This is a genomic window from Winslowiella arboricola (assembly GCF_025527015.1).
Classification (GTDB): domain Bacteria; phylum Pseudomonadota; class Gammaproteobacteria; order Enterobacterales; family Enterobacteriaceae; genus Erwinia; species Erwinia arboricola.
Map to the genome: position 1 here is coordinate 341796 of NZ_JAODIM010000039.1, position 57671 is coordinate 399466.

The window sequence follows — 57671 nt, forward strand, 5'->3', positions numbered from 1 at the left end:
ATCCTGTAAATGCGCCACTACGCCCGGATCGCGTAGCTGCACCGCGGAAATATTAACGCTTAATGGCAACGTGATACCTCGCCGCTGCCAGCCAGCCAGCACACGACAGGACTCTTCAAACACCCAGCGCCCCAGTGCGCCAATCACGCCCAGCTCTTCCGCACCGATAATAAAACCTTCCGGCAGGCAGTAGCTGCCGTCGGCCTGACGCATCCGCAGCAGCGCTTCCGCGCCCACCAGTTTGCCACTGCGCATATCGATTTGTGGCTGCAGGAACAGTGAGAACTGCTCCTGCTCCAGCCCTTGCAGAATGTCATGCTCCTGCGTCAGGCGTTTTTGCGCCCGTTCGGTCAGCTGCGGATCGAAGAACAGTATCTGGTTTTTCCCCTGATGGCGTGCCGACATCATGGCTGAAATGGCGCGGCCCAGCAGCTCTGGCGCTTTCAGGGCATCGTCATCACGCTGCGCCATACCAATGCTGACGCTGGGCCGTAATTGCATATGCTGTAACGTCACCGGCTGCGTCAGGCGCGCCATCACATTGCGCGCCAGACGAATGGCGCGGAACGGACTGTTGGCCCGTTTCGCCAGCAGCACAAAGTCACTGCTGTTGAGTTGCGCCAGTACGGAACGCTCATCAAGGCAGCTGCGGATTTTTTCCACCAGCGTCAGAATCAGGGTATCGCGCTGCTCATCGGTCAGTACCCCGTTCGCTTCCTGCAAAGTCTCAATGCGCAGCACCATAATGGTAAAGCTGCTGATGGTGCCAGCCGATTTCAGATGCTGTTCAAGCAGCGCTAAAAACAGCGTCTTATTCGGCAGGTCGGTAAGCGCCACATGGGTGGTCAGGCGGCTCATCTCATCGTGAATCGACTCCTGCACCTGCTGATTACGGTTATAGCTGCGGATCAGCATGCCAATTTCATCATCACGATGCAGTGGTGGCATCGTCAGCTTATGGGTCAGAAGTTCCTGCGGCGACAACTCCTGTAGCTCACGGGCAATATCGCGCAGCGGATGAACCATCAGGCGATTAATGCACCAGCTAATCGCCACCGACAGGATCAGCGCCAGCAACAGATAGGTGGTCATCATGGTGGAGACGGTACTGAGGATAAACTGGTACACACGCCAGGAATCTGCCTGCAACACCAGATAGGCCAGCGGCTTCGGCGCGGCGGTGCGCTCTGTGGCATACAGCGGCACGGTGATTTGCACCGGCAGTTCAAACACCCGAGCGATAAGGCGCGGCACCGGCTTTTCGGGATCAAAATCGGTATGTAAGGCCTGGAAGGCATTCGGCAACACCACATCAGCACGCGTCAGAATGCCGGCCGGCTTTAACGAATTGAGTATACGTTCCGCCTCAGTAATATCAGCGCGCAGTACTGCTTCTGACAATGGCTGACGAACGGTATGCGCAATATTTTCCATTTGCTGGGCGTAGTCCGTCCTGCGCTGCTGCACAAAATGGAAAAGCTGGATAACGATAAAAATACAGATGGTAATGATCGCAACCGCAGAAACCGTCGCCATCTGCTTAATCGTAAGTGAACGACTGACGCGCAAAGCTATTCTCCAGGCTCCCTCTGAGGGAATGAGAAGGCAAAAACTGCCCAGAGTATATCTCATGCTGCATGTTTTTTTATCCATGAGAATGCATGGGGTATTAGTGTTTAAGGGTTTTCCGAGTCAAAAGCGTCGTAAACATGGCATATACCGACATTTCGCGACAAAAGCCTATTTAAAATCGGCGTAGGGTGTCAGCGGCTGCGGCGGCATATCCAGATCCCCTTGCCAGCCCGCCATTGAGTAACGCAGATACATTAGCCCATGACTGGGGGTGTAATCCTTCGCCTGCTGAATATCAATACCGGCACCCAGCGTCCAGTGCGCGGTTAAACGCCGCTCAATCACCGCCTGTACCGTATAACCAAAGCCGCCGCCGGTGCTGTCATCGGATTGCGGATTAGCGCTGGTAGCAAAACCCGGGTAAACCGGATAACGCTGCTGACCTTTACTACGCGAGTGCGACCAGGAAGCGGATCCGGACAGATCATATGACCAGTTTTCTGTGCGCTGACGCCAGCTGACCGGCAATGCCAGCGAGAAATAGCTTTGCGGACTGTAATAACCCCCCTGACCAAATGCGTAGTCACTCAGGTCTTTCTGGTAATGCCATAACATACTGCTGACACCAATACTCATGCGACGGTGAGAGTCATTAATCAGCTTGTAGTAATAGCCTCCCATCAGGCGTTCACGCGTGTTGTCCGCGACATTTTCACCGGTGATTTGATGCGCGCTGATATCACCCCAGAGACCATGAGCACCGCCCTGGTCGTAACTGAGTCCCAATGCGCCACCGCTGGCTACCACACCTCCCCAGCGACGTCCGCCCTCGCTGCTCGGGTCATAGGCTCCGGCAAACGAGAGCAAAGAGCTGGCGATCGGACGCCGTGAAGCGGTAAAGGTCAGTCCGATATCATCAAGATCGGTATTCCAGCTGACACCGCCAACCCAGCTACGTACCGCAAAACCGATCGGCGTGCTGCCGATATCCACCGACCAGCGTTGATCACGCCAGCCAACGGCGGGCGATACCCCTTCGGCGCGCTGCTTCAGGCCGCTGCGGCAACCGCGGGTATTATTATCGGCGCAGGTGCCAAACACCTCGCGATGCGTGCCGTTTTCGTTGTCAAAACTGCCCGCAGACAGCGCGACACGATCAAGACGCATAAAAGCTTTTCCCTGCGCCAGTGGTGTTTCCGCTTCCAGCATCGTGGTCCAGGCGCTGACATCTGACACCCCGCCGCTGCCTTTATTGCGTGAGTAATCCTGCTCCAGCGTCAGCGTGCTCTCCTGCTGACGCCAGAGATCGGCGGCATCGCTGCGTACTCCGCGTTTCAGCCAGCCATCGCGTTCATCGCTGCGCATCAGCCGGGTAAAGCTCAGATTATCCTGCGGAAGTTGCGGGCTGATACCGCTGGCGACCATCGCCTGACGATAATCATTGAGCGCCAGCTGTGGTTGCGTTTCCAGCCGCGCCGCATCACGGTACACCAGCGCAGTGCTAAGCCCCGGCGGCGCACTGGCGACGCGGGTTTTCAGCCGGGCATACCATTCACGCGCTTGTGCTGTGTCGCCGATGCTTTGCCAGGCGCTGGCTACCCGGCGTTGACTGTTAATCGTGGTCTGTGGCGGCAGAGCCTGTAACGCCCGGCGCGCTTCATCATGGCGTTTCAGCATCACCAGCGCTTCGATACGTCCTGATGCCGCATCACTATCCTGCGGCAGCTGGCGCAAAACTTGTTGATAATGCTGTAAAGCCTGATCGCCATCGCCACGCGCCAGCGCCCAGTCCGCCAGAGTATTATCTCGCGCCGCTGAGAATGGCTGTTGCTGCAACCAGACAATCGCCGCGCGCTCATTGCCGCCGTCACGCAGCCGGTTAGCACGCGTCAGCATCTTATCCTGCTGCAAACGCGTAGCCAGCTGGTGCATATCCTGATCCCACTGCGCTTCGGACAGCGTATGTAACTGAGCCAGCGCCCGATCGCCCCGTTCACTGGCCGAGAGATACAGGCCGTAAGCATAAACCTGGGCGCGATCAGTGGGATGTCGCTGCGCCATCGCCGCCATCAGATTATCCGCCTGCTGCGGCTCGCCCGCCTGGCTTAACGCCGCGGCCAGCCGTGCGTTAAGCCAGATATCCTCGGGTGTATCACGCAGCGCCTGGCGATAGTTGTCTGCTGCTGCCTGCCAGCGCCCCTGCTCTGCCAGCGCACGACCCTCTGCCTGCCGCGCATCGCTGCGTAAACTGTTCAGGGAGCTGCCAAGGGCGCGCTGCTGCGCGGATGACAGATGATCGATAAACGCCAGCGCCTTTTGCGGCGACTGCTGCTGATAAAGCTGACTCAGACGGCGCGCGGCACTGCTGTTGGTCGGGTCGAGATGCAGCGCCCGTAAGAAGTGCTGTTCGGCAGTGGCGAAATTTTTACTGGCCAGCGCGACATCGCCAAGGCCCAGCAGCGCATAGCTGTCGCCGCGGTCGAGTGCCTGCGCCTGCTGATAATCGCGTTGTGCGGCGGCAAGATCGCCACGCGCCAGCGCTTTATCGCCGTTGTCGATCGCCAGCCAGTAGCGATCCGATTGCAGCAGGCTGCGCCATTTGCCGATGCTGGTGCTCTGCTGACCCGCCTCGATCGCGCGCTCAAAATAACCGATCGCCGTCGCGCGCTGATTCGCCCGAGACAATGCCTGGCCAATGGCTCCCAGCAGTTCAGCATCGTCTGGCGTGGCTTTTAACGCCATACGCAGCGCCGGCAGCGCCGCCGCACCGGCGCCGTGATCCACCAGCGCCAGCCCGCGCACGCGCTGACGATAGGCCGGATCGGCCAACAGCTTTTGCTGCCGATCCCGCTCCTGCAACCCCTTACGCCGCGCATCACCTGAGTTAAAGGTGTCGAGATAAGCCTGCAACTGCGCCAGCGTAGTGGCAGAAACCGGCTGCGAAACAATACGCGCCAGCCACAGATTCGCCGCCTGTTCCCGTCCTGCCGGATTTTGCGCCACTGCTTTTAGCTGACTGAATGCGAGATTATCGCTATTGCGTTGCAACTGTAGCTGGGCAATCTGTATACGTACGCCAATATGCCCCGGATAGCGCTGATCCAGCGCCTGTAAGCGGGTCAGGGCCAGATTCTGCTGGCCGTCAATGCGCGCCACCAGTCGCCAGTATTCCAGCGCAATATCCACGCTGGGGAAAACGCCGTTAAACTGTTTATCGTACGCGCTTCTGGCTGCCGTCAGCCGTCCGGACGTGGCCAGCAACCGCGACTGTTGCAGCTGCTGACGCCCTTCCGCTGACACCAGCAACATCGCGGCGGCTGACTGCTGTGCAGCGACTGAACCCGGCGCGATGCTATTCAGCTGCGCCATCAAACGCTGCGCCCGCGCCTGATCGCCCTGATGCAGCGCCAGCCGCAGCTGCGCGGCCAGCAGTTCCGGGTTATCAGGGTCGATTTTCTCCAGACGATAAATCGACTGACTCACCAGATCGTCTTTATTGGTCGCTTCGCCAATGCGGATTTGCTGCAATAGCCAGCCAACCGGCGCCACCTGCTGCGCGACCACCGGGGTGGTAAAACCGGGCAGCATCAACGCCAGCCACGGCCAGGCTTTACGGATCACTAATGGCTATCCTCATCGCCGAGACGACGACGGCTGACCAGCCGCATTACCCGCCAGATCAGCAGGGCAAACAGAATCACCACCACCACGGTAAACAGCGCCAGCCATACCGGATGGGTTGCCAGCGCATTCCACAACCGCTCCCACCATGGCAGATAGCCGACATCATAGTTATCACCGACGCGCAGGCTGTTGACCCCGGACTCGCGCACAATCGCCACCGAACCGTAAATCGCTGCACGTTTTCCGCTATCCAGCAGCGCATTATTTAACAGCTCCCAGCCGCGCGGGCTGTCGGCGAGTAACGCCACCACACTGCGCTGGTCATGGAACGGGGACTGGAAACCAACAATCGCGCCCATCGGCCCGGTGGAACCGATAGTAGTCTGACTTTCTGCCTGACGGTCACTGGCGGAGGCGTCGACATTGTCCAGCACCGTCTGGCGGTTAGGTTTATTCACCCAGCTTTTCGTCGTGTCCACCAGCAAGTTGATTTTGCTCTCATCGCGCAATTCTTGTGGAATAACGCCAATCATCAGCAGGTCAGCGTCGCTGCTCTTTGCTTTGCTCCAGTCGTCGCTGATCTGCACATTCAGTGCCGGATAACCGGTTTGCGCGCCGATATTACCGAGGGCATTAAGCAGCGCGCTGACCTGCTCACTGGAAGGCTGTGGCTTAACCAGCACCAGAGTTTGCGCCAGATCGGCATTGCGGCTGAACGGGAAACCGGCGTTGGCAAAAGCCCCCAGCGAAGGCATCTGCATAAAGTGGCGGTAGCCGGAGAAATCCACCGTCGAATCGCCATCGATAACAATATGATTGCCCACCGGCGTCACAGTTTCGCAGCGGCCATCGCTGGTGCCGCCGATAATAGTAGTGGCGTAATCGAAATCAAAACGCATCTGGTTCACCACGCCGAGGCGCAGCGCCGGAATGCGCAGCTGATTATTACTCTCCTGCAGCCCCTGAATCAGCGGAATATGCAGCAGCTGTCGCGCACTGTCCTGCTTCATCGACAGCGGATAATCCTGCATAAACTGCTCATTAAGATGGATGGCCAGACGTGAGCCGTCGTTCTGTAATGGCGAGGTATAACGGTAACGCATATCCATATCGATACCGCGCGCGCGGATCAGAAACAGATCCGGCGGCAGATTCATATTCAGTGTAATCGGCGCGGGTTGCATACCGCTGGCCTGGAACTGGTTTTCATACTGCTGCAGTTCCGAGAAGGTGGTCGGGCGATCGGTGCGCACCCAGCGCGGTGCATCATATGGCTGACGCGGCGCCAGCGATTTTACACTGTCGATGGTCGACAGCTGGCCACGCAGCAGCACGTCACCCTGTGCAATACCGCGCACTGCGGTAATCAGATCCTGATCGTTACGCCCCATGACCAGCAGCAGCTTCTGATACGGATTATCCGGGCGACTGATGATTTCGACCGTCGGTTTCTGCACCGCCGGATAATCTTTGAGGAAATCGGGGCGCTGGTCGTTAGTAGCAAACACTACCGCATGCTGCTGTGGCGGCAGCTGGTTATAAAGTACCGGGAATGCCTGACCATGCCATTCGGCCTGCACGCCAAACCAGGAGGCCAGCATCGCCGCGGCCTTCTGCTGCGCTAAATCCGGTTGGGCGGCAAACACCATTGGCAGCGACAGCGGACGACTGTCGCGGCTGTCAAAGAACGGTTCCGGGAAATGGGACAGGTCATTTTTCACCGGCAGTTTCTGCATACTGAGATCGAGCGAACTCTCTTTACCCACATCCAGCCAGATGGAGCTGTAAGCCGGGTTTTCGCAGACGTTGGTGTAATGTCCCACCAGCTCCAGGCGGATACGGTTAAAGTCGCCGATAAAACGCGGATCGATATTGACCTGCGCCTGCTGACTTTTCCCCAGCTGATCCGCCGTTACCGTCACCAGACCGACTAACTCATCATTAAGGTAGATTTTCAGATGTGACATGACTGGCAGCAACGACGGTGAAGGGCGATAGTGCAGATTCAGCACCGCTTTGGTGACCACTTCATCACTGCGCACGCCGAATTCAATCTGTCCCTGCGGACGAGTGCCGCGCAGATCAAAGCTGCCCGGTGCTGGCGCCACCTTACTGAAGGGCAACACGTCCTCACGCAGCGGCGCCGCCGGGTCGACTACCACCGGCGCAGACTCAGTGGTCATCGCATTATTGCCTGGTGCTCCCGGGGCGGCATAAGACAGAGGCATCACCACCATCAGTAATGCGCTATACCAGCTTAGTTTTCTCGTCATGTTGTCATCATCAATTAGTGAGTTTTTGCCGCTGCGGTCAGTGGGGCTTTAGGAAGAAACGAGCCGATCCAGAGTATAAGACCGGTGAGTGCTGCGAACAGGCGGCGCAGGCCCGGAGGCCCATATTCCGCCAGACGCAGATAGCCTTTAAAGCCCAGCAGCATAATGTCAGCCAGGCTGTGCATCGGTTTATCTTCCGGAAAACCGTCCTGCCATAACGCCCAGGTATCCGCCCGGGCGAAGGTACACTGAATAAATTCGATATGTTGTCTGGTGCTCAGTCCTTGCAGGCTAAGGCCCGCGCGGCGGCCAAAGACACGCTGTATATAACAGGGGAAACTGAACTCCTGCTGACCGCGCTTCAGCAGCAGGAATACCTGCTCTTCCGCGTGCAACAGCCCCTCATCCTGCAACTCCAGTCCAACGCTGGCATCCGAATAGTCCCGCAGGGTGCAGGGCAGCATATGTCCACTGGCGCGCATAATTGCCGCTGGCATGGCGATTTCCACCCGGTGCGATTCGCGGATCTGACGTGCTTCCACCGACACTGCGACCGCACCACCGAGAATAATCATGTTGTAGAGCACCCACACCGAGCTGACCAGCACCGTCATGATTTCCGTTTCTGGCCCGTTGTACAGACGCCAGATGGCGGCAAACAGACCTGCCAGATTCAGCAACACCAGAAACATATAGGGCCGGGTGATAACCCAGTCGAGATGGCGTTCCCCGACCAGCCCGCCTTTCGCGGTGACGTTGAATTTGCCTTTGCGCGGGTTAAACAGCGCCACGGTGGTCGGCCGGGCGATATACCAGGCCAGCACCGTTTCATAGATATCGCTCCAGAACGAGTGGCGATAACGCCCCTGAATACGCGAATTCGTCAGACTGGTATGGATCATATGCGGCAGTACATAGATGGCGATCGCCAGCGCCGGGGCAAAAATGATAAAGGCATGGCACAGCAGGAACGCCAGCGGCGCCAGCAGGAAAATCAGGCGCGGAATACCGGAGAGAAAATGCAGCATGGCATTGGCGTAGCAGAGCCGCTGCACCAGTTTCAGTCCTTTGCCCAGCAGCGGATTATCCAGCCGGAAAATCTGCGCCATCCCGCGCGCCCAGCGGATACGCTGGCCGATATGCGCCGATAAACTCTCGGTCGCCAGCCCGGCGGCCTGCGGAATACGAATATAGGCCGAGGTGTAGCCCTGACGATGCATACGCAGGGAAGTATGTGCATCCTCGGTCACCGTACCGGTAGCGATACCGCCGACCGCATCCAGCGCGCTGCGGCGGATCACCGCACAGGAGCCGCAGAAGAAGGTGGCATCCCAGACATCATTACCATCCTGTACCAGGCCATAAAATAGCGTGCCTTCATTCGGCGTACGGCGAAAACGTCCGAGATTGCGTTCAAACGGATCCGGCGAGAAAAAGTGATGAGGCGTCTGCAGCATTCCCAGCTTCGGCTCTTTGATAAACCAGCCCATGGTGATTTGCAGAAATGAGCGCGTGGGTACATGGTCGCAGTCAAAAATCGCCAGATATTCGCCGCGACAGACGCTTTGCAGCGCATGGTTAATATTACCCGCCTTGGCATGCTCATTATTTTCGCGCGCCACATAGTGGATGCCGGCGCTGGTGGCGAACTCACGGAACGCCGGGCGGTTGCCATCATCCAGCAGCCAGATATTGATTTTGTCGTGCGGCCAGTCGATGCCCAATACGGCGTAAATGGTGGGTTTCACCACGCTGAGCGGTTCGTTAAACGTGGGCACCAGCACATCGATTGTCGGCCAGCTGGCGCGCTCTTTCGGCAGCGGCACCGGATGACGATTCAGCGGCCATAACGTCTGGAAGTAACCGAGAATCAGCACGATCCATGAGAAGGTTTCCGCCACTATCAGCAGCAGGCCAAAGGTCAGGCTGAGCGGATCGTCCCAGTTCAGCGTCGAGGTGTAGCGCCACCACAGATAGCGGCAGGAGACGGTGAGCGACAGCACAATCAGCATGGTGGTCGACAGGCGGCCAGGCACGCGGCGCACCACCATCGCCACCGCCCACAACAGCAGGACAAAGATAAACTGGGTCAACAGATCGAATGGCTGGGTAATGCACAGTAACGCCAGCAGGGTGGCAACCGTGGCGCAGATGCCATACAGCACAATGCGCAGCCGTGGATTCAACCGATCCAGCCGCGCTTCCGAACGCCGGGGGAGTTTCTGTTGCTGAGCACGCTGCGGCAGCGCGTTGAGCCACAAATGCACACGCCGACGCCCGCGCGATAAAGGATTCACCCGTTGCCGGTTGCGCCGGGCATAAAACGGCACCGTCAGCAGCAGCCACAAGCTCTGAACCAGATAACGCAGCGCATCAGCCGGGCGCGGACACTCGGCAGAGAGTTGGGGAAACAGCGCGCGACGCTGGTCAATAATTTTCTGCCATCCTGCCGTTTCCAGCCGCAACAACGACCAGCTCAGCATCACCCAGAAGCATTGCAGGGTAGCGGCAAATCTGCCCGCACCGCAGCGGCGATAGCCTCCATAGCGCTGGCTTAACGCCTGCGAAACCGCGGGAATTAACAACCAGCGCAGTGGATTCATTGAGGCTGCCCGGAAAAGTTAATCAGCACCCAGCTGGCCAGCGTGGTGATCTCTTCAACCGCCAGGCTGCCTGGGCGATACTCCCCTGCCGGTTGTTTCATCAGCAACGCCTCCGCCAGTGCCTCATCGCGATGAATATTCACCGGGATCAGTTTACTCAGACCACTGAGCCACAGCTGCTGCAGATCCTGCTGTGACTGACTGTTAGCATTAAATTGGTTGAGCAGGAAGTGGGTAGTCGCGTCAAAACAGCGCTGGTGCAGGCGCAGCTGGCAATTAGCATCGGCAGTAAGCAGACAGAGATGATGATCGGCCTGCGCGAGGATTTGGCGCGACCAGAGGCACTCCTGCGCCGGAACATCCAGCAGCAGCCAGCGGTAGTGGTTTTTCAGGTCTGGCAGATGCGCCAGCCACGATGAAAGAGCGTCGACTGCGGCCTGCTCCGGCATCTGGCGTTCCTGTTCATTCAGGCCGCCAAAAGGCACCAGATCCAGCTCCGGCAGATAGCGAAAAGCGCTCTGCTGCCAGTCACTGTTATCCAGCATCGCGCGCATCCAGCCGCGCGTTATATTCAGCGGCAGATTAAAATGCGCGGCCAGCTGGTTGCTGGCGGAAAAATCCATCACCAGCACGCTTTCACCCAGCTGATTCAGCGCCCAGGCCAGCGCGGCGGTAATCGAGGTGGTTCCGCTGCCGCCGCGGATCCCCTGCAGTGCAATGATCGGCATTAATTCCCTTTCTCCTGCAGATCGTTGGCTAATTCATGCAGCAATGGCCAGCGTATCAGAATATTTTCCAGACGCTCATCTCTGGCAATATCGACATAATCCCTGGCGCTAAAGTTGAAGGCTTCACTTAATGCGAGGATGTCATCAGCATGCCTGGTGACATTTACCACTGTGGGAATATTTTTGTTTTTTTTCATTGTCCATCACCGTGGAAATCCAATCTCTGCCAGAGCAGAACAATATACAGCAAAGCCGGGCAAGCGGGAAAAATGCGCGGGTTATTTTAGTTGTAATCAATATTTTAAAAACTACAATTAGTCCGAAAATGGCCTTTGATAATAAAATAGTTCGGGATTATCTACTTTGCGAAAAATCATATGACGCTTTCATTTACACTCGGCATTGCGCAGCTGCAGGATGAATTAACGCAGATGCAGGCACCGGGTTGTTATTGGATAACCAGCGATCGCCAGCCGGATGCCCGCATGCTGGCACGACAGGTCATTGGCGCTCAGCAAAAACTGACCCTAATCAGCAATTCAGAAACGCCACAGGCGCTGTTAACACCAGCACCTGCAGGTGACACGCTGAGCATACCGATGTATTCGCTGCCCGCCGGGCGTAAAGGGCTGCTTAATCTGCCTGAAGATTTGGCCCGCCTGCTATCTGCCCGGCCACGCTTAATTCTGCTGTATAGCGCATATGCTTCATGGCAAAGCTTAACGGCAGCAGAAATTGCCATCTGGCTAAAAAAAATGACGCGTTTACTGGCGGAAAAAAACAGTACGTTATTAATTATCAGTGCCGGCACTGGCGTGAATAATCTGCGCAATCAGTTGCAGCGTTTTTTTCATCAACTTGATGGTATGGCGCATCTTGAATGGCAACAGGACAGGTGGGATTACCGCATTAACTGGTGGTGTAGTGGCAATCAACTGTTTGCAGATCGGGTTATTCGTTTAGACAATCGCCATGAGAAGTTCGGCTTATTAAATGACGCTGAACCGGGCACGCCATTAACCCTGAGCGATGAACAGCAATTTATTGCGCAAAGAGATGTTTTAGAGGGTGCGCAGCCATTATCACGCCAGTGGCAGCTTTTTGACCATAATGATGAAGTTTATTCGCGCGCGCAGCAGGCCAGTTCGGCAACGGTACTTTTTAGCCTGAGTGATAATCAACAAATTCCACTGCTGGCCGAGAGTATTCATTTTTTGCGCCGAACGCGCGGCAGTGCCCTTAAAATAGTGGTGCGCGAACTGGAAACCAGTATGCGTAACAGTGATGAACGGCTCCTGCTGGCCTGCGGCGTCAACAGCATTATTCCCTATGGTACTAATCTGTCGGACTTCCTTACTGCACTGGAAGGCCTTCAGGGACAGAGCTATAACCGCCATGTCCCGGCCGATCTGCAACAACTGATGGCCTCAATGCAGCCACTGCATGAGAAGGGGTTTCTGCCGCCAGCACGCTTTTATGCTGCGGTACAGCTACTGGTGCAAAACACCCTGCTGCCGGAGAATGGCAAAGGATTATTAGTCGCGCTCCGCCCGGTGCCCGAACTGCAACCACAACAGGCGCTGACGCTGTGCAAAATGCGCCGCTTTGGTGATCTGGTCACCCTGATTGATGACCGGCTATATCTGTTTCTGTTTTCCTGCCGTTTTAACGATCTCGACACCGCACTAAAGTATATCTTTTCGCTGCCTTACAACGAAATCTTCGCCAACCGTATGGTTTGGTATGAAGACCTGCAAATTGCCTCGGAGATCCGGCAGATTAAAGCGCTGATCCCCACAGCCTGGCGCAATGCAGCGCCAGAGAGTGAAGCAGCAGAAACTGTGGCTTTGCAAGAGCGAGCTCCTGTTGTACGCCGCGTGCCACAGGCCATTACACTGGGTGTCAGCGCCGGTCAGGGAAGGGTTAAATGAGTTTTATCGATAGCGTGCAAATTCTGATTCTGCTGCTGCTAATCTTATTGATTCTGAAACCTTTTTATAGCCGCTGGCTGCCTGCTGCGTGGCACGGTATGATTCACCGCCTGATGCCGCCACGCGCCCTGAAATATGAAGGCACGTGGCGCAGAAAACCCGCTGACAGGGATAAAGATAAGTCATGACCGACGTAAAACAAACGCCCATTTCTGGTGCCAGCTCAACAAACTACTGGCGCGGACTGGGTGGCTGGAATGTCTATTTTTTGCTGAAATTTGCCCTGCTGTGGTTTGGCTATCTTAATTTTCATGCATTAAGTAACCTGGTATTCCTCGCCTGGCTACTGATGCCCATCCCTTCCCTGCGCTGGCACCGCGCTCGCCACTGGCTGTCACTGCCCATCGGCTTTGGCCTGTTGTGGCATGATACCTGGCTGCCGGGCATCGCCAGCCTGATGAGCCAGGGCGACCAGCTCAGCGGGTTTTCCGCCGACTATCTGCTGGATCTGGTTAACCGCTTTATTAACTGGCAAATGATTGGCGCCGGCTTTGTGATGCTGGTGATCTATCTGTTTATTGCGCAGTGGATCCGCGTCACGGTGATTGTCACACTGATGCTGCTGTGGATTAATATCGTCAATATTGCCGGGCCGTCACTGTCACTGCTGCCGGGTAAGGCGGCTACTCCCGAGGCGGTACTGAATAGCCCACCGCCAGTCAGTAAAGATACCGCATCCGGTAATACACTGGACCAGTCAGCGCCGCCCACCAGCGCTAACCTGACGGCGTATCTCAATCGTTTCTATGAGCAGGAAAAACAGCGCGTTACCCGCTTCCCGCAGACGCTGGCGCCGGAATCCGCTCCCTTTGATATCCTGGTAATCAATATCTGCTCGCTGGCCTGGGCGGATGTCGATGCCGTACAGCTGCGTAATCACCCGCTGTGGCAGCATTTTGATCTTGTGCTGAATAACTTTAACTCGGCTACCGCCTATAGTGGCCCGGCAGGTATCCGTCTGCTGCGCGCCAGCTGCGGACAGAGCTCGCATCACGACCTTTATCAGCCAACCAATAACCAGTGTTACCTGTTCGATAATCTGGCAAAACTGGGCTTTAAACAGCAGCTGATGCTGGATCATACCGGTGAATTTGGCGGCTTCCTGCAGGAGCTGCGCGACGCCGGTGATATGCAGGCGCCACTGATGTCGCAAAGCGGTATTGCACCGGCGCTGACCTCATTTGATGGCTCGCCAGTATATAACGATGCGCAACTGATGCAGCGCTGGCTGGATGAGCGTCAGAAAAGCAGCGATGCGCGCAGTGCCACTTATTACAACCTGATCCCACTGCATGACGGCACGCGGGAGCTGGGCAGCACCAAAACCGCCGCTTACCGGCCACGGGCGCAAAAACTGTTCGATCAGCTGGATGAATTTATGACCAGACTGGATAAATCAGGACGCCGCGTGATGGTGATCGTGGTGCCGGAGCACGGCGCGGCGGTGGAAGGCGATAAGATGCAGATGTCCGGTCTGCGGGATATACCCAGCCCGTCGATTACCCATGTGCCGGTTGGCATTAAATTCGCCGGGATGAAGGCTCCTCATCAGAGCGCGGTGGGTGTCGAGACGCCAACCAGCTTGCAGGCGCTTTCCGAACTGATTGCGCGCGTAGTGGACGGCCAGGTATTTAATGCGGCAAACGTCAATATGGCAGCGCTAAGCGACAATCTGCCGCAAACGCCGGTGGTGTCAGAAAATGACAATGCGGTGGTGATGCTCTATCAGGGCAAACCCTGGATACGCTTAAATGGCGGCGACTGGGTGGCTTATCCGCAATAGCGAGTCGGTGGTTTAACACCAGAAACGCCGATCTAAAGGCGAAAAAAAACCGGCGACTATGCCGGTTTTTTTCTGTTCCGCTGGCGATTGGTGGTCGCCTTAAGAACGTTGCCACTAGTATCTGTTTGCACAACCTGATTTTAGCATTTCTTATTGTGCCGTCAATACAGATTGATCATTTTTCAGTCAGCGGTTTATAATCCGCAGGTTGACAGATACGCCGGGTGGCCTCTTGTAAGTGTCTGATACTTAGTCGCTTAACGTTTTTCCCGACCGGAAACAGGTGGTGCTGTCTGGTCTGCCTCCACCCAAGGGAGCGCTACTAGTGTCTGTTTGCATGGATACACGTTGTGAGGGGAAATTTAAAGGCATAAGCGGCGTGTGGCGCTCTTCCGTAACAGGAAGAAGCCAAAGTGATTTGTCTGCTTACTTTCCTGGTAATGCTGCAGATTGTGCGCGTTACCTTGCAGATAATCGTTGCTATCAGGCAACTGACCGGACGCTCGTAAGGGAAGAAGGAACTTGATAAAGGCAGGGGAATACCACCCCTGCCTTTTTTCGTTTTTACAGCGTGATAAGCGGCCTGCTTTCGCATTACCTTGCAGATAATCGTTGCTATCAGACAACTGACCGGACGCTTATAAGAGAAGATGGAACTTGATAAAGGCAGGGGGTAACCACTTCCCTACCTTCTCTGTTTTTGCCCCCTGAATCAGGGCGAAAAATCCCGGTTGGTAGCCGGGATTTTTTCTGTTCCGCTGGCGATTGGTAGTCGCTTTAAGAACGGTGCCACTCGTATCTATCAACCCAATCGATTTTAGCATTTCTTATTGTGCCGTCAATACAGATTGATCATTTTTCAGCCAGTGATTTATAATCCGCAGGCTGACAGATACGCAGAGTGGCCTCTTGTAAGTGGCTGATACTTAGTTGCTTAACGTTTTTCCCGATCGGAAACAGGTGGTGCTGTCTGGTCTGCCTCCACCCAAGAGAGTACCACTCGTATCTATCAACATGGATACACGTCGTGAGGGGAAATCCACAGGCATAAGCGGCGTGTGGCGCTCTTCCGTAACAGGAAGAAGCCGAAGTGATTTGTCTGCTAACTTTCCTGGTAATGCTGCAGGTTGTACGCGTTACCTTGCAGATAATCGTTGCTATCAGGCAACTGACCGGACGCTCATAAGAGAAGAAGGAACTTGATAAAGGCAGGGGGATAAACCACCCCTGCCTTTTTTCGTTTATGCTGCGTGATAAGCTAAAATCAGCGGTTCTGCCACGCCAGCCATACCAGCAGACGTAAACTGGCGGAGTAGTAATCCTCACTGGCATCCAGCGTATCGCTGAGTTGCGCAGAGTCCCCCATCGTCAGGTCACGCACCGCCAGCAAGCCACCGGCCATATTGTATGGCGCCGCTTCATTGCTGCTGACATTGATCCATGCCGGAGTTTGCAGACGCGAATAGTTAGCCCAGAAACGCTGGAACGGCACCAGCCGCAAGCTCTGTTTGTCATACCACCAGATATAGAGCGGAATGCGGATAGCGTCATAGCTAAAGCGTGATGGCCACGCAATCGCCGGCGCCATACTGCCATCGGCATTGAGCGCCACCCAGTCCAGCGGCAACGCTGAAGCACCGAAATTCATCTCACCCAACAGGGCAAAACCATCATTAATCAGCTGCGTCCAGACCTGTAAATGGCTGCGACGCGCAAAGTCACGCCAGGCAGGAAACAGGAAGTAAGAAGGATTAATAATTACATAGGTGTTTTTATTAAAGCCCTGCGCACCCGGCAGCATCAGGGTGCGGTTGGCAAAGGTGATCACATCATGCGACACAATCGCACGCTGAATCTTGTCAGACTGCTGCAAATAGTCCGCCACCTGCCACTTCTCGCCGCCACGCAGCAGCGCCCAGGCAATCAGCACGTCACCATCGGAAGCATTGTTTTTATCGACCACTGGATCGCTGGCTTCTGGATTATAGCGCCAGTAAAACAACCCATTCTGTGGATTAGTCAGATGAGTACGCGTCCATTGCCACAGGCGGTCAAAGGTCTGACGATCGTTATTATCGACCGCCAGCAACATGGCAAAACCCTGCCCTTCGGTATGGCTGACATTGTTATTCGCGGTATCGCGGATACGCCCGTCAGCAGCAAGGAAACGGCTTTTGTAGCTGCTCCATCCGTCAGCGGCGAGACTCTGGGCGCTGATTAATGACAGGACAAGTAGCAACACCCACTGGCGCCAGCTGGACTTCACATCAATCTCCCTTAAATACTATTCTGATAACGAAACACCAGCGTGGCATTTTCGCTATGGCTATCACAAACCAGCGGCACCTGCTCGCTGCCGCCCTGCGCACGCAGCCAGGCCGCGTACAGCCCGGTCAGCACGGCGCCTAATACGCCGCGCCACTGATGCGGGTCAAGCGTGTCATCACCTGCTGGTAATGCCATATGGGTTAACACCAGCGCATGCTCATGGGGCTGAATATCGACAAAGCCCCAGTTAAAGCGCGCCAGCGTCAGATTAAACTGCACTTCCAGATCCTGCACCGTCAGTGCTTCCGCCAGCGGGTAGCGCTGCGCCAGCTGCTCACCCATCTGCTGCAAAAATGCATGGCTTTCCTGCTCACCGGCGTTATCCAGCATGCCGCCGATAATCACACTAAACATATCGAACCAGCCAGGCTGGTACGGGTGTGGGCGAGCCTGTAATGCGTTTTCCATGCTTATTTGTCTCCCAGCATATAGCGGAAATAGAGTTTCGCCGTGCTTTCGTTATAGTCGCCAAAGGTGTCGTAGCCCAACTGGCCGCCGACGGTGACATCTTTATTCACCTTATAATCCGCGCCTGCATGCAGATTGTAGCCGATACCGTTTTTGCTGCCGCCAGAATAGTAAGCTTCCGTCGCATAACCGTTGGTTACCGCCGTTTCTAACTGGTTCTGCCAATCCGGATTATTCGGGAAGTAGGCGCTGCGATCCTGTGAGTAGGATTGATAGCCCACCGAACCGCCAATACGTACATTCATATCATCATACTTCTGGCTATATTCCACCGGGAAGGAGACGCTGACATAATCCTGCGGACTGAAGTAACCACCCTGACCATAGCTGTAGTAGCTGAGGTTTTTCGAGAAATCCATCCAGCTCATGCTGATACCGGTTTTCAGCTCGCGGTCTTCAAAGTGGAAGGGACGAATATAGGCGCCAGCGTTCGCCACCAGGCTCTTGTTGCTGGTGACATTCTCACCGAGATAGCTGTAAGCACCGGCTCCGGCATAGAATCCGGCGTCGCCATCATCATAGCTCAGTAAGGCATTACCACCGTTTTTGGTGACGCGCCCCCAGCTTTCGCCGCTCAGCTTGTCTGTCGCACCGACATAAGAGAGCAGACTGTCGGTGACCGGACGGCGTTCGCCGGTCAGGATCAGCGTCAGATAATCGGTCAGCTTCGGTGACCACTGAATGCCACCCACCAGCGTACTCAGATCCTGACCCAGCGGCGTACTGCCGAGGTCAATCTTGTACTGATCGCCACTTAACGCCAGCTTCAGCTCAACGCCGGAGGCGTTCTGTGAACCCGGGGAGTCAACCGTCACATCATCAAGGTTAGCTTTGTCAGTGGCGCTGGCCAGTGAATTCTGCACGCTCGCTAACGCCGCCTTACCTTTGGTGGTCAGCGGATTGAGATCGTCAAAGGTATAGTCGGTGCCGTCGCTTTTGGTGATCTCTTCGTTTTTCAGCGTCTGCACCGCGGCGGAAACCGCCTGCGACAGCGCACCGGTACCGAAGCGTCGGCTCGACTGGCCATCAGCGCTACCGGCACTCAGCGACACTGGCGTCACAGTAAACTCAAAGCGCGAGTCGCCAAAGGGTACGCTGGACCAGGTCAGCGGCGCTTTGGCTTCGGTCAGCTTGCTGAGACCCGATTCGCCATCACGACCACGGATCTCCACGCCGCCCTGCGCCCAGGTGCCGGTACGCTCCTGCAGATCGTCCATCATGGTATTGATCTGCTTCAGCGTACGGCTCTGCAGGGTTGGTGCATTGACGGCTGCCGTCTGACCGCCAATATCGCGATAACTGGTGGCGTCCGGCGCCGTCTGCCATGGCATCGTCGCGCCGTAGGTGGAGGCCGGACGGCGTGAGTCTGGCGTACTGCGGTTGATAAATGGATTGTCCGCCAGCGCCAGACCGCCCACCGATGGCGTGCTGCCGGTTTCCGCGCCTTGCAGACCGATCATTTTGCCGCGTGCGGTACGCAGATAACCCAGCGCCTGGTTATGATTGCCTTCCGCTTCTGACACGCGCGCCATCAGCAACAGGCGTTCCGGCGTCTGTTCGCCGCGCAGTCCCTGCGTCAGGGCGCGGGCTTTAGGCACATCGTTGAGCGCCAGCGCTACGTTAATCGAACCTTCGCGCGCATCTTGTGTTGGCGTGTCACGCGTCAGCAGATAGTCGTAAACCACGCCCGCTTCTTTGTTCATTTTGCCGGACTGATATAAACGCGCCATCGCAAACATCAGATCGCTGTTTTGCGGATCGCTTTGCAGCGCGCTAATCAGCTTGTCGTATGCCTGCGCATACTGTTTCTGCTCACGCAGACGGTCGACTTCATTAATCACGTAGCCATTACGAATTCCGGCCAGCTGAGTCGGCGTACTGCGCGCCTGCAATGAAGGATTGCTCAGGAAGTTCTGCGCTTCAGCGGTTAAGCCTGCCTGATTCAGCACCGCCACCTGCGCGGCATAATCACCGGCATTGCCCTGCACGCCACGCTGCATATTGTTGCGCACCACAGCCACAGCGCTGCTGAGATCGCCGGCCTGCGCCAGATTTTGCGCCAGCTTGCCCGCATCCGCCGGATTAGCCGGAGGACTGGCGGCCAGCGCTTTCAGCGTGTTGGCTGCTGCCGCATTCGAGCCTTGCGCCAGATACTGTTCGGCGGTGCTCATCTGTAAGTTAAAGTTCACGCGCTGCGCCAGCGTGCGCATTTCAGCATTCTGACTGCGGGCCGGAATACGTGATAACAGCGTATTCGCCTGCTGCCAGGCGCCACTTTCACTGGCATTCAGCGCACCGGCGTACAGCTCGTTGCTGCTGGCGCCGTTGCGGAATACCGGCTGCATCACATTGGCGGCGGCTGCACTGTCACCCTGGCTACGGTAAATACGCGCCAGATCGAGACGTAACCAGCCGTCATTCGGGAAGCGCTGCAAACCCTGTTGCAGTATCGCAATCGCCTGCTGCGAATTACCGGCAGTCAGTGCCTGTTTTGCCTGCTGACGTACCGGTTCGCTGGTAGCAACCGGACGTGGCGTGACGCTCTCACGTACCGAGGCCGGTAACGATGAGAGCAGAGTATTGGCTTCAGCAGTGCGGTTTTGCTGACGCAAGACGTAGAACAGCCCCTCTTTGGCGCTGCGGTTATCGGCATCCGCCTGCAATACCGCGCGGTAAGTCTGCTCCGCTTCATCCAGCTGATTGGCGCGACGCAGTGCATCAGCACGGAACAAGCGGGCAGCCACGCCTTTTTCACCCTCGGCCTGCGCCAGCGGTGCGCTCAGCGCTAACGCCTGCGTGGTATCGCCGGTTTTTAACGCCTGCTGCGCGTTAGCTAATTGCGAATAGAAACGAGCATCGCTGGCCTGCTGCTGACGCTGCTGACTGTTATCGCCACCCAGCTTCGCCGAACGCTCCAGATAATCAGCGGCGGCAGTATAATTACCGCTGCGCTGCGCGGCATAGCCTAAACCGGCCAGCGCATCAGCATCCTGTGGATTCGCCTGTAATACCTGCTCAAAGGAGCTTTGCGCGCCAGCAACATCGCCGCTGTTCAGAGCGGTAAAGCCACGGCCTTTCTCCGCACCGCCGACGTTTTTGCGGTAGTACTCCATCACCGCGCTATCTTGCGGATGACGCTGTTGCCAGGTCTGATACAGCGCGGCATCCTGCGGCTGCGGTCCAAGCCACAACAGCGCCTGACGCATCGAACGGTCGGCGTCAGTATTGCCATCAGCCATCCCCTGCAATACCTGCAAGCCTTCACGACGTGTCGATTCCTGCCAGGTCAGCGCTTTACCTAACGCCAGCTGTGCACCGGCATCTTGCGGATGCCGGGCGGCAAACTGGCGCAGGCTGTCGATTGCCTGTGGTCGCAGGTTACGGTCGCCTGCCATCGTCAGATAGTATTCTGCGGCGATGCTGGCCGGCGGCTCATTACCGGAGAAGGTGTTGCGCCAGGTTTGCAGCGCGGCGTTAACATTACCGCTGCGCGCCTGCTGACGCGCCAGCGACAGCTGCGCCTGCGGAATCGACTGCAGCTGTTTAGCGTTATCCAGCTCCGCCAGACGAGGATCCTGTGGCGAAACCTGGCTAAGACGGTTGCGCCACTGGGCGGCGCCGGTGCTGTCGCCGCTCTGCTGCGAATAGAGCGCCATCAGATACAGCGCCTGAGCATTACCGGCGTCCACCATCAGGATTTTCTGCAACGCATCCCTGGCCAGCTCGTCATGCGCCTTCTGATGCCAGTAAGTCGCCTGGTCGAACAGCGCCTGCATGGCCGGATTGTTCTCTGCTGCAAGCAGCGCCGGGGCAAAAGCAGCGGTAGCCATCGCGCTGCTCAGCAGCAGCGCCTGGCGAACTCTGGCGGTTAAATTTTTTATTTTCATTGTCTTATCACTTCTGTTCGCCAGAGGAATCATCTTTGCTGTGCTTATGCAGACGCTTCCATGCATGGCGCTTCAGCATCACGTAAGCACTGCCACCGACAATAATCGAAAGCAGCAACGCGCACAGCGCCAGCAGCACCGAGTGCTGGTTGGCATACCACACAATCATCATGTACCACGGCATCTGACCGCTCGGGAACTGCGGTCCGACGCGGAAACTGCGAATACCGTTCTCATCGGTAATAATCGCTGTATCGCCACGGATACCGGCGTTAATACGCGGGGAGTTCAGGTCATTATGCAAACTCAGCAACTGCTGATCGCTGCTGGCAATGGTCATCACTACCAGATGATCCTCACTCCACGGCGAGCGATAGCTGACAAAACCACGCCAGGATTCGTTCGAGGAGAAGTAGCGATCCGCATCCAGCGGCTTGCGATACCAGTCACCGGTCAGCCAGCTACGCAGGTTGTCGAGGGTGGTCGGCGCCTTCACGCCAAAAGTATGCGTGGTGGTGTCATACGGTGAATTCACCAGCATCGCCTGATTAAACGCGCTTTGTCCCATGGTTGAGATCGCCAGCACATCGCTGTTCTTCAGACGCTCAAGACTAGAACCGCCAGCAGGAATGCCAAACATCACGCTGTTATGGTCCAGCGTGACGCCAGTAGCGTTACCAGCGCGTCCGGCCATATCCAGCAGGGCGCTAATTTCGGCGTCACTCGGCTTCTCCGGCATCATCAGCACGGTTTGCGAGAAATCCGCCATCCGTGAGAACGGGAAGGAAGCACCGACAAAATAAGAGAGGTTCGGCAACAAGGTAAAGTGACGGGTGTTGCTCAGATCGATCGAAGAGTTATCTTCGATACGGCTCTTAATATTGTTGTTCAGCAGCACGCTACATGGCGCATCGGCTTTCGGCTTAATATTGAAATAGAGTTGCAGCTGGTTGTCGCCATAGATCAGATACGGCTCCAGTTTCAGTGCATAGCTCTCCTGACGCGCATCGCCGCCCAGACGGTGCCAGATATTTTCCAGCAGGCCGACTTTATTGACCGTCAGATTACGCAGGAAGGTGCCGTTCAGCGTCACGTTAAGCGATGAGTTGTTTTCATCAATCCAGCCTTCGGCCGGGAAACGGTAGTTTAGCTGTACCGGAATCGAGTCACCGTCCCACAGGAACAGGTCAGGCGCAGCGCGGAAGTTAACCCGCAGCGCATCATGCCAGATGCCGTTAGTGGTCAGACTCTGATCTTTACGCAGCAGCTCCGCAAGACGGACGGGTCGATCGGTATTAATCCAGCGCGGCGCGTCATAAGGTTTACGCACCGGAATGGTTTGCGCCGTCACATTCAGCGTCGAGGCGTCCTGCATCAGCGGCGCTTTAATTAAGCGATACGCCGCCTGCCGCAGCTGATCTTCATCCTTACCGATCACCAGCATCAGTTTATAGGTTGGGTTATCCGGGTTATCCACCAGTTGCAGCGTCGGTCCGTTAACCACCGGCAACGTCAGATTGCCAATTTTCTCGCCTGGCTGGCCATACACAATGCCGTTTTTCTCCGGCAGCTGATTGCGCAGCACCGGGAAAGTGGCTCCGCGATAGTCCGCCTGAATGCCCATCCACGAAGAGACCATTGCCGCGGCGGTGATCTGCCCCGGCGTGACCGTCGACGGGAACACCATGGTGACGTTGGCACCAGTCATCTGTAGCGGATCGATAAACGGCCGCGGGAAGTTACGCATGCTGGTGCCAGTATTCAGCTGCTGACCTTCCAGTGACAGACGGGTCTGCGGCAGAATCACCACCTGATACTGTTCAGCACTATCACGCTCACACAGCAGCTGATCGGCATCGTTAATTTTGAAACTCAGGTTGTTGCTCGATACCACCATCGCCGCCGGAATATCCAGCTGATAGGTGGCGGTATCGCTATCTGAAGCGTTCAGCGGCAGGGTGCCCAACGGCTGACCATTCAGCATCAGCTGGATGGACGTATTACGTGCCGCCAGCGCCGGAGAAACCCGCAGCGCAAGATCGAGGCGCGCATTGGTAATCACCTGATCGGTTGGCAGGGTAAACACAATGCCGGATTGCAGCTGGCCGCCGCTCAGCATTACGCCGTTCTGCTGGCCCATCTGCGCCACCGTAACGCTGCTGGAAATCGGATGGAACGCCATTACCGGCGCATCGCTGGCTACCGGCGGCTGCATCAGACCTGGCGCAGCATCGGCCGCAACGCTTTCACCCCCTTCGATCTCTGCCGGTGGTTCTTCGCTAATCGGTTCCTGTGGCTGGCTGTTATCCGCAGGTGCGCTCTCTGGCGCATAAGGCGTCGCGCCGGCGGTGGACCGCAGGCTGTTCTCTGCAGCACCGACATCGGACGGGGCAGGCAGTTGTGATAACGCAGCGCTATCCTGAGTCACACTCTGATCTGCCGCTAATGCGCCACCCAGAGTCACGCTGCCGCTGATTAACGTGGCCAGCATTGTCCTTAAAAACAGTTGCTTCATGCTGCGTTATCCTCTTGCACCTGAGCCGCTTCTTTTCTGGCCCGGCGTTTATTGCGCCGATCCTGCCAGGTGAGCCAGAACAGCTCAAATACGGTGCGGATAATGGTTAACAGCGAGCGGAAAGGATTATCCGGCTTATGCTCTGGCTGAATCCAGGCATCAGCACGCGCCAGCACCACGCGGACTAACTCACGACGGCGTGATAACGGCATTTCATCAAACTGCATACGGATCACGCCATCACTGTAACCGATGGTTTTCACCGGAATACTGATGGTGCCGGAGTGCAGCAGCACATCGATCTCTTCGATTTCATCGGTCTCATGGCGATTATCCGGTGCATTGATCTGTGCGCCACCCATCGACAGGTCGACAGTGGTGCTGCGCGAGGAGATGCCGCTGGCATAGTGAATAATCACCGGAATCTGCACTTCGATACGGATGGTTTTGCGCGTCTGGCGGGTTTCACGCGCCACGGCAATCGCCGCCATCAGGATGATCAGGCTGAATATCGCCCAGCCGACGTTCAGCGAGATAACATAAGGATCGACGCCGAAATAGTCATGGAACACCGCGCGAATCACACCGGCCATCACACCAATAAATAACAGGGCGGCGGTGATCACATGCGGGCGCACAATATTAAAGTCGAAGAAGCCGACATCCAGCAGGCCGCCTTTATCGGTGACGTTAAATTTGCCGTGCTTAGGTGAAATCATGGTCAGCAGCGTCGGGATCACCAGATGGAATGCCATCACCGTTTCGTAAATTTCACCCCAGAAGGTGTAACGGAAGCGGCCATTCATGCGGGAGTTGACGTACAGTGACATCACCAGGTGCGGCAATACATAGGCAAAAATCAGCGACGCTGACGAGTGAATAATATTCAGGTTAAACAGCAGATACGCCAGCGGCGCGGTCAGGAACACCACACGCGGCAGGCCAAACTGGAAGTGCAGCATGGCGTTGAGATAACACAGACGCTGCTGCCACTTCAGGCCACGACCCAGTAACGGGTTGTCGACACGGAAAATCTGCGTCATACCGCGCGCCCAGCGGGTACGCTGCACAATATGCAGACCCAGACGCTCGGTAGCCAGTCCCGCCGCCAGTGGAATCGACAGAAACGCTGAACCCCAACCCAGACGCTGCATCTTCAGGGCGGTGTGCGCATCTTCCGTCACGGTTTCAACCGCAAAGCCGCCAATCTCTTCCAGCGCTGAACGGCGAATCACCGCACAGGAGCCGCAGAAGAAGGTGGCGTTCCAGTTATCATTACCCTGCTGCACCGGACCGTAGAACAGCGCCCCTTCATTCGGGATATTACGCGCCGCGCGCAGGTTACGCTCAAACGGATCCGGCGAGTAGAAATAGTGTGGTGTCTGCAACAGCGCCAGTTTCGGATCGGTCAGGAATGGCCCGACGGTAGCCTGCAGGAAAGTACGGGTCGCCACGTGATCACAGTCAAAGACGCAAATCAGCTCGCCTTTGGTGATTTTCATGGCGTGGTTCAGGTTACCGGCTTTCGCATGGGAGTTATCTTCGCGGGTGATATATCCCACGCCGACATCGGCGGCGAATACCGCAAACTCACTACGTTTGCCGTCATCCAGCAGATAGATTTTCAGCTTATCGCGCGGATAGTCGATACACTGGGCGGCCAGCACGGTATCGCGCACCACATCGAGGCTTTCATTATACGACGGCACGTAAATATCGACCGTTGGCCACAGGCTAATATCATCCGGCAACGGCTCAATGGTCCGCTTTAATGGCCAGGTGGTTTGCAGGAATCCGAGGATCAAAATCAGCCAGACATACAGCTCGGCAATAAATAATCCAATCCCGAGGATCGCTTCAACTTCAGAATTGAAGTGCAGTGTTTCGGTAGCACGCCAGTAAATATAGCGGGTGGACATTAATGCCGAAAGAATCACCATCACAATTGAGACCTGCTTACTTTTACTCAGCCCGAGTAAAAACAGGATGGCAATGCTTATTAAGCCAAAAATATATTGTTTTTGACCGTCCATTGGCGTGATAACAATCACGGCGGCAACTGGAAATAACACCAGCAGCAGCAGGTAAAACAGCGCTTTATTCATGAAGCATCCTGAGAACAGGGATTAATCGTTATTGCTCAGCAATGAGCTATTGTGAACCCACAGTGGGGCGCGGCGTCCATGCCTTATTGGCGTTAAAGCGAGCGTAATGTGGCGTGAACTGTGCCATCGCCCACTTTGATATCCAGTAATCCGGCCAGACGTTTACTGACCAGCTCGATATCAAAGGCAGCAGCAGATACCGGGCTAAAATCGAAAATAGAGCGTTGTGAGGCATTGGCTTCCGCCACACTCTCATCACGGTGCACCACACCGAGTAATTTCTCACCCAGCCGTTGCTGCATAAAAGCAGTGACATCACGGCTGATATTACGGCGCGCATCACTCTGATTGAGAATAAAATAGTGACCGGCTTTGTCATTGAGAGCGCTACCAATAAGTCGCTCATTCTCAATTTGTGGCAGCAGTGACAGCGAAGCGGTATCCGCCAGCATCACCACCAGATGAAGATCCGCCAGCGCTTTCATCGCTTTTAATGCCGGACCTGGGCCTGGCGGGAAATCGGCAATAATCACCAGGCCAGGATAGTTAAGCACCGTATCCAGCCCGCGACGCAGGAAAAGCGGGTCGTTCGCCAGATTATTTTCAAAGGCGACACGCTCATCTTCACTGACATCACCATACGGCATCACAAAAATATTGCCGCCGGTGGTCAGAATTGACGCACTCCAGTCGGAATTTTCTGCGGACTTAGCGACAAAACCACGGCCGTCGGCCAGCGGCACGCCAAAGTGCAGACGCAAGGCATTTTGCACATCAAAATCCACCACCAGCACCTTACTGCCGCCACGCGCCAGCGCAAAAGCAAGGTTAGCCGCCATGGTAGTTTTACCGACGCCACCTTTAGGGGAACACACGCAAACTAACGGCATAAGGCAATTTTCTCTAGCAAAGGTTTTAACAACGATTCTTTGGTCACGCTGACAGCAGGGCCAGTATGACGCGCATTAAACAGCTGTTTGTAGCGTAGTGCATTTTCAGCCTGAGCGGGCGCTGATGCTGCGGGCGCAGCAGAAACCGCAGCGGTAAAAGCGGCGCCAGCTTGCTGTATCAGTGGTACTGCCGCAGGCTGTGCGGCTACCTGTGGCGCAGGTTCAGGCGCAGCCATCGACGACAGATCGGATCCCAGCGCCCCCAACGCCGGGAACGCTGTCGCTGCTGGTGCCTGGGTCTGTGGCGCTGCGACCTCGGGTTGTGGCTCGGCAGCGACCGCCGCAGGCTTCAACGTTGCCGCAATGCTGTCAAACAGCGTACCGCCCTGGCTGCCCACCGATGGCGCAGCCACAAATGATTTCACCACCTGATGAGGCGACTTATCAGTTGAAAACTGGTCTTTAGCGACCGGCTGCGGCTGAATCACATCAATACTCTGACCACGATCCAGCGCAGAGCTGCTGTTATTGTCATTGAGTAATTGCTTGATAATCGCCCAATTTGTCGTATCAGACTCAAGGGTTTGCTCAGACATGTCCTTGAATTTGATATTATTTGTTTGGGTTTTTTCTTTGAAGCGCTGCAGATCATCATAACTTTTCATATGATTTCAACTGAATTCGTTAGGGGGTGAATTTCGCAAAATATAGCACACAACTTTTCGCCAGGTGAGAATATTCTTAATATTAAGGGTCCTGCGCCATCATGATTTTTAATCTACAGGATTTATTATTTATCGATAATTACGAAGGTTATTTATTGTGGGCGTGACTATCAGATGGGTTAAATTAATAAGCTGCCATCGCTTTGACTGATAAAGCATAAAGGCCGGTTTAATTAAGCATGACTCAATGCAGGTATTTAAGTGAAATGGCATAAAATAAAGGCCGGTTTTCACCGGCCTGTTAACGCGTTTGATTCTGCGTTTATCCTGCGTTTTGCTGCTCATCCTGATCGACCGCAAAACAGGCCACCTGCTGCTCACCATGTTGTTTCAGCTGCGGTTGCAATTGCGTGCAGGTACCGAAACGGCGGTGACAACGGGCGTTAAAAGCACAGCCCGGCGGCGGGTTGAGCGGGCTTGGCAGCTCTCCCGTCAGCTTGATGCGTTGACGACGGTCATCAGGATTCAGGCGTGGTGTGGCTGACAACAGCGCCTGAGTATAAGGGTGGCGCGGATTAGCAAATATCGCCTCTTTACTGCCTTTTTCTACACAGCGACCCAGGTACATCACCATCACTTCATCAGCGATATGTTCAACTACCGATAAGTCGTGCGAAATAAACACATAAGACAGCCCCAAATCCTGCTGCAAATCCATCATCAGGTTTAATACTTGCGCCCGAACCGAAACGTCGAGGGCGGAAACCGGCTCATCGGCGATCAGCACATCCGGATCGAGCATCAGACCACGCGCAATGGCGATACGCTGACGCTGACCACCGGAAAACATATGCGGATAGCGATCGTAATGCTCAGTTTTCAGACCTACTTTCGCCATCATCTCCAGCGCTTTTTCCCGGCGCTCGGCTTTGCTTAGCGAAGTATTGATTACCAGTGGCTCTTCCAGAATATGGCTGACCTTTTTACGCGGATTCAATGAGCCATATGGATTCTGAAACACAATCTGGATTTTCTGCCGGCGTAATTTCTGTGCCTGTGGATCGTGTTTTAACAGATCCTGGCCGTGCCAGTAGAGCTGGCCACTGGTTGGCGTCTCAATCATGGTCAGCAGACGACCCAGCGTCGATTTACCACAACCAGACTCACCGACCACCGCCAGCGTTTTGCCGCGTTCCAGATTAAAGGAGACGCCATCCAGCGCCTTCACCAGCCGCTCCTGACCAAACAGGCCTTTTTTCATCGGATAGTGCTTTTTCAGGTCAATAGCCTGCAGCAGATAGTGCTGTTCCAGCGTTTTTTCATCACTCATAAGTTGGTCTCCCGGCATCATCCAGAGGGAAATGACATTTGGACTGACGCCCCGGAATATCACGTAATTCAGGTTCTTCACTGCGGCAGCGATCGGTGACATACGGGCAGCGTGGGTTCAGCAAACAGCCATTCGGGCGGTCATATTTACCCGGCACCACACCCGGTAGTGACGCCAGACGCGCTTTATCGGCGGCAAACTCCGGTAATGCGCGCAGCAGCGCCTGGGTATACGGATGGCGCGGCGCGCGGAAAATATCCACCGCTTTACCGGTTTCCACCACCTGCCCGGCGTACATCACAATAATGTGCTGCGCCGCTTCCGCCACCAGCGCCAGATCGTGGGTAATCAGGATCAGCGCCATATTTTCCTGGCGCTGCAGATCGAGCAGCAGTTCAATAATCTGCGCCTGAATGGTCACATCCAGCGCCGTAGTCGGTTCATCAGCAATCAGTAATTTCGGCCGACAGGCGATCGCCATGGCGATCATCACGCGCTGACTCATCCCACCGGAGAGCTGATGCGGATAAACATCCAGACGCGACGCGGGATCGGGGATACCGACCTGCTCCAGCAGATCAATCGCCCGCTGGCGGCGCGTACGGCGATTACCGCCCTGATGCACCTTAATCGCTTCCATAATCTGGAAACCGACGGTGTAGCACGGGTTCAGGCTGGTCATCGGATCCTGGAAAATCATCGCCACTTCCGAGCCCACCAGCTGGCGGCGCTCTTTTTCGGAGATTTTTTTCAGATCACGCTGGTTAAATTCCAGTTTATCGGCGGTGACGCGACCGGGATAATCAATCAGTCCCATAATCGCCAGTGAGCTAACCGACTTGCCGGAACCAGACTCGCCGACAATACCGACCACCTGCCCCTGCTCAACCTGATAGCTGATGCGATCAACCGCACGGAACGGAGCTTTTTCGTCGCCGAAATGCACCGATAGTTTTTCTATATTCAGTAATGCCATCTCGGTGCCTCTTTACTGCTTGAGTTTCGGGTCGAGGGCATCACGCAAGCCATCGCCCATCAGGTTAAATGCCAGAACCGTCAGCAGAATCGCGACACCAGGGAAGGTCACGACCCACCAGGCACTTTGCGCATACTGCAATACATCGGAGAGCATGGTGCCCCACTCCGGCGTTGGCGGTTGCGCGCCCATACCCAAGAAGCCCAACGCGGCCATATCAAGAATCGCGTTAGAGAAACCAAGCGAAGCCTGCACGATCAGCGGTGCCAGGCAGTTTGGCAAAATATTGACGAACATCTGTCGAATCGCACCAGCACCGGCCACCCGTGAAGCAGTGACGTAATCGCGATGCACTTCCACCAGCACCGCCGCGCGCGTTAAGCGGATATAATGCGGCAGGGCGACAAAGGTCAGGGCGATGGAAGCATTAACAATCGACGGGCCAAATATCGCTACCAGAACCAGCGCCAGCAGCAGGCTTGGCAACGCCAGCATAATATCCACCAGGCGCATAATCATGGCGTCAACCGTGCCGCCGACATAGCCAGCGATTAAGCCAAACACCACGCCGAGGATCAGCGACAGTACCACCACCATACAGCCCACCAGCAGCGACAGGCGGGCGCCATACATCAGACGCGACAGCACATCGCGGCCCACATCATCGGTGCCGAACAGAAACTCCCAGCTGCCGCCTTCCTGCCAGACTGGCGGGCGCAACAGCGAATCGCGGAACTGCTCAGCAGGCGCATGTGGCGCCAGTACGCTGGCGAACACCGCGATTAAGATCATAATGACCACATACACCAGGCCGATCACGGCGCCTTTGTTACGTTTAAAGTAGTGCCAGAATTCCTGAATTGGGGTCATCGGCTTTGGTGCAGCAGTGATGCTGCTCGGATCAATTTGAGACATCCCGGCCCCCTTATTTTTTATGTCGGATACGTGGGTTAACCACGCCGTATAGCAGGTCGACCAGCAGGTTTACCAGGATAATCAAGGTAGCCACCAGCAGAACACCGCCCTGCACCACCGGATAGTCCCGACGCTGTAACGCATCGATTAACCAGCGGCCCAGTCCCGGCCAGGAAAAGATAGTTTCGGTCAGGATCGCACCCGCCAGCAGCGTGCCGACTTGCAGACCAATCACCGTCACCACCGGTAACATCGCGTTGCGCAGCGCATGCACCACAATCACCCTAAGGCGGGTCAGACCCTTGGCGCGCGCGGTACGGATATAATCCTCACCCAGCACTTCCAGCATTGACGAGCGAGTCATACGCACAATTACCGCCAGCGGAATCGTGCCAAGCACCACCGCCGGCAGAATCATATGCATCAGCGCGTCTTTGAAATCGCCGGGTTCGCCCCAGAAGAAAGTGTCAATAATCATAAAACCGGTAAGTGGCATGGTATCGTCGAGGAAAACCGTATCGCCGATACGCCCGGAGACCGGCGTCAGGTTCAGTTGCACTGACACCAGCATGATCATCATCATGCCCCACCAGAAGATCGGCATTGAGTAACCGGTCAGGGCGATGCCCACTGCGGTGTGATCGAAAATCGAACCGCGTTTTACCGCTGCCAGCACGCCGACCGGAATCCCTACCGCCACCGCAAACAGCATGGCGCAGATACCGAGTTCCAGCGTCGCTTTAAAGCGCGGAACAAACTCATCCCATACCGGGATGCGGCTTTTCAGTGAAATACCCAGGTCGCCATGCATGACACCGTTGATGTAGGTGAGGTACTGCTTCCACATCGGCTGGTCCAGCCCCAGCTGGGCCAGTAATTGCGCATGACGTTCAGGAGAGATGCCACGTTCACCGGCCATAATCATTACCGGGTCGCCCGGTATCAGGTGAACGAAAGCGAAAGTTAATAGGGTGATACCAATAAACGTTGGGATAACCAAACCCAAACGTCGGAGTATGAACTGCAACATAATCCGTATTCTCTGTAATCTCCCGCAGCCGTAACCGACGGGATTTATAATTGCTCACATCTGGCGAAACGCTGACCAGCGTTCACCGCGACACGCCTGATACCAGGTATCAAAGTGCCTTTACCAGTTTATTCATCCGGGAAAAGGGCCAGCAACGCTGGCCCTGCAGATCAGAACGACTTACTCAGCGACATCAACATTGACGAAGTAGTGGCCGCCTAATGGATCAACCACATAACCACTGACTTTCTTGCTGACTGGCTCGTACACGGTAGAGTGCGCGATAATCAGGGCTGGCGCCTGGTCATGCATTACGACCTGAGCTTGCTTGTAGTACTCGATACGTTTGTTGTGATCGTCAGTGGCGCGAGCCGGCTGGATCTGCTCTTCAAACGGCTTGTAACACCAGCGCGAATAGTTAGAGCCATCTTTTGCCGCCGCACAGCTGAACAGGGTGGCGAAGAAGTTATCCGGATCCCCATTATCACCGGTCCAGCCCATCATCACCGTCTGGTGTTCACCCGATTTAGCACGCTTCAGATACTCGCCCCACTCGTAGGTAACGATCTTGGCTTTCACGCCAATTTTCGCCCAGTCGGACTGAATCATCTCCGCCATACGACGGGCGTTAGGGTTGTATGGACGCTGTACTGGCATTGCCCACAGGTCGATGGCGAAACCGTCTGCCATACCGGCTTCTTTCAGCAGCGCTTTGGCTTTTTCCACATCATAAGGGTAATCCTTAACATCGTCGTTGTAGCCCCACATCGTTGGTGGGATCAGGTTTTTAGCCGCCTGGCCAGCGCCCTGATACACGGCTTTGATAATCGCGTCCTTGTTTACCGCCATGGTCAGCGCCTGACGTACTTTCAGGTTATCCAGCGGCTTTTTCTCAACGTTAAATGACAGATAGCCGACGTTCAGGCCTGGCTGCTCCATCAGGTTGATATTCTTGTCTTCCTTCATGCGCGCGATATCAGCCGGGTTCGGATACGGCATCACCTGGCATTCGCCTTTCTGCATTTTCGCATAACGTACAGAAGCATCCGGGGTAATGGAGAACACTAAGCGATCGATCTTCGGCTTGGTGCCCCAGTATTCCGGGTTAGCTTTGTACAGAATGCGTGAATCTTTCTGGTACTGCTGCAGCTGGAAGGGACCGGTACCGACCGGGTTCAGATCCACTTTGTCCGGCGTACCGGCTTTCAGCATATTGTCTGCGTATTCGGCAGAGAGCACGGAAGCGAAGTCCATCCCCAGGTCAGCGAGGAACGGCGACTCAGGGCGAGTCAGCACAAAGCGTACGGTGTTATCGTCCACTTTCTCGATTTTGCTGATCAGGTTTGGCATATCCATGCCGTCGAAGTATTCATAGCTGCCACCGGAAACACCATGATATTTGTTGTTTTTATCCAGCTGGCGCTCAAAGGTGAATACCACGTCGTCGGCATTAAAATCGCGCGTCGGTTTGAAATCTTTGGTGGTGTGCCACTTCACGCCTTTACGCAGGTGGAAAGTGTAGGTCTTGCCATCTTCGCTGACGTCCCATTTTTCTGCCAGCGCAGGCTGAATTTCGGTAGTACCGATTTTGAACTCAACCAGACGGTTGTAAATCTGACGGGAACTGGCGTCATAGGTGGTGCCGGAGGTAAACAACTGCGGGTTAAAGCCTTCAGGCGAACCTTCTGAACAGTAGACGAGGGTCTTCGCCTGGACACCGGCGGCTACGGTCATCGCGATCAGGCTCAGACCAACCTTCAGCATCCCTGTTTTAGCCAAGGAAATACTCATGCTTATACTCCAATGTGATGTGTTGTTGTGTGCGTTACGCCCGGCCTGTGTTTTTTTAGTGTGGCCGGTGCATGCCCTCAGGCATCAATAAGAAGGCGAGCTATTAACGTCTGACTCTGTGGAATCCATCAGACGAATCCGCTTCCTGCCGCCTCATTGAGGCATCAATTTGTCAACAGTTGCAACTAACGTCAATACAAAGACCAGGTATTTACACAGAGTGTGAGAAACAGCAAGCAAACATAAAAAAAACACATCACTAACAATTGCAGTCGAAAAATGCACTATCAGCGATAATAACCAGACTATGATCGCGTGTATCAAATTATTACCAGTGATTTACTCCGCTAAAAAACAATTAAAAATTCTCGTTTAGTGATGAATATCTGCACGATTAGTTTTGTGATCCAGCGCAAATCAGCAAAATATGCTGCGACATGGGTATAAGAAATGGTCAACAAGCGGCATTCGGTCATAAGCAGAATGTGTCGCGAAATAAGGGGCGAGCCTGTCACGACAGGGGGGATGATTACTCTATGCAGAAACGATGCAAAATAGTGCTTACTGTTGCATAAATCCATCGTGAAAACATAATAAGCTGGTCTGATAAGTAAAAACCGCAGAATTACTGTCAGCCAGCTCTGTTCTGTCTGTGCCGCTAAGAGTCTGAAGGGGTGGCTGTCCAGTCGACAATAAAGGTAAGCAGCACTTTCACATACTGTTTCAGCTGGCTAATCGACACCTGTTCATTAACGCTGTGGGCATGCTCCAGTTTACCTGGACCGAAAATCGCCGCCGGAATACCGACATGGCCGAACCAGCCGCCATCCGTTACGGTGGGTGAGACATCAATTATCGCAGGCTTACCGGAAATGTCCGCGTAGCGCTGCGCCAGCAGGCGAATGCCCGCATGTTCAGGGTCAACTTCCAGCGACGGGAATATCTCACCGCGATCTTCAATCATCGATTTACCTCCCCAGCGGAACTGCGGAGGATGGTCGCGCAACCAGGGATCGGCGCTGGCAACCGCCTGGATATGGTTTTCGATCTCCTGCACGATAGTCTGATGGTTTTCATTGGGATAGTAGTGAACCGTAATCCACAGACGACACTCATCAGCAATAAACGCCGCATGGCGACCGCCTTCAATCACTGCCGGATTAATGGTAGTGGCGCCGGGTGGGCAGCCCGGGTAACTCTTCACCACCGCCCAGTGGCGCTCCAGTTCCTGTAATCCCTGGATGATTTTCATCATCTTTTCAATCGCGCTGGCGCCGACTAAACCACCACCGGCGTGGATCATGCGGCTACGGGTGCCGTCGTGGAAGCTTTGCGGACTTTTAACCGTAATCCAGCCGGTGATCACACCGCCCTGCCCCTGAATATGCAGATCGGAAGTATCGACTATCAGCGCCAGATCGGCGCTGTAACCCCGTTTGCAGCACTCCAGAGTTCCGGCTTCTCCCACCTCTTCGCCAATCACCGACTGAAAAATCAGGTCTCCTGGCAGCGTAATCTGCTGCTCGCGCAGCAGCTTTAGCGCAAACAGCGCTCCGGCCACTCCGCCTTTCATATCCGCCGCACCGCGGCCAATTACCACATCATCGCGCACAATTGGCTGGAAAGGCCCGCTTTCCCAGGCTTCCTGCGGCGAGACTTCCGCGACATCGATATGGCCATTAATAATCAGACTGTGATGGTGTGCGCTGTCGCTGCCTTTCAGTGTGCCGACAACATTGGGATCGCCGGGGTAGATATCCCAGCTGTCGATGGCGCAACCCAGCTCGCGCAGGTAACCGGCGATAAACGCCTGCGCCTGCGCCGTATTCCGCGCGGGTGGCGCCGGAGTCGCAAAGGCGATTAGCTCACAGAGCAACGCGATAAGTTCGTCTTCACGACTATCAACCAGATCGAGTAATTGCCGGATATCAGTGGGCATCAGTGGAGGCTCCTGTAGGGGCGTTCGGATGGCAGGCGGGATGCAAACCATCAGCATGGGCGGCGAAAACGCCGCCCCTACATAAGTCTGTGAATTTCTCCAGGGGCGGCATTCTCGCCGCTCTCCAGCATAATCAAGATTCGAAGGGTATTTTGCAAACAACAAAAAACCCCTGTCATTGCTGACAGGGGTTCTGAAGATGGTCGGCGAGAGAGGATTCGAACCTCCGACCCACTGGTCCCAAACCAGTTGCGCTACCAAGCTGCGCTACTCGCCGATGGGGGCGCATGTTACTGCGCGGCCCCGGGAGCGTCAACGACTTTTTGTGAAATGCGCCTCAACCGCCTGGAAAGCATGCATATTCGGCTGAGGCAACAGATTACGGCTTAGAATCCGGTGCCTGGCACCAGTTATTTGCCGCTTTAATACCGCCATTCGGTGAGGTATAGCCTATGCAACCGAGGATGGTGTCAAACAGCTCAACATGACGATGCGTTTTACCGGTGCGCTGCTGCGCCTGTAAACGTTCAAATGCACTCTTATTCTTATCATCGGCCAGATACTTATCGGATGCCCAGACAATCATCGGTACGCGGAACTGCTCTGGTGGCGCCATTTCACGCGGCGTACCGTGCAGATGCATATTCTCATCGATAGATTCACCATGGTCAGAGGCATAGAACACGATGGCTTTTTTATCACGTAACTGATCGAATACGCTATCCAGCACGCTGTCGGTATACAGCACCGAGTTATCAAAGGCGTTGATTAACTGCGCTTTACTGCAGAAATCATCAACGCCCATACACTCTGGCTGATAGCGGGCGAAATCTCGCGGATAACGCTGAGAATAGAGATAGTGCGAACCTTTGGTGTGCAATATCACCAGATGTTTGCCCTGAGGATGGCGATCGACAGACGCTTTCAGCTCCGGCACCAGCAGCATATCGTCTACCGGTTTACCCTGATTACGCTTCTCAGAACCAATCTGCTCACGGAAAGCGTAGTTATCAGCATCGGTATTGTTGTAGAACCAGACTTCGCTCTGCATCGCGAACAGTTCAGAGCTGAAACCCAGCTCCTTCAGCACCGCAAACACATTCTGCTCTTTCAGCGTACGACCCGGATTATCCATGGTGCCGCCTTCGCGCACAAACATACAGCGCAGCGAAAGTTTGGTCGAGGTATCACAGGATTCGCCGCGGAAAGCCACCAGGTTCTTCTCTTTCGACAACTTTGGCGTGGTATCACGGTCATAACCGAGAATTCCCATATGATCCCAGCGCGTGGTCTCACCAATCACAAACACCACATAGGTATCGTCAAGACCGGCTGGCGCGACATAACTAAACTTCTCTGCCGGATCGAGCAGGTCCTGGTCGTTCATCGTCTCATCGACACGGGTATAAGCAAACAGCCCCAGCGCGGACAGCCAGTTGGATGGCAGATAGGAGTGCGCAACCACACCGCCATAACTTGGCAGATCGATATTGGTCATTTTTTCCTGCGCCGACTGCTGATGGTCAAAATAACGGATCGGCAACCAGGTCAGCGCCACCGCCGCCAGCATGATAACCACCGGTTTCAGACGATGTCCTGGGGTTTTAAGCTGTTCCAGCAGCGTCATGCTTAGCTTATTGCACCAAATCATCAGCAGCGGTACGGCACTCACCAGCACCATCCAGGCAATAAATTGCAGGCCGACCACTTCTTTCGACAGATCAATATCGGTGGTCATCACCGATGCCACAATGCCGTAGCCAATCACCACATTAAAAAACGCCATGTAATAGCTGGCGGCCACCGAAACCACCACCAGAATTGTGGCGACGATACGATAGAACAGTTTGCCGCCCAGAGACATTAAGCGCATCAGGAAGAAAGTAAGTAAAACGATGGCAACCACTTCCGCAGTGGCGGAGAGCCAGTTTTTCAGTGAAGAGTGAGTAACATAAGGATCAAAACGCCGATAAAAGACGGGAAGATTCAACAAGATACCAAGATAAAGCGCCAGCAGCAGCGAAAGCTTCTGTTGGGTTAACGATTTTATATAATTCATTCGATCCTATTTTCCCGGCATGGCGGTGTAAGCCCTAAACGCTAATCAGACCCTATTATTACGCCAGAGTTCGGGAATCAGGTTAATTAGCTATCTCCCTCAAAAGTGAGGCAGACTTTGCTGTACCGGGCATTTCAGCCAGCTGGCGCAGCGAAGGCGGTAGTAAAGCATAGAAAGTGCCGGGCATCGGCAAAAAATAAGCATCGTGACGAGCAAAACGGCGAAATGGCACGTTTTTCATAATGATGGCAGGAAAATTAAATTGAAGCGGGAGCCATTGCTGGCTCCCGCTTCAATATCAGTTGATGATATTCAGCGTCACATCAATATTGCCGCGCGTTGCGTTAGAGTACGGGCAAACAATATGTGCAGCATCAACCAGTTTCTGCGCTTCAGCGCTGTCCATGCCTGGCAGATGAATATTCAGTTGCGCCTCAATCCCAAAACCGGTCGGAATAGGGCCAATACCCACTTCACCTTCGATAAACGCCTCTTTTGGCAGGGCGATTTTGTCACGGCCGGCAACAAACTTCATCGCACCGAGGAAACAGGCAGAGTAACCGGCAGCAAACAGCTGCTCAGGGTTAGTGACTTCACCACCCGCGCCACCCATCTCTTTTGGCACGCCAAGTTTCACGTCCAGCACGCCGTCGGAAGAGGTCGCACGACCATCACGGCCGCCAGTGGCTTTTGCTTTTGCACGATAGACGACTTTTTCTAATGACATAAAAGTTATTCCTTTTGGGATGTGGTTAGCCCGACAGGGCAAATTTGCACACGATTAAATCGCGAGCGATTTACAGGGACAGACAACAAAATTATAGACCATCTCCGTGACAGATTTTGCTGCACAGGATGACAACTAGTGGCGGTTCGGACTCTTTTTTGCCATCTTGATAACGAATGATGATAAGTTAAAATATAGATAGCGCACTACACAATTGCAAGCGACATTTTCAGCGGGGGACGATTTTGATGCAATCTCTGGAAGAACAGGCACGACGTTATGCCACTAAAGCCCATGCTGAGGCAGGACAACGCCGCAAATATACTGATGAACCCTATATTGTCCATCCGGCGGCGGTTGTGGAACTGGTACGCAGCGTAACCGATAACGAAGTGATGCTGGCTGCGGCCTGGTTACATGACACGGTCGAAGATACCGGCAGTACGTTAAATGATATTGAAAGTCACTTTGGCGCTGAAGTCGCGCGGCTGGTCGGCATGCTGACCGATACGCCGCAGCCGCAGGCAAAAAATCGCGCCAGACGTAAAGTTGCGCATTTCCGCCATACCGCTGCAGCCTGCCCCGAGGCGCAAACCATTAAACTGGCCGATATTATCGACAATACCCGCTCGATTATTCAGTTTGACGCCAGCTTTGCGCGAATTTATCTGGTGGAGAAGCGCGTGCAGATTGCGCTGCTGAAAAATGGCGATGCCGAACTGTGGCAGCAGGCCTCGATTATTATTGAACAGGGGATCCAGCAATTAAGGACACCGCCCTATAACGTGCCGGCAGTATGGTTTGAAAATCAGATGGCGCGCTATAGCGATTAATCTGCTGACATTACTCAGTTAAGCGAAGCAGCAGGTTTTTACCGGCTTCAGTCAGCCGGCAACGTTGCCGGGGACTTTGTGGTTTCTGCGGCAGCGTCATCTCAATCAGCTGGCTGAGCAGTGCGGGTTGCAGATAGCGCTCGCGTAAAGACTTTCTGTCCTTCAATGCCAATGCATCCTGTATCTGCCCACGCGACATTTCACCGTTTAACCTTCTCAATAACCTTGTCACTTGGGGGGCAGCCTTTCGGTTATCGCACTTAGTATCATTTGCAGCATAAATTCAACAAAAGCAGCACAGGTGGGCTATAAGCAGTCATCGGGTCCGGAAATATAAAAAAGATTCAGCAAAGATTATCCTGAAACCTTAACCCGGGCGCAGAAATAATTCACCCGCCAGATGGCGGGTGAGTGGAAAATCAGTCTAACAGTTGTCGACCTAAGGTCGGATTCGAATGCAGCAACTTCATCAGCTTCTGCGCGGTGCCTGACGGCCTGGTGCGCTTCGCTTCCCAACTTTTAACCGAAGAGATACTCACACCCATCACCCGGGCGAATTCATCAACCTGCATGCCGGTAATTTCCCGCAATCGTTGTGGTTCTGGCATTGATACGGATTCAGCCTGCAAGGCGGGAGCAACGCTAATAACGTTACGTGCTAACACGATCTGTTCCAGACTACTCAACAGCTCAAACATACGGTCTTTATTTTCCATCGAGAACTCCTTTACGACTCACAATGAAATGACATGATCAGCACCAGAGGGAGAGCACCAAAAGCCAGGCGCCCAAGGCTGGTTCCCTGCCGCTGAGTCAATCATCAGGCCAGCACAGGAAAAGCCAGGATCCTAAGTATTAGTTGAAGGCCCGCGTTTTGCGCCAACTTTTTTGACTATTTTTTAATCTTGCTTTGTGAGCCTGAAGTCTCAATCAACAGCAACAGTTGTCCTGCCTGAATTTGCTGCCCGGCAGCAGGTTGCAGTGCGCGAATTTTTCCGCTTACCGGCGGTACCGGCACATCCGCGCAGTGGCAGTGATAGTCCGCCCGACTCAAGAATCAACGACATCTCGCCGGCGCTACAGGCATAGTCAGAAAATGCACAAGTCAGGCATATAATTTTATAAGCTAAGGCTTTGAATTTACGCCACCAAAATATTATGTTGGTGAAAAGATAAGCGGTCAGTACCGTGCGGAGCCGCCGCCCTGACAATTAAGGAATAGCGATGAGTGGAGAAGTTGATTTTAACGTCGGGTATCCCTCCTGGCGTGCGCCGATGATGGGCCGTAATGCCGTTGCCACCTCGCAGCCGCTGGCCGCACAGGCTGGACTGCGGATGTTGCAACAGGGCGGTAACGCGGTTGATGCGGCAATTGCCACCGCGATGGCGCTGACGGTGGTGGAACCGACCGGCAACGGCATTGGCAGTGATGCCTTCGCCATTATCTGGGATGGCAAGCAACTGCATGCGCTGAATGCCTCCGGCCGTGCCCCTGCCGCCTGGCAGCATGAAACTTTTGCCCATCTGCAGGCGATGCCGGAGATTGGCTGGGATGCAGTGACCGTACCGGGTGCGGTGTCAGCGTGGGTCGAACTGGCGGAACGTTTTGGCAGCCTGCCGCTGACCACGCTGGCACAACCGGCGATTGAGTATGCGCGCAACGGTTTTCCGGTTTCGCCGTTAATCGGTGAGTTGTGGCAGCGCGGCTATAACAAATTGCGCGATCAGCCTGGTTTTAGCGCCTGCTTTGCTCCCGAAGGCCGCCCGCCGCGTGCTGGCGAACTGTTTCGCAATCCCGATCAGGCCGACAGCCTGGAGAAAATCGCCGCCACTAACGGTGAAGCCTTCTATCGTGGCGAACTGGCGGAAAAGATCGCCGCTTTCGCCCGCGAGCATAATGCCGCTCTGACCCTCGACGATCTGAAAAACCATCAGGCCAATTGGGTCACTATGCTTTCACGCCCGTTCGCCGGTGGCTCGGTGCATGAACTGCCGCCAAACGGTCAGGGTATCGCCACATTAATTGCCCTCGGCATTCTGGAGCAGTGGGATATTGGCCGCTATCAGCCAGATTCGGTGGCCTGGCTGCATCTGTCGATTGAGGCGATGAAGCTGGCGATGGTCGATCTGGAGCGTTATGTCGCTGATGAGGACCACCTGGAGTTTGCAGCTGAGCATCTGCTGAGTGATGAGTATCTGAAGACGCGTGCCGCGCTGATTGACCCGACACAAGCCGGTGATTTTACCTTTGGCGCGCCGACGCAAAGCGGCACGGTTTATCTCTCCACCGCTGATGCCAGCGGCATGATGGTCTCGTTTATTCAGTCCAACTTTATGGGCTTCGGTTCCGGCGTGGTAGTGCCTGGCACCGGTATCAGCCTGCAGAACCGTGGCGCAGGCTTTGCCACAGATAAAGCGCATCCCAATGTGGTGGCGGGTGGCAAACGCCCTTTTCACACCATTATTCCGGCCTTTGCGCTGGACGGTGAAGGCCAGCCGCTGATGTCATTTGGTTTGATGGGCGGCACGATGCAGGCGCAGGGGCATTTACAGCTGGCGCTGCGCATTATGCTGCATAAGCAGAATCCGCAGGCGGCGATCGATGCACCGCGCTGGCGGATTATCGCCGGGCGTGAAGTCAGCGTAGAGGCATCGATGGATCGCAATACGCTGGCGGCACTGCGCGCGATGGGCCATAAACTGGTGGTAGAAGATCCGCTGCAAAGTTATAACTTTGGTGGCGCGCAGGTAATAGTGCGCGATCCGCAGGGCTTTTATATCGCCGCGACCGAAAGCCGCAAAGATGGCCAGGCGCTGGTGTTTTAATTTGTCCCGGGGCTGGTAACCGCTGGCCCCTGATTTGTTTTACAATCTGCTTATCTCTGCAGATAAGTAAAATCCTTTAGATATCTGCGTTTAGTATCAAAACGTTCAGGACTCATAACTACAATGAGCACGCGGTACTCTTCTCCAGAAATAAACGTCGGATAATCATAATCAATACAATGATCTGAGATGACCGCCTCATATAAATCATTATCTGAGAATCCCCGACTCCATTCTGACGTTGCTCCTGCTCCCCGCCGATAAATCGCGATACCAACCAGCTGTCGGGAGTAAGACATATCATCTGGCACACTAAAACATGGACGGTTATTTTGCAGCGTCATATTTGCGTCATAGTAAAATGGTTTTTCATAAACGCCGCAGCCTGGCAGCAAAAAAATCAGCAGTAGTATCACTATCTTTGCCATAGCGATTGCCTGTCTCTCGGATCTTTCAGGAAGTATCTTAAAACATTCTCATATTTTTCCATTAAATCTGGCCCAACTATTCCTGTCATCGAACGACCTTTCTGCCATGATGCCTGACCATAGCGTTTTAGTAAGAAGTAATCAGCAATGATCGCAGCTTGTTGCTCCATACTGTAGTTAGCGAGCGTATGATAATTGGGCAAAGAATAGTTATAATCCGCCGCCCAACTGACTAATCCCCGGCTCCGCACACTCATACCCATCTGCCTCTGCCATATATGCGCCATTTCATGAATAAAAATATGTTGTTCGGTGTCAAAAGCGATATAAAAGTCATCTTTATAAAGTTTCGACATAAAATAGATATTACCATTAGGCGCCATCGCATAATCTTCACTCTGCATATTAAATGGGAAGTAGCTTCCATGGTAAATTCTCACTTCACTATAAATAATTCCACATTTAAATACTGACTTTGCTAATGATACTTCCCCACAGGTAAGTGGTCGTGACTGTCCCTTTGGCATAACCATAATACTCATTCCTTGAGTGATGGCAGAGGAAATAATCAATATCACAGAATGGCGCGGGGTTAAAAAATATGCGTGCATTTTTTGCCCCAACGCACAGAAAATGGTGCCGAAGAAAGGCGCGGCAAGGGTATTCAGCGCAGGCACATTAGACTATCCTTTAGGCACGACAAAACATGCTATTAAACGGCGTTATCAACCAGATAACCGTTTACAAGACAGGAGTTTATTTATGGCGACTGGAATCTCCCGTGTCTGGACCCGCATAGGGGTGCCACTGACGGCTCTGTTTCTCGTTTTTCAGTTAACTGGCTGCGGCGATAAAGAGCCGGATCAGCGCAAAGCCTTTATCGATTTTCTGCAGAACACGGTGATGCGCAGCGGCGAACATCTGCCAGCGCTGAGCGAAGATCAGAAACAGAAGATGGGTAACTACGCCAGTGATTACGCCATCCTGTACGGCTTCTCACAGCAGGTAAATAAAGCGGTAGATGATGGCATGAAGCCGGTGGTCGATGAACTGGCGGCGATTCGCGTACCGCAGGACTATCTGACACGTCGCAACTCTCTGCGTCAGGCCAGCGGTTCGCTGAACGTACTGGCACAGCAGATCCAGAGTGCGAAAAGCCAGGCGGACAGCAGTAAAGCGGCGCTGAAGCAGCCCGATGATTTAAAAGCGGTCTATCAGACCGTCTACAGCAAAGTGGTCACACAACCGGCAGATTCACTGATCCCGCTGTTACCGGCATTACAGTCGCTAAGCCAGGATGTGCTGCAGGCGGGTGACTATCTGCAACAGCAGGGAGCAGCCGTCAGCTTCAATAATAGCGCGGTGCAATTCTCTACCCGCGAACAGGCGGCACAGTACAACACCATTATGAGTAATATGTCGACAAAAACCCAGGCGTTAACTCAGGCGCAAAGTGCAGTACAGGGTGGTTTCCAGTAACAGCGAGAAAAGCCATTCTCCCCCATGCCTTAGCGCTGAAAATAGCCGGAAACAGGCGTAATTTTCTTACAGCTTTTACTCTGTCGAATAAGTCGCCCGAACAATCTGTGATCGGGCGCATTTCGGGCCAAAAATAAATTGTGATGCCAGTCACAATTTAGCAACAAAGCACCCACCCATTTTCGTGACATAAGTCACAGATGATTGCTTGTATAGATTAATTATTAGCCATCGTCCTTTTTTTACACGATAAATATGTGATCAATGTCACTAAAACCACCCCTGAAGCCCCCGATACAATGTGATATAGATCACACTTACCCCTGGGAACTACGCAGCGTCATATTCGCGTGCTAGAGTCCGCTTGCATACAGTAATGGTGTTACACCGACGGCTCCCCGCCGAAACGTCTCATACAAAATTCAACGCGCTCTCTTATTCGTCAGCGCGTACCAATAAGGGGTGTTTTTTTATGTCCTCATCAGATTTCAAGATCAAGGTACAGAGCTTTGGTCGCTTTCTGAGTAATATGGTAATGCCAAATATCGGGGCGTTTATCGCCTGGGGTATTATTACCGCTCTGTTTATTCCAACTGGCTGGCTGCCAAACGAAACGCTGGCCAAGCTGGTAGGCCCAATGATTACCTACCTGCTGCCACTGCTGATCGGTTATACCGGTGGTCGTCTGGTGGGTGGCGATCGCGGCGGCGTGGTCGGTGCAATCACCACCATGGGTGTGATTGTCGGCGCCGATATGCCAATGTTCCTCGGCGCAATGATTGCCGGTCCGCTGGGCGGCTGGGCAATCAAACACTTCGACCGCCTGGTCGACGGTAAGATTAAAAGCGGCTTCGAAATGCTGGTTAACAACTTCTCTGCCGGTATTATCGGTATGTTGTTGGCTATCCTGTCGTTCCTCGCTATCGGTCCGCTGGTTGAAGGCCTGTCGCATATTCTCGCCGCCGGTGTAAACCTGATGGTGCAGAATAACCTGCTGCCACTGACCTCAATCTTCGTTGAACCAGCGAAAATCCTGTTCCTCAACAACGCCATTAACCACGGTATCTTCTCGCCACTGGGCATCCAGCAGGCCAGCGAAGCGGGCAAATCGATCTTCTTCCTGATCGAAGCGAACCCGGGCCCGGGTATGGGCGTGCTGATGGCTTACGTATTCTTTGGTCGCGGTAACGCCAAGCAGTCTGCGGGCGGTGCGGCAATTATCCACTTCCTCGGCGGTATCCACGAAATCTACTTCCCGTACGTGCTGATGAACCCGCGTCTGATTATCGCGGTTATCCTTGGTGGTATGACTGGCGTGTTTACCCTGACGCTGCTGAACGGTGGTCTGGTGTCACCCGCATCACCAGGTTCAATCCTTGCGGTTCTGGCGATGACGCCAAAAGGCGCTTACTTCGCCAATATCGTGGCGATTGCCGCCGCCTTCGCCGTCTCCTTCGTGGTTTCCGCAGTGCTGCTGAAAACCAGCAAAGTGAAAGAAGAGGACGATATCGAAGCGGCAGCGCGTCGTGTGCAGGATATGAAAGCACAGTCCAAAGGTCAGGGCGGCGCAGCGGTTACCGCAGCGGATGGTCTGAACAGCGACCTGACCCATGTACGTAAAATCATCGTTGCCTGTGATGCCGGTATGGGTTCCAGCGCCATGGGCGCCGGCGTACTGCGCAAGAAAGTGAACGATGCCGGTCTGACCATTATCACGGTGACCAATAGCGCCATTAACAGCCTGCCAGGCGACGTCGACCTGGTGATTACCCACCGCGACCTGACTGAGCGTGCGATGCGCCAGGCGCCGCATGCGCAGCATATCTCGCTGAGCAACTTCCTCGACAGCGGTTTGTATACCGATCTGACCGCACGTCTGGTAGAAGCGAATCGTTCTGCGGGCCATCGTGACAAAGTGATGACCACGCTCAATGACAGCTTCGACGAAGGCCAGGATCATCTGTTCAAACTGAGTGAGAACAATATCTTCCTCGGCCTGCAGGCGAGCGAGAAAGAGCAGGCGATTCGCTTTGCCGGTGAGCAGCTGGTGAAAGGCGGTTACGTCGAGCCGGAATATGTACAGGCGATGCTGGACCGCGAGAAATTGACCCCGACCTATCTCGGTGAATCCATCGCCGTACCGCACGGTACGGTTGAAGCGAAAGATCGCGTACTGAAAACCGGTGTGGTGTTCTGCCAGTATCCGCAGGGTGTACGTTTTGGCGAAGAAGAGGACGACATTGCGCGTCTGGTGATTGGTATCGCCGCACGTAATAATGAGCACATCCAGGTGATTACCAGCCTGACCAACGCGCTGGATGATGACAGCGTGATTGAGAAGCTGGCTTCCACCACCAATGTGCAGGACGTTCTGGATATTCTGTCAGGTAAAAAAATCGCCTGATTTATTCGCAGGCGCGAAGGTATTTCCCAGGGGCTGAGCATGCCCAGCCCTTAATTCGGGCCAGGCATGCCTGGCCCTTACGTTATTGAGGTGGGTAACAGCATGAAAGCTTTGCATTTTGGCGCAGGTAATATTGGCCGCGGTTTTATTGGTAAATTGCTGGCGGATGCCGGTATCGAACTGGTTTTTGCCGATGTGAATCAGGCAGTGCTTGATGAACTGAACGCACGTCACGAATATCCGGTGCATGTAGTGGGCGAGAATGCCCAGGTTGAGATCGTTAAAGGCGTTAGCGCGGTTAACAGCACCAGTGATGAGATTATCGCGCTGATTGCTGAGGTTGATATCGTTACCACGGCGGTTGGTCCACAGATCCTTGAGCGCATCGCCGGTAGCGTTGCGAAAGGGCTGGCCAAACGCAGTGATAGCGCTAATGTCCGTCCGTTGAATATTATTGCCTGTGAAAATATGGTGCGTGGCACCAGCCAGCTCAAACAGCATGTGATGAAAGCGCTGCCAGAGCAGTATCACGCCTGGGTTGAGCAGCATGTTGGTTTTGTTGATTCCGCCGTCGACCGTATCGTACCGCCATCCGCCGCAGGCAGCACCGATGTGCTGGAAGTCACGGTAGAAACCTTCAGCGAGTGGATCGTCGATAAAACCCAGTTTAAAGGCCCGCTGCCAACCATTCCGGGCATGGAACTGACCGACAATCTGATGGCGTTTGTTGAGCGCAAACTGTTTACCCTGAATACCGGCCATGCCATTACCGCTTACCTCGGTCAGATGGCGGGACACCAGACGATTCGTGAAGCCATTCTCGATGAGAAAGTGCGTCAGGTGGTTAAAGGCGCAATGCAGGAGAGCGGCGAAGTGCTGATCAAGCGCTATGGTTTTGACGCCGCCAAACATGCTGCCTATATCGAGAAAATCCTTGGTCGCTTTGAAAATCCGTATCTGAAAGATGATGTTGAGCGCGTAGGTCGTCAGCCGCTGCGTAAACTGAGCGCCGGCGATCGCCTGATTAAGCCCACCCTTGGCACGCTGGAATACCAGTTACCACATGACAATCTGGTGCTCGGTATCGCCGCCGCGCTGCATTACCGCAGCGATCAGGATCCGCAAGCACAGGAGCTGGTTGCACTGCTGGAAAAATCTGGTCCGCAGGCGACCCTCGCGCAGGTGTCAGGTCTCGACGCCAACAGCGATGTGGTTATCGCTGCGGTGAAAGCTTACAACGCTAACGCATAACTGACGTTGCAGACAGCGAACCCCGGAGAGCATCGGGAGCACAGTTCTGCTGTGCTCCCGGGCGCAATGACAGATATGCAGGCCATAATGGAAGAGAAGCAGGCTTTTGAAAATCGGGTGCTTGAGCGCCTGAATGCCGGTCGTTCGGTGAGAAGCTTTCTGATCGCCGCGGTGGAGCTATTGGCCGAAGCGGTAAACCTGCTGGTGATCCAGGTCTTCCGCAAAGATGATTATGCAGTGAAATACGCCGTTGAGCCGCTGTTACTGGGTAATGGCCCGCTGGGAGAGTTGTCGGTGCGCCTGAAGCTGATTTACGGCCTTGGGGTGATTAACCGCAACGAGTATGAAGATTGCGAACTGCTGATGGCGCTGCGTGAAGAACTGAATGACGACCGCAGCGAATACCGCTTTACCGACGATGAGATTCTCGGCCCTTTTGGCGAGCTGCATTGCGTCAGCGCTTTGCCACCACCGCCGCAATTTGCCAGCGAAGATGAAGAACTGCGCGCCATGCAGCGCCAGCGCTATCAGCAAGTGGTGCGCTCGACGATGGTACTCTCTCTGACCGAGCTGATTTCCCGCATCAGCCTCAAACAAGCGTTTAAAAAGTAACGCCGCGAAAGCGCTATTTTTCGTGTATCCTTTGCCGCATAGCGTCAATTTATCAGGTATAAATCATGAAAGAGCAGGAAAAAGCAGAAATTAAACGTCTGAGCGATCAGCTTGATGCCCTTAATCACAAAGAGCCTGGGCTGCTGGCATCGGGTGAAGCAGAGAAACTCGGCGAATTGCTACGCGAGAAAGACAAGCTAATTGAAGAGATCGAACGTCTGAAAGGCGTGCGCGTACAGAAGCTGAGTAAAGAAGCTGAGAAGCTGCAGCAGTTACCTTTTAGCCGTGCGATTACCAAAAAAGAGCAGGCGGATATGGGTAGCCTGAAAAAAGCTGCACGTGGCATTGTGGTAGTGCACCCGATGACTGCGCTGGGCCGCGAAATGGGTCTGCAGGAAGTGACCGGTTTTGCTAAGAAAGCATTCTGATATCACACAGGGGCGGTATTAAATCCGCCCCTTTGTTGTAATGAAATGCGCCATATCAGTTATCGTTTTTGGCTTATCTGCCAGCACTGAAGTCACAAATTGTTTTTGATGCAGCCACTCGGCAGTATTGATGCATCGGCAACGAATCAAAGATATTATTTTTCTATAGTCATCAATAAGATCACGTGAAAATATAGGTTCATGATGTGCTATCCTGTTCCTCAGCTTTCTCAATCTCTCCAATTCCTGATAAATCATTGTCCGGTGCTCTTTGATTGTTAATGATTGATCAAGGTTCGGAAAAATACGATACAGATGGCTATCCCAGATACGCGTATCATAACGACCCGTAAACATTTTCTGCCAGAAAACAAATTTCAGCTCAGGAATGACCTTTCCCGTCGCGGAACAAGATCGTCTTGCAATGAATAAATCTTTACGCGGGCTATGCGCCAGAGAGGAATCTGGCAGACTTCGTTCAAATGTCATTGACCACGGCCAGCGTGGCCCATAGATGGTTTCCAGGGCATCAGAGACAGCATTTCTTATAGTGACCTCGCACACATGTAGTGGCGTAAGTAACGCACCCGATATCGTAGCATTCCAGGCATATAGCTCGATTGCAGCAGGATCTTCATTATCTGAAATTCTTACAGCAGCCTCAAAAGTCGCCATTCTTGCGGGCGAAAGTGCCGTTTTTATCGCGGAAATAATGTTCTGATTGTAATTTGACATCGTCGCCTCAGAGATTTATATTTATATCGTTAGCCACGGGACTCGCGGGCGTAAGCCTCCCCCCGAGGACATAAGAAGCAGTACAAAAAACCCGCCATGCGCGGGTTTTTTTGTTATTAATCATACGGGAGTTATTTTACAGTACAATGCTGCGGTTATTAATCTTATCGGGAGATTGTTATTAACTTTCGCTAGCTTTATCAAACTCCGTTGCAATTTTCTGCAAGCTCTACCCCACCATCAAAAAATAATCAATTGTTTATAAATGAATAAATAATATTAAAAATTAATAGGGTGGTATTTATTGTATCCCCTCTCCTCCGCCACTTTCAGCGTTATCTTGAAATGCCCTCTCCCGCCCTGTACTAACTTCATTATTTAACTATTGCTACGCCCGGCAAGCGCCATCATAAGGGGAACAAATGTCCGTAGTGATCAATTCACCCAGCAGCTGGCCTCCCTTCAACCTGCCTGTTGCTCAGCAGGCCAGACAACCTGCACCCGTTGCTCAGTTAGATGAAGGGCTAAAACATCGGGCACGCAATAATGATGCCTTCATTATCGATTATCTTTTCACCTTAGCCTGTGAAAACAGCCCGCTGGCAACTGCCGCTGAGTCCTTTCTGTTTGATTTATATACCGGCAAAGAGGGTGAGGCGAGTCAGCCGCTAAGGATTCAACTGGGCAAGGACAGTTTAAAACTGTACGAAATAGTGCAGGCAAGAAACGAAAAATGTACAGATGACCGCTGGGAAATTCCGGCCAAGATGCTGATTATGGCGGGGTTTGAAACAGAGAGCCTGTCCAACCTGCGCGAAGATATTGTTGCTGATATCAGGCAGCAGCTGCCGCAGCAGCTTTCGAATGTGATTGGTCACGAGGATTATCCGATTAACTCCGCCATTTTTGATAATAACCGCTATATCACCTCAGCGGAACTGGACTCCATCTCCGCTGTATTAAACCATAAGCAGAGCCGTGTCACATTCCATGATGCCATCGGTATTCCTGAGGCTGGCGCGGATCGCGACGCACTCACTACGCGCATGGCTGCAAATTTTTCGCATCATAATCAGCCCGGCTTTGCGGTCGACTTTAAACCGCTTTTATTTCGCGAACACTGGGTGTTGTTTGGTACTTTTACCGCTAACGACGGGCAGAGAATGTCGATAGTGTTTGATAGTCTCGCCTGTCTGAATCCAGATGAAAAAGCGTATCTGGAGCGCCTTGCCAGCGACAGCAGCCCGTTATTTTTGCAGGCAAACCTGCAGGATAATGCCCCCAACGCTTGCGGTTTATTGGTGGCGAAAGCGATGCAGGCGATTGCGGATAACCCCGGCGAGCCTGAACAGGCATTGCAGAAATTTATCGATAAATTCAGGGCACTGGATAACAGCGAACAACTGCGGTTTAACACGCACGGACGCGCAGAGCTATATGGTGTTTTGCTGGATAATCTCTCTCAGTTTGACCGTTAAGCCAACTGAGAGAGACAGAGGGGAATTATTTCTTACCGTATTTCGCTTCTAACGTCGCAAACCATGGCGCGATAAAATCATCGGTCTGGCCCCAGCCCGGAATGATTTTGCTCAGGCTGGCGACGTTAACCGCACCCTGCTGGCTGTTCAGCAAAGCTTGCGGAATTGCAGCAGCTTTAAACTCATAGCTGGCAGGCGTTTTCTCACCGGCAATCTTATTGGCGATCAAACGCATATTCACTGCACCAATCAGCTTGGTATCCACCGCGACGCTGCTCACCCACGGGCTTTTTGGCTCGCGCATAAGCTGCAGATCCTGGTTGGAGATATCAATGCTGTAGAGTTTAATCTCGGTACGGCCATTCTCCTGCAGCGCTTTATAAGCACCCTGGCTAAAGGCATCCCAGGTTCCCCAGATGGCATCAATTTTACCTTTCGGGTACTTAGCCAGAATCGCGCCGACTTTATTAGCAGTATCGCCCTGCACGTCAGAAGAGACCGCGCCAATCGACTCCAGCTGATGGATTTCAGGGTAAGTCTTCTGCAGCTTTTCAAACTCTGCCTGACGACGTTCCATCGCCGGGAAACCGGCAACCCACAGTTTGACGATATTCGCCTTGCCGTTGAAATCTTTCGCCAGCTGGCTGATGGAGAGATTCGCCAGCGAGGCATCATCCTGCTGAGAAACCGTCACGCCCGGCACGTCACTGTTTACCGGCGTATCGAATACTGTCACTTTAATCCCGGCATCGGCGATACGTTTGACCAGCGCGGTAGAGTAAGGGTCACGGCCGTGAGAGAGGATAATACCGTCATATTTCTGGCTAATCGCCTGATTAACGAAATCCTGGAAACGCGCGTCATCACCGTTGCTCAGAAAGGTGCTAACTTTAAAGCCGAGCTTTCTCCCTTCCTGAATCGCGCCGGCAACAAACTGGGTGGTATTGTCGTCAGAACCGAGGTTGCGGATCACCGCCACGCGGATCGGACCGTCATGATTAGCGATAGCTGCCGGGACAGGGGTTGGGGTTTCTGCGGCAAAAGCAGGTAATGCGGTCAGCAGGCTCAGAGCCAGCAGCGATGTTGTGAGTTTTTTCATTATAATTCTCTGTGTTGTTTAAACCGCATTAGCGGCGCTGGATATAAGTAATCGCCAGTGCAACCGCCAGCACTAACCCTTTAATAATGTCCATGGCGTAGTAAGGCACCGACAGCATTACCAGCCCGTTGCCTAATACGCCAAGGATCACCGCACCCAGCAGCGTACCCAGCGCATTCGGCTTGCCGGAACCGGCCAGTGACAGGCCAATCCACGCCGCCGCCACCGCATCCATCAGATAGCCGCCACCGGCGTTAACCTGCGACGAGCCGATACGCGAGGCCAGCAGAATGCCGCCGAGTCCCGCCAGCAGTGAAGCGATCACATAGGCAGCAACGCGATAGCGCGTAGTACGAATACCAGAGAGGCGCGCCGCTTCCGGGTTGCCGCCAATCGCATACATCCGACGGCCATGTTTGGTCAGCGACAGGCCCAGTTGGGCAATCACCGTGACCGCCAGCATAATAATCACAATGGTGGGCACCTGGCCCAGCAGGGAGAAGCCCGCCGGAATGGTGCCTTCCGCCATATCGCCGCTCGGCAGCACCATATTTTCGGTAATCGATCCGCCATAGCTGTAGGTCATCGCCACGCCCTGCACCACAAACAGACTGGCCAGCGTCGCCAGCATATCCGGGATTTTCAGCACCACGATCATAAAGGCATTAAACAGGCCGACCAGCGTACAGAGCAGCAGCGTCACCACAATCGCCTGCGTCGAGCCGAAGCCGTACCAGACAAACAGCGAGATCACCAGCGAGTTAGCCAGCGATGCAGTCGACCCCACCGACAGGTCAAAACCGCCAATGGTCAGCGAGATCGACACGCCAATCGCAATCACCGTTACGATAGCGATGGAACGTAAGATATTGATGATGTTATTCGGGTCAAGGAAGCTATCCGATGCGAGGCCAAAGCCCGCGATCAGCGCCACTACCGTCAGCAACATCCCCCATTTGTAGAGAAATTCAAATAACTGGTGACGCACGGTTGGCGCCCCCTTCAGGGAAATTTCTTTGCTGCTCACGCAGGGGTTCCTCCGGTGGAATAAAGTAAAAGCGTTTCTTCGTCAGCGGTTCGTGCGTCCATTTCCGCGACAATACGGCCATCCCATAGCACGCAAATGCGATCGCACAGACCAACCAGCTCAGCGAATTCACCCGAGGCATAAATCACCCCTTTGCCTTCACGCGCCAGCTGATCGATTAAGACAAACAGGTCAGTTTTAGCTTTAACATCAACGCCTTTGGTTGGCTCATCAAAAATCAGCACATCGGCGTTATTGCGCAGCCATTTACCAATCGCTACTTTCTGCTGATTTCCACCCGACAGGCGACGCAGTGTCTGCTGCGGACCGGTGGTGCGAATACCCAGTTGCTGAATCACCTGTTCCGCCCAGCGCCATGCCTTGCGGCGGCCAAAAAAGCTAAAGCGGGAGAAGCTGTTATCGGCGCTGACGCTCAGGTTCATACTGACCGGCTCATCGATAAAAATGCCCTCTTTACGCCGCTCTTCCGGCACCAGCGCCAGACCGCGTTCAACCGAGTTATGCGGCGAAGAGGGTTTCCACGCTTTACCGTGCAGCTCACCGGCACGCACCTGACTGCGCGTCGCGCCAAACAGCGCCTTACACAGTTCGGTTTTGCCCGCGCCAGCCAGGCCAGCGATACCGAGAATTTCGCCTTTACGCAGTGTCAGCGAGATATCGTGCAGCAGCTCAGCATCGTGCAACCCTTCGATGTTCAGCAGCGTGGCGCCATTTACCGCCTCACGGCGCGGTGGATAGATATCATCCAGCTGGTGGCCGAGCATTTTTTCCACAATCTGCTCACCGCTCAGGTTCTGCATCGGGCCACTTTCAATTAAGCGGCCATCGCGCAGCACCGTCAGCTGGTCGCAAATGGCTTTCAGTTCATGAATACGGTGGGAAATAAACACCACGCCAATTCCGCTCTGTTTCAGGCGATGCACCACCTTAAACAGGCGCTCGCTTTCATGCTGATCGAGTGGCGCGGTCGGCTCATCAAGGATCAGAAAGCGACAGTGATGGGATAAGGCGCGCGCCAGCAGAATTTGCTGCTTCTCCGCCAGCGAGCACTGATCGATACGACGTCGTACATCGATCTGCACATCCAGCTGCGCCAGCAGTTCACGCGCCTGACGACGAATCTGTCCCCAGCGATAAACCTGACCCCCTTCGGCCAGCCGATCCAGCATAATATTCTCTGCAACACTTAATGTAGGCACCAGCGCCACATCCACTTCCTGCTGCACCAGATGAATACCCAGCTGCTTCGCGTCACGCGGCGAGTTGATAGCCACCTGCTGACCATCCAGCAGAATTTCGCCCTGATAATGGTTGTGCACACCCGACAGCACCGCCATCAGTGTCGACTTTCCCGCGCCGTTGGCGCCGGTTAAAGCATGAATCGAGCCGCCTTGCAGGGTGAAATCCACCTGGGTCAGCGCTGCAAAACCGCCAAAAGCGATGGAAATGTTGTGCATTTCGAGGCGATTTAACGCAGTCATGGGGATCTGTGCTCTCAGATTTTAGCTGTGGGTTCGTCGCATTCTTATCGGAATGGTTACCCTCGGCAACGAACGAAAGCGCATAAGCTAACACAAAATGTTATTAGCCATCCAGACATCCAGACACAACAGAGAAATCGCGAGGGTTACATCACGTTTAGCAGAATGAATCGCGTGGCAAACGGCAAGAAGCCAACAGGATATGCTGGTGCTGCCATTCTGATGCTGGCCGGGGATAAATGGGATTTCTCAGACAATGTGGAGGTTTTATTCACTGAGAAACCGGTATCAGCTGTTTCTGGTTCTTCTCTCCGACTATTTTAAAACGGGTGACAAAACCGCGATTAGAGGGATAAGCACCCTTATCAATTCTCTGTTGCGAAGCCATGTTGATATGCCATGTATAGGTCTTACCCGGTTCCCAATTGTAATGAGGTGCTGGCAGGCACTCTTCACTGCTGACCTGAAGCTGAGGAACGAACTCTTTTACCGTGCCATGCTGAACATCATTGCCTTCATAAATGAACAGAGACATGACCTTTTCATCGCCTTCTGGCATCACCTTAACGCAAACATCACCATTAACGATGGCAGCACTGGCCGGGAGTTCAACAGGGACAGGATCGCCTGACTGGCAGGCAGAAAGCAGCGAACAGGATGCAAGCAAAAATATTTTATTCACGTTATTACCTTTGTTTGAAGAACGCCGAAAGCACGGTTTCATACTTACTTTTTATATTGTCGTCTGGCAACCCTGTATAGGTGACATTTTTACCTCGTTGCGAAACCCAGGCGCTTCTGCCAAATACGGCTAGCATAAAGTAGTCAGCAATGATTTGAGCTTGTTGTTCCATAGGGTAATCATGCAGTTTTTTAGCGATATCCAGGTCATAGCTGTAACTAACTGACCAGCTGAATGCGCCTCGTAATTTTACCCACATGCCTTTCTGGAATTGCCAGACATGAGCCATCTCATGAATAAACAAATGCTGTAACAGAAAATTTTCCTTTGAGAAGTCGGCAGAATAAAGCTGGTCGCGAAAATAGAGTTCGCCGTTAGGTGTCATTGCAGTATTTTTATTCTGTAGGCTAAAAGGAAGATAACTACCGCAATGTATCCATACTTTTGCATAAACAACTGAACCACCAAAGACTCTTCTCGCCAGCCCTATCTCTCCTGGTGTAAGCAGTCTTAGAGAACCTTATTGTTGTGTAGCAGTACTCATTTTCATTTCCTTATGGGTGCTTAACTTATCTGAGAACTATTAAATACCATCCTATCCATTACCATCAATAATTTTTTGAGATTTTGACTCCATACCATGGTTTAATTATATAAAAGTCATACTATTTAATATCATATATTTCCATAATGGAACTTATTATACAGCCTGAATTCGGATAATTAGTAGAACTCTCAGAGAGGATCGGGTTGATCTCTGTGTTTTCGATAACGGAGCATACAAAAATACGCTGTTTCTTTTTCGCCTGAGGATTCCCTTTCAGGGGGCCAACGGGCAAAAACATAACATCATGAGTAATAAGAGACTCAATCACCGCAGCATCATACTGCTGCTGGGGAATAACGACGCCTTTGAAGGTTACGATCACTAAGGGGTCATCTGAGCCATCGCTGAGTACGCGAGCATGGTAAAGACCAGTATACTCTGGGGAAGAACCAGCAACGGAATTGGAGTCTTTGACCAGCGGGTAATCAGCTTTGCTATGGATTGCAGGATCAAACACCTCAACATAACCTAAGCCTTCCCAATGCATCTGAAGGTTAACGATACCCGGGTCATAATCGCCAACCACATCTGCACCAAAACCGAATTCATAGCTGGAAGAAGCTAATTGCGCGCAATCTCAACGCGCGAGACGTAAATCCTTTTCACTGTGAATCCCTTCCTCTGCAAAATCCTTGCGACGCAATTCACGCAGTTGCGCAATGCGTTCCTCCCTGGTGCCAGTCAGCTGAACACTCCCGGCTTCACGCGCTTTAGTCAGGCGCGCAGCTATTTCAGTCTGAGTCGGAGCAGGTTTGTACATAAGTACCTCCTGTGGATCATCAGAGCAGTATATATATTATACAGTGAAGCAGGCAATAAAAAACCGACGAAGCGGGCTTCGTCGGTGGGTTGTCACGAATTAACGTGCGGGGAAAAAACTTATTTAGCAGACGCGAAACGTGCTGCAGCTTCGTCCCAGTTTACGACTTCCCAGAACGCCTTGATGTAGTCAGGACGTTTGTTCTGATATTTCAGGTAGTAAGCGTGTTCCCACACATCCAGACCCACAATCGGGAAGCCTGAAACGCCAGAAATCGCTTCACCCATCAGCGGGCTATCCTGGTTAGCAGTAGATACTACCGCCAGTTTGTCGCCTTTCTTAACCAGCCACGCCCAGCCAGAACCGAAACGGGTTGCCGCGGCTTTTTCAAATTCTGCTTTGAAAGCGTCAACGCTGCCGAAATCTTTTTCGATGGCAGCTTTCAGATCGCCCTGCAGGGAAGTGCCGGTTTTCAGGCCTTTCCAGAAGAAGCTGTGGTTTGAGTGACCACCAGCGTTGTTACGCAGTACGGTTTTCTTGTCTGCCGGAACCTGATCCAGTTTAGTGATCAGCTCATCAACGGGCAGACTGGCGAACTCAGTACCTTCCAGCGCAGCGTTAGCGTTGTTGACATAGGTCTGGTGGTGTTTGGTGTGATGGATTTCCATCGTCTGCTTGTCGAAATGCGGTTCCAGTGCGTCGTATGCGTAAGGCAGGGATGGCAGTGAATAGCTCATGTTCATCATCTCCATTAATGTTGGGCGGCGCTCTGAGTTTTGTTTAGCACCGCGTAAGCAGTCGGATCATTATAGTTAAATAAATGATCTTGAAAATGGTTATCAATGCCCCACCGCAGGCAAGGGTATTATTTTAGTGGATTTTTTTATCTTTTCCGGGCGCCGTTTTCGCCGCCCGCATCAGCCGCAACTCAGCCCACCAGTGACGCCAGCGATTTATCCAGCGCACCTACCAGCCAGTCAATATCGCTTTCCTGGAATGCCAGCGGCGGACGCAGTTTCAGCACATTCCCATACGGACCAGCCACTGAGGTCAGCACATGGTTATCACGAAGCTTTTCAATTACATCCAGCGCCAGCTGCTTATCCGGCGTTTTACTGGCGCGATCTTTCACCAGCTCAAAGCCGATAAACAGCCCGGCGCCGCGCACATCGCCGATGCACTCATATTTATCCATTAGCTTCGTCAGTTCAGCCAGCAGCTTGCCACCAACGATACGGCTATGCTCCTGTAAACCTTCCTCTTTAATCACTTTCAGCACCGCCTGCGCGGCAGCCATCGCCACCGGGTTACCGCCGAAGGT

46 protein-coding genes and 1 tRNA gene (2 of these 47 cut by a window edge) are annotated in these 57671 nt (G+C 53.8%); 11 read left to right on the forward strand and 36 right to left on the reverse strand.

All coding sequences use genetic code 11. The features are described 5' to 3' along the window. From hmsP to bcsR, 6 genes are all read right to left on the reverse strand, one after another. On the reverse strand, window positions 1-1569 hold the 5' portion of the coding sequence (gene hmsP / locus N5923_RS09545) for a biofilm formation regulator HmsP (RefSeq protein WP_267143140.1). The gene continues 432 nt to the left of window position 1, outside the view; only the first 1569 of its 2001 coding nucleotides appear in the window; its start codon is at window positions 1567-1569; its stop codon lies beyond the left edge, outside the window. Window positions 1570-1740: 171 nt separating this feature from the next. Further along, window positions 1741-5160 (reverse strand): cellulose synthase complex outer membrane protein BcsC, encoded by a 3420-nt coding sequence (bcsC, locus tag N5923_RS09550; RefSeq protein WP_267143189.1) that lies wholly within the window; start codon window positions 5158-5160, stop codon window positions 1741-1743. 32 nt (window positions 5161-5192) lie between these two features. Beyond that, window positions 5193-7469 carry a cellulose biosynthesis cyclic di-GMP-binding regulatory protein BcsB gene (bcsB, locus tag N5923_RS09555; RefSeq protein WP_267143141.1) on the reverse strand — a complete coding sequence of 759 codons (2277 nt, stop codon included), beginning with the start codon at window positions 7467-7469 and terminating at the stop codon, window positions 5193-5195. A 14-nt stretch (window positions 7470-7483) separates the two neighbouring features. Beyond that, complete coding sequence (bcsA, locus tag N5923_RS09560) at window positions 7484-10072, reverse strand: UDP-forming cellulose synthase catalytic subunit (RefSeq protein ID WP_267143142.1); 2589 nt, start codon at window positions 10070-10072, stop codon at window positions 7484-7486. After that, window positions 10069-10800 (reverse strand): cellulose biosynthesis protein BcsQ, encoded by a 732-nt coding sequence (bcsQ, locus tag N5923_RS09565; RefSeq protein WP_267143143.1) that lies wholly within the window; start codon window positions 10798-10800, stop codon window positions 10069-10071. The genes bcsA (N5923_RS09560) and bcsQ (N5923_RS09565) overlap by 4 nt, the downstream gene beginning before the upstream one ends. Then, on the reverse strand, window positions 10800-10997 hold the full coding sequence (gene bcsR, locus N5923_RS09570) for a cellulose biosynthesis protein BcsR (RefSeq protein WP_267143144.1): 198 nt from the start codon (window positions 10995-10997) through the stop codon (window positions 10800-10802). Before bcsR ends, bcsQ (N5923_RS09565) begins: the two co-directional genes overlap by 1 nt. Window positions 10998-11177: 180 nt before the next feature. Here bcsR and bcsE point away from each other — a divergent pair, with 180 nt between their 5' ends. From bcsE to bcsG, 3 genes are read left to right on the forward strand one after another with little or no spacing between them, the layout of a single operon-like run. Further along, a complete protein-coding gene (bcsE, locus tag N5923_RS09575; RefSeq protein WP_267143145.1) occupies window positions 11178-12731 on the forward strand; it encodes a cellulose biosynthesis protein BcsE in 1554 nt (517 codons plus the stop codon). After that, on the forward strand, window positions 12728-12919 hold the full coding sequence (gene bcsF, locus N5923_RS09580) for a cellulose biosynthesis protein BcsF (RefSeq protein ID WP_267143146.1): 192 nt from the start codon (window positions 12728-12730) through the stop codon (window positions 12917-12919). Before bcsE ends, bcsF begins: the two co-directional genes overlap by 4 nt. Beyond that, window positions 12916-14574, forward strand: coding sequence for a cellulose biosynthesis protein BcsG (bcsG, locus tag N5923_RS09585; RefSeq protein WP_267143147.1), 1659 nt, complete (start codon window positions 12916-12918; stop codon window positions 14572-14574). The genes bcsF and bcsG overlap by 4 nt, the downstream gene beginning before the upstream one ends. A 1264-nt stretch (window positions 14575-15838) precedes the next feature. Here bcsG and N5923_RS09590 read toward each other — a convergent pair. From N5923_RS09590 to N5923_RS09665, 16 genes are all read right to left on the reverse strand, one after another. Then, a complete protein-coding gene (locus tag N5923_RS09590; RefSeq protein WP_407704422.1) occupies window positions 15839-16840 on the reverse strand; it encodes a glycosyl hydrolase family 8 in 1002 nt (333 codons plus the stop codon). A gap of 11 nt (window positions 16841-16851) precedes the next feature. Then, window positions 16852-17310 carry a cellulose biosynthesis protein BcsD gene (bcsD, locus tag N5923_RS09595; protein ID WP_267143148.1) on the reverse strand — a complete coding sequence of 153 codons (459 nt, stop codon included), beginning with the start codon at window positions 17308-17310 and terminating at the stop codon, window positions 16852-16854. Between the two features lie 2 nt (window positions 17311-17312). Further along, window positions 17313-21257 carry a cellulose biosynthesis protein BcsC gene (locus N5923_RS09600; RefSeq protein WP_267143149.1) on the reverse strand — a complete coding sequence of 1315 codons (3945 nt, stop codon included), beginning with the start codon at window positions 21255-21257 and terminating at the stop codon, window positions 17313-17315. A 7-nt stretch (window positions 21258-21264) separates the two neighbouring features. Then, window positions 21265-23772 carry a cellulose biosynthesis cyclic di-GMP-binding regulatory protein BcsB gene (gene bcsB, locus N5923_RS09605; RefSeq protein ID WP_267143150.1) on the reverse strand — a complete coding sequence of 836 codons (2508 nt, stop codon included), beginning with the start codon at window positions 23770-23772 and terminating at the stop codon, window positions 21265-21267. Further along, the gene (gene bcsA / locus N5923_RS09610; protein WP_267143151.1) at window positions 23769-25877 is read right to left on the reverse strand and encodes a UDP-forming cellulose synthase catalytic subunit; all 2109 of its coding nucleotides are present in this window, start codon (window positions 25875-25877) and stop codon (window positions 23769-23771) included. The genes bcsB (N5923_RS09605) and bcsA (N5923_RS09610) overlap by 4 nt, the downstream gene beginning before the upstream one ends. 92 nt (window positions 25878-25969) lie before the next feature. Then, window positions 25970-26767, reverse strand: coding sequence for a cellulose biosynthesis protein BcsQ (gene bcsQ, locus N5923_RS09615; RefSeq protein ID WP_267143152.1), 798 nt, complete (start codon window positions 26765-26767; stop codon window positions 25970-25972). After that, window positions 26758-27432, reverse strand: a complete 675-nt coding sequence (bcsO, locus tag N5923_RS09620) for a cellulose biosynthesis protein BcsO (protein ID WP_267143153.1) — start codon at window positions 27430-27432, stop codon at window positions 26758-26760. The genes bcsQ (N5923_RS09615) and bcsO overlap by 10 nt, the downstream gene beginning before the upstream one ends. A 322-nt stretch (window positions 27433-27754) precedes the next feature. Continuing rightward, a complete protein-coding gene (dppF, locus tag N5923_RS09625) occupies window positions 27755-28762 on the reverse strand; it encodes a dipeptide ABC transporter ATP-binding subunit DppF (RefSeq protein ID WP_267143154.1) in 1008 nt (335 codons plus the stop codon). Beyond that, window positions 28755-29738 (reverse strand): dipeptide ABC transporter ATP-binding protein, encoded by a 984-nt coding sequence (dppD, locus tag N5923_RS09630; RefSeq protein WP_267143155.1) that lies wholly within the window; start codon window positions 29736-29738, stop codon window positions 28755-28757. The genes dppF and dppD overlap by 8 nt, the downstream gene beginning before the upstream one ends. A 12-nt stretch (window positions 29739-29750) precedes the next feature. Continuing rightward, window positions 29751-30653, reverse strand: coding sequence for a dipeptide ABC transporter permease DppC (gene dppC, locus N5923_RS09635; protein WP_267143156.1), 903 nt, complete (start codon window positions 30651-30653; stop codon window positions 29751-29753). A 10-nt stretch (window positions 30654-30663) separates the two neighbouring features. Beyond that, the gene (gene dppB, locus N5923_RS09640; RefSeq protein WP_267143157.1) at window positions 30664-31683 is read right to left on the reverse strand and encodes a dipeptide ABC transporter permease DppB; all 1020 of its coding nucleotides are present in this window, start codon (window positions 31681-31683) and stop codon (window positions 30664-30666) included. 180 nt (window positions 31684-31863) lie between these two features. After that, window positions 31864-33474: a dipeptide ABC transporter periplasmic-binding protein DppA gene (gene dppA, locus N5923_RS09645; protein WP_267143158.1), complete on the reverse strand. Its 1611-nt coding sequence runs from the start codon at window positions 33472-33474 to the stop codon at window positions 31864-31866. A gap of 658 nt (window positions 33475-34132) precedes the next feature. Continuing rightward, window positions 34133-35413: an acetylornithine deacetylase gene (locus tag N5923_RS09650; protein WP_267143159.1), complete on the reverse strand. Its 1281-nt coding sequence runs from the start codon at window positions 35411-35413 to the stop codon at window positions 34133-34135. 200 nt (window positions 35414-35613) lie between these two features. Next, window positions 35614-35690 (reverse strand) — tRNA-Pro (locus N5923_RS09655). Between the two features lie 102 nt (window positions 35691-35792). Further along, window positions 35793-37472, reverse strand: a complete 1680-nt coding sequence (eptB, locus tag N5923_RS09660) for a kdo(2)-lipid A phosphoethanolamine 7''-transferase (RefSeq protein ID WP_267143160.1) — start codon at window positions 37470-37472, stop codon at window positions 35793-35795. 298 nt (window positions 37473-37770) lie between these two features. Next, window positions 37771-38199 (reverse strand): organic hydroperoxide resistance protein, encoded by a 429-nt coding sequence (locus N5923_RS09665; protein WP_267143161.1) that lies wholly within the window; start codon window positions 38197-38199, stop codon window positions 37771-37773. A 245-nt stretch (window positions 38200-38444) separates the two neighbouring features. Between N5923_RS09665 and N5923_RS09670 the strand changes: the two genes are divergently transcribed. Beyond that, entirely contained in the window at window positions 38445-39032 is a 588-nt protein-coding gene (locus N5923_RS09670) for an HD domain-containing protein (RefSeq protein WP_267143162.1), read from the forward strand. 10 nt (window positions 39033-39042) lie between these two features. On the opposite strand, the gene N5923_RS09675 is transcribed toward N5923_RS09670, so the two are convergent. Continuing rightward, window positions 39043-39231, reverse strand: coding sequence for a Fic family protein (locus N5923_RS09675; protein WP_323372729.1), 189 nt, complete (start codon window positions 39229-39231; stop codon window positions 39043-39045). A gap of 220 nt (window positions 39232-39451) precedes the next feature. Continuing rightward, window positions 39452-39748 carry an HTH-type transcriptional regulator gene (locus N5923_RS09680; protein ID WP_267143164.1) on the reverse strand — a complete coding sequence of 99 codons (297 nt, stop codon included), beginning with the start codon at window positions 39746-39748 and terminating at the stop codon, window positions 39452-39454. A 508-nt stretch (window positions 39749-40256) separates the two neighbouring features. On the opposite strand from N5923_RS09680, the gene N5923_RS09685 reads away from it, so the two are divergent. Beyond that, entirely contained in the window at window positions 40257-41858 is a 1602-nt protein-coding gene (locus N5923_RS09685) for a gamma-glutamyltransferase family protein (protein ID WP_267143165.1), read from the forward strand. 50 nt (window positions 41859-41908) lie between these two features. On the opposite strand, the gene N5923_RS09690 is transcribed toward N5923_RS09685, so the two are convergent. Together N5923_RS09690 and N5923_RS09695 are read right to left on the reverse strand one after the other, a co-directional pair. Next, the gene (locus N5923_RS09690; RefSeq protein WP_267143166.1) at window positions 41909-42286 is read right to left on the reverse strand and encodes a putative T6SS immunity periplasmic lipoprotein; all 378 of its coding nucleotides are present in this window, start codon (window positions 42284-42286) and stop codon (window positions 41909-41911) included. Next, a complete protein-coding gene (locus N5923_RS09695) occupies window positions 42274-42963 on the reverse strand; it encodes a hypothetical protein (protein ID WP_267143167.1) in 690 nt (229 codons plus the stop codon). The genes N5923_RS09690 and N5923_RS09695 overlap by 13 nt, the downstream gene beginning before the upstream one ends. 85 nt (window positions 42964-43048) lie before the next feature. Here N5923_RS09695 and N5923_RS09700 point away from each other — a divergent pair, with 85 nt between their 5' ends. The 5 genes from N5923_RS09700 to N5923_RS09720 all read left to right on the forward strand — a co-directional run bounded on the left by N5923_RS09700 (window position 43049) and on the right by N5923_RS09720 (window position 48460). Then, on the forward strand, window positions 43049-43765 hold the full coding sequence (locus N5923_RS09700) for a DUF3053 domain-containing protein (RefSeq protein WP_267143168.1): 717 nt from the start codon (window positions 43049-43051) through the stop codon (window positions 43763-43765). A gap of 472 nt (window positions 43766-44237) precedes the next feature. Beyond that, window positions 44238-46169: a PTS mannitol transporter subunit IICBA gene (locus tag N5923_RS09705; protein ID WP_267143169.1), complete on the forward strand. Its 1932-nt coding sequence runs from the start codon at window positions 44238-44240 to the stop codon at window positions 46167-46169. A 102-nt stretch (window positions 46170-46271) separates the two neighbouring features. Beyond that, a complete protein-coding gene (gene mtlD, locus N5923_RS09710) occupies window positions 46272-47420 on the forward strand; it encodes a mannitol-1-phosphate 5-dehydrogenase (protein WP_267143170.1) in 1149 nt (382 codons plus the stop codon). A 66-nt stretch (window positions 47421-47486) separates the two neighbouring features. Continuing rightward, window positions 47487-48032 carry a mannitol operon repressor MtlR gene (gene mtlR / locus N5923_RS09715; protein WP_267143171.1) on the forward strand — a complete coding sequence of 182 codons (546 nt, stop codon included), beginning with the start codon at window positions 47487-47489 and terminating at the stop codon, window positions 48030-48032. A 65-nt stretch (window positions 48033-48097) separates the two neighbouring features. Then, on the forward strand, window positions 48098-48460 hold the full coding sequence (locus N5923_RS09720; RefSeq protein WP_267143172.1) for a YibL family ribosome-associated protein: 363 nt from the start codon (window positions 48098-48100) through the stop codon (window positions 48458-48460). A gap of 18 nt (window positions 48461-48478) precedes the next feature. On the opposite strand, the gene N5923_RS09725 is transcribed toward N5923_RS09720, so the two are convergent. Next, window positions 48479-49195 carry a hypothetical protein gene (locus N5923_RS09725; protein WP_267143173.1) on the reverse strand — a complete coding sequence of 239 codons (717 nt, stop codon included), beginning with the start codon at window positions 49193-49195 and terminating at the stop codon, window positions 48479-48481. 422 nt (window positions 49196-49617) lie between these two features. Here N5923_RS09725 and N5923_RS09730 point away from each other — a divergent pair, with 422 nt between their 5' ends. Continuing rightward, on the forward strand, window positions 49618-50673 hold the full coding sequence (locus N5923_RS09730; RefSeq protein ID WP_267143174.1) for a C48 family peptidase: 1056 nt from the start codon (window positions 49618-49620) through the stop codon (window positions 50671-50673). Between the two features lie 25 nt (window positions 50674-50698). Here N5923_RS09730 and N5923_RS09735 read toward each other — a convergent pair whose 3' ends face one another. The 9 genes from N5923_RS09735 to N5923_RS09775 form a co-directional block, all read right to left on the reverse strand. Next, window positions 50699-51772 (reverse strand): sugar ABC transporter substrate-binding protein, encoded by a 1074-nt coding sequence (locus N5923_RS09735; RefSeq protein WP_017799728.1) that lies wholly within the window; start codon window positions 51770-51772, stop codon window positions 50699-50701. 28 nt (window positions 51773-51800) lie between these two features. Continuing rightward, on the reverse strand, window positions 51801-52799 hold the full coding sequence (locus N5923_RS09740; protein WP_267143175.1) for an ABC transporter permease: 999 nt from the start codon (window positions 52797-52799) through the stop codon (window positions 51801-51803). After that, window positions 52796-54301 (reverse strand): sugar ABC transporter ATP-binding protein, encoded by a 1506-nt coding sequence (locus N5923_RS09745; RefSeq protein ID WP_267143176.1) that lies wholly within the window; start codon window positions 54299-54301, stop codon window positions 52796-52798. Before N5923_RS09745 ends, N5923_RS09740 begins: the two co-directional genes overlap by 4 nt. Window positions 54302-54572: 271 nt before the next feature. Then, window positions 54573-54983 (reverse strand): putative T6SS immunity periplasmic lipoprotein, encoded by a 411-nt coding sequence (locus N5923_RS09750; RefSeq protein ID WP_267143177.1) that lies wholly within the window; start codon window positions 54981-54983, stop codon window positions 54573-54575. A gap of 4 nt (window positions 54984-54987) precedes the next feature. Then, window positions 54988-55368, reverse strand: a complete 381-nt coding sequence (locus N5923_RS09755; protein WP_323372731.1) for a type VI secretion protein — start codon at window positions 55366-55368, stop codon at window positions 54988-54990. A gap of 280 nt (window positions 55369-55648) precedes the next feature. After that, window positions 55649-56116: a hypothetical protein gene (locus N5923_RS09760; RefSeq protein ID WP_267143178.1), complete on the reverse strand. Its 468-nt coding sequence runs from the start codon at window positions 56114-56116 to the stop codon at window positions 55649-55651. Between the two features lie 51 nt (window positions 56117-56167). Beyond that, the gene (locus N5923_RS09765) at window positions 56168-56350 is read right to left on the reverse strand and encodes a hypothetical protein (protein WP_267143179.1); all 183 of its coding nucleotides are present in this window, start codon (window positions 56348-56350) and stop codon (window positions 56168-56170) included. Window positions 56351-56469: 119 nt separating this feature from the next. Next, the gene (gene sodA, locus N5923_RS09770; RefSeq protein ID WP_017799734.1) at window positions 56470-57087 is read right to left on the reverse strand and encodes a superoxide dismutase [Mn]; all 618 of its coding nucleotides are present in this window, start codon (window positions 57085-57087) and stop codon (window positions 56470-56472) included. Window positions 57088-57278: 191 nt separating this feature from the next. Then, window positions 57279-57671: the 3' end of an aspartate aminotransferase family protein gene (locus N5923_RS09775; protein WP_267143180.1), read on the reverse strand. It continues 948 nt past the right edge of the window; the window shows 393 of its 1341 coding nt (coding positions 949-1341); its start codon lies off the right edge, out of view; its stop codon occupies window positions 57279-57281.

Bases quoted from the DNA above. Each gene is read 5' to 3' on its own strand.
- bcsC (WP_267143189.1), bottom strand. From the start codon at position 5,160: ATGCTGCCCGGTTTTACCACCCCGGTGGTCGCGCAGCAGGTGGCGCCG.
- bcsB (WP_267143141.1), bottom strand. From the start codon at position 7,469: ATGACGAGAAAACTAAGCTGGTATAGCGCATTACTGATGGTGGTGATG.
- bcsA (WP_267143142.1), bottom strand. From the start codon at position 10,072: ATGAATCCACTGCGCTGGTTGTTAATTCCCGCGGTTTCGCAGGCGTTA.
- bcsQ (WP_267143143.1), bottom strand. From the start codon at position 10,800: ATGCCGATCATTGCACTGCAGGGGATCCGCGGCGGCAGCGGAACCACC.
- bcsR (WP_267143144.1), bottom strand. From the start codon at position 10,997: ATGAAAAAAAACAAAAATATTCCCACAGTGGTAAATGTCACCAGGCAT.
- bcsE (WP_267143145.1), top strand. From the start codon at position 11,178: ATGACGCTTTCATTTACACTCGGCATTGCGCAGCTGCAGGATGAATTA.
- bcsF (WP_267143146.1), top strand. From the start codon at position 12,728: ATGAGTTTTATCGATAGCGTGCAAATTCTGATTCTGCTGCTGCTAATC.
- bcsG (WP_267143147.1), top strand. From the start codon at position 12,916: ATGACCGACGTAAAACAAACGCCCATTTCTGGTGCCAGCTCAACAAAC.
- bcsD (WP_267143148.1), bottom strand. From the start codon at position 17,310: ATGGAAAACGCATTACAGGCTCGCCCACACCCGTACCAGCCTGGCTGG.
- N5923_RS09600 (WP_267143149.1), bottom strand. From the start codon at position 21,257: ATGAAAATAAAAAATTTAACCGCCAGAGTTCGCCAGGCGCTGCTGCTG.
- bcsB (WP_267143150.1), bottom strand. From the start codon at position 23,772: ATGAAGCAACTGTTTTTAAGGACAATGCTGGCCACGTTAATCAGCGGC.
- bcsA (WP_267143151.1), bottom strand. From the start codon at position 25,877: ATGAATAAAGCGCTGTTTTACCTGCTGCTGCTGGTGTTATTTCCAGTT.
- bcsQ (WP_267143152.1), bottom strand. From the start codon at position 26,767: ATGCCGTTAGTTTGCGTGTGTTCCCCTAAAGGTGGCGTCGGTAAAACT.
- bcsO (WP_267143153.1), bottom strand. From the start codon at position 27,432: ATGAAAAGTTATGATGATCTGCAGCGCTTCAAAGAAAAAACCCAAACA.
- dppF (WP_267143154.1), bottom strand. From the start codon at position 28,762: ATGAGTGATGAAAAAACGCTGGAACAGCACTATCTGCTGCAGGCTATT.
- dppD (WP_267143155.1), bottom strand. From the start codon at position 29,738: ATGGCATTACTGAATATAGAAAAACTATCGGTGCATTTCGGCGACGAA.
- dppC (WP_267143156.1), bottom strand. From the start codon at position 30,653: ATGTCTCAAATTGATCCGAGCAGCATCACTGCTGCACCAAAGCCGATG.
- dppB (WP_267143157.1), bottom strand. From the start codon at position 31,683: ATGTTGCAGTTCATACTCCGACGTTTGGGTTTGGTTATCCCAACGTTT.
- dppA (WP_267143158.1), bottom strand. From the start codon at position 33,474: ATGAGTATTTCCTTGGCTAAAACAGGGATGCTGAAGGTTGGTCTGAGC.
- N5923_RS09650 (WP_267143159.1), bottom strand. From the start codon at position 35,413: ATGCCCACTGATATCCGGCAATTACTCGATCTGGTTGATAGTCGTGAA.
- eptB (WP_267143160.1), bottom strand. From the start codon at position 37,472: ATGAATTATATAAAATCGTTAACCCAACAGAAGCTTTCGCTGCTGCTG.
- N5923_RS09665 (WP_267143161.1), bottom strand. From the start codon at position 38,199: ATGTCATTAGAAAAAGTCGTCTATCGTGCAAAAGCAAAAGCCACTGGC.
- N5923_RS09675 (WP_323372729.1), bottom strand. From the start codon at position 39,231: ATGTCGCGTGGGCAGATACAGGATGCATTGGCATTGAAGGACAGAAAG.
- N5923_RS09680 (WP_267143164.1), bottom strand. From the start codon at position 39,748: ATGGAAAATAAAGACCGTATGTTTGAGCTGTTGAGTAGTCTGGAACAG.
- N5923_RS09685 (WP_267143165.1), top strand. From the start codon at position 40,257: ATGAGTGGAGAAGTTGATTTTAACGTCGGGTATCCCTCCTGGCGTGCG.
- N5923_RS09690 (WP_267143166.1), bottom strand. From the start codon at position 42,286: ATGGCAAAGATAGTGATACTACTGCTGATTTTTTTGCTGCCAGGCTGC.
- N5923_RS09700 (WP_267143168.1), top strand. From the start codon at position 43,049: ATGGCGACTGGAATCTCCCGTGTCTGGACCCGCATAGGGGTGCCACTG.
- N5923_RS09705 (WP_267143169.1), top strand. From the start codon at position 44,238: ATGTCCTCATCAGATTTCAAGATCAAGGTACAGAGCTTTGGTCGCTTT.
- mtlD (WP_267143170.1), top strand. From the start codon at position 46,272: ATGAAAGCTTTGCATTTTGGCGCAGGTAATATTGGCCGCGGTTTTATT.
- mtlR (WP_267143171.1), top strand. From the start codon at position 47,487: ATGACAGATATGCAGGCCATAATGGAAGAGAAGCAGGCTTTTGAAAAT.
- N5923_RS09720 (WP_267143172.1), top strand. From the start codon at position 48,098: ATGAAAGAGCAGGAAAAAGCAGAAATTAAACGTCTGAGCGATCAGCTT.
- N5923_RS09725 (WP_267143173.1), bottom strand. From the start codon at position 49,195: ATGTCAAATTACAATCAGAACATTATTTCCGCGATAAAAACGGCACTT.
- N5923_RS09730 (WP_267143174.1), top strand. From the start codon at position 49,618: ATGTCCGTAGTGATCAATTCACCCAGCAGCTGGCCTCCCTTCAACCTG.
- N5923_RS09735 (WP_017799728.1), bottom strand. From the start codon at position 51,772: ATGAAAAAACTCACAACATCGCTGCTGGCTCTGAGCCTGCTGACCGCA.
- N5923_RS09745 (WP_267143176.1), bottom strand. From the start codon at position 54,301: ATGACTGCGTTAAATCGCCTCGAAATGCACAACATTTCCATCGCTTTT.
- N5923_RS09755 (WP_323372731.1), bottom strand. From the start codon at position 55,368: ATGACACCTAACGGCGAACTCTATTTTCGCGACCAGCTTTATTCTGCC.
- N5923_RS09765 (WP_267143179.1), bottom strand. From the start codon at position 56,350: ATGTACAAACCTGCTCCGACTCAGACTGAAATAGCTGCGCGCCTGACT.
- sodA (WP_017799734.1), bottom strand. From the start codon at position 57,087: ATGAGCTATTCACTGCCATCCCTGCCTTACGCATACGACGCACTGGAA.